We start from the raw sequence: 57671 nt of genomic DNA, 5'->3' as shown, positions 1-57671 counted from the left end.
CACAATCCCATACCAGTATTGGCACCTTGACCAAAATAAAGTTTTCCAGTTGGGCCGAAGACTAAAGAGTTTGCAAAATTTTCTTGGTTTGGACCAAACCGAGGTAGTTCTGTAATAATAACTTCACTTAGTAATACCTCATCTGTTGAATTGCTCAAGTGGATGCGAGAAATATTACCGGCCCATTCTTGATTATCATGAATTTCGGACATGCTCTCGAATTTTGCCCAACCACTATTTGTTTCTGAATTTGAAGTCCAAACAACTAAACTATCTGGGGTGGAAAAGGGGTCAAAAGCTAATCCAATGGTAAATTTTGAAAATTCACCATAAGGTTTAAAAGTATGTTCTAATTTTAATTCTCCCGATGGTTTAATTTTAAACCGTAATATTCTACCATCAATTTCAGCAGCATACAATTTATGGTCTGGTCCTATGGTAAGAGTAGTAAACTGACCTCTAATAGTATTATCTAAATCGACTTTTTGGAACATTATTCCGTCGATTACATCTTTAGGTGCTGTATTATATACGCGTAACTTCCTTTTTATATATCTATTTATTCGATTTGGATAGAAGGCAAAAAATAATGATAACGCAATAATAAAGAGTATAGCCGTTTTATTAAATTTGCCGTTCATCTATATAATTAGGTAATTTTCTTTTTTAATTCTAAAGTGCTATTTGGTAGTTCTCAAGTATAAATGACTTCATTTTTTCTACATCTTCACCAGAATATTTTTTGATTTCATAAATTTTTGCATCTACTAAAGTTCTATACCACCAACCCTGTAAAAAATGCCACAAAAACCCTTCTTTACCTTGGGTAAAGCCAAGTTTAAAAAAATATCGGTAAATAAAATAAATGAAAGATCGCCAGAAGAGGGGCATATTAGCGTATTTTTTTTTCTTGTCTCTTTTAGACAAGGCGTCTTTTGACATTTCATACTGCAATGCTTCTGAAGATTTTGAACTAAGAAAGTTATACTCTAGGTTTAATAAATCTATTGCTTCTCTTATAGAATAACCATTATGTTTTTGAACCCACCATCCCAAAGGGTTTAAATTATGGTCTACAAAGTACCCTTCAAAATGAATGCTTTTTCCTTTTGTCAATACAATATGTTCATCCATCCATCTTTCCTCACAAAACCCATGCTTATATTTAAATAATCTTAGCATGTTCATTTGTGGCATTCCCTTTGTCATTAATTTATTAAGAAAATACATTTTTCTTTCAAATACTATCCCTGATATATGTTTTTCTAAATAGGGTAGTTTTTGGTTGATTTTATAAATTAAGTCTGTCATTAAATATTCATCTGCATCTAAACGAAAAACCCAATCAGTAGTAATTGGTAAGTTGTTTAACCCCCAATTTAACTGTTTAGCATAATTATTCTCCCATTTATTTTGAAACACTTTAGCACCCAATGATTCTGCAATGTTTATTGTATTATCGGTAGAAAATGAATCTACCAAAAAGATTTCTTCAGAAAATTTTTGAGCATTTTTTATACAGCGTTCTATATGCTTTTCTTCATTAAAAGTTAGAATGATTGTAGATATGGTATGCATTAGCTTTTTATTTCTCTGGTTTTTATAAATTTTGCAGGATTTCCACCAACTACCGTCCAAGAATCCACTTTTTTAAACACAGCGGATCGTGCTCCGACAACAGCTCCGTCTTCAATTATTACCCCAGGTCCTATAAATGCATCTGCGCAAATCCAAACTTGATTCTTTATATATACAGGGGCAGCGTACCATTCTAATGATGGTGTTGTGTGGTAGTGAGAACTAGCGCAGATATAACTTTTCTGAGAGATTATAGTATTAGATCCTATGCTGATTAAACCTTGGTTATAAATATCTACATTGCGACCTATTGCACTATACGAACCTATTTCTAAGTTCCAAGGTGCCCAAATTTTTACACTTGCATATACTAAACTATTGTTTCCTATTTTGGCACCAAATAGTCTTAATATAAAGTTTCTCCATGTTCTAAAAATGTTAAGAAAAAAGAAGCGAAAGAATAAAAAATAAGTAATGGACCAAATAACCCTTTTCACCCTACTTTTTAATGTAAAAGGATCATGATATTTAGACATGTCAATTCTATTCATCAAATACACTATTAGATTGTTATTGAACCTTTAAAGATTGAAATCTTATTAGATTATAAACTGGTTTTAAATTTTCGGCTAAATAATGAGAAGAAGTAATTAGCTTTTCTATCAACCAAATCTTAACTGAACTATATTTTAAAATTTCTTTACGAACCTTATTCGCCTCTGCTAGACCCTGTTTTTTATTTATACTGGAAACTCCATCTAGGTTGAACAGGCAAATCCAATTATCGATGTATTGAATATTTGATGTCTTGCTCAAAAATTCAATCGTAAACTTATAATCAGCAGAAATAGGATAGTTATGTTGATCAAAAGATAAATTATTTTCTTTTATAATTTTTAGTGAGTAGATCATGGCTTGATGATTTGTAAACATACCATACCATGAATACTTGTGGTTTCTAGCTTTTTTGTAGTTTACTTCATTTGAATTATATTGTTTTACAACGGCATCACCATAAATGAAGTCAGGCTCTTTGGTTTTAACTTCCTCAAATATAGAGGATAATGTGTGCTTATTAAATAAAGAGTCTCCACTGTTTATAAAGATTACATAATCTCCCGTAGATAATCTTAAACCTTTATTCATTGCATCGTACAATCCTTTATCAGGTTCAGAAATAAAAACATTTATCTTTTCATTGTATTTATTTATTATATCTGTAGTACCATCATTAGAAGCTCCATCTATTATGATATATTCTTGGTTTAAATATGTTTGATTAATGCAGCTAAGAATCGTCTTTTCAATTGTTTTCACTTCATTATAGGAGATAGTTATAATGGATATTTTTTTCATAATCGTTAATTTTTTAGCAAACCATTTAGAAAAGTATTCGCAGTCATTTCTATTGAGAAATATTCTTTGTAAACATTTATAGCAGATTGGGCAAAATTTTCTTTTACTTGAACATCGAAATCACACCATTTTCTTAGTAAAACTTCTGTACCTATCATTGTATCTTGTTCAATAATACCGGCGTTACCTTGTTCTATTTCACGCCAAATATTAACCTTGTTACTTATAAGCACCGGTTTTCCACAAGCCAAGGCTTCAACTACCGCAATACCAAAATTTTCTTGATGACTTGGAAGAATAAAAACATCACTTTCGTAAAATGCCCCCCATTTAGAAAGCCCTTTTAACATGCCCGGAAATATGATGTTATTTGATGTTGAGGCTAGTTGTTGCATCGCTATTCCATAAGGCTCTTCCATACCTGGTCCGGCGATTATTAATTGGGGTAAGTTATGTATTTCCTTTTCTAGTTTTAAATAAGCCATGATCAAAAGATCCACCCCTTTTTTAGGATGTACCCTACTTAAAAAGACAATATGAGGTTTCCCGTTCCATTGAGGGACTTGTTTTGAAAATGCATTTCGCATTGAAGAATGCTTTTTTGGGGGTAGTTGAATACCATAGCCAACATTAATTTCTGATTTTGGGTTGTAGTTGGGGAAGGTAGTCCTTGCCAATAACAACTCTTCTTCACAGGTAAATAATATTCCATTTGCATTGTTCACTACTTTTTTCTCAATTAGTTTCCAGTAAATATCATTCCGTAGTGCTTTTAGTTTACGTGTTGTCGCTTTTTGGAAATATGGGTCTAACATGCCATGTGGCATAACATATACTTTTGGTGATGTTTTATGTTTTTTTCTATGTGTTAAAATAGATTTGATGCCTGCGTAACTAGAAAAGAGCCATAGCCCATGTATTATGACAATATCAAATTTATTATAGTTGTCAAGTAGCCATGGAATTAATTTTTTGTTGTATTTCCAAGGTGTTTTAGCCTCACCTAATGTATGAATAGGAAAAATATCTTGACCTAGATAGTCTGCGTTTGGGCTGTCCAAACAAACTACTTCGTTATGAACATTTGATTTTTGTAGTTCGGGAATTGCGTTTCTGATTCCTTGGCAAGGTCCTCCCTGTTTAGGGTCCATACTTGGAATAATACGTAGAATGTTCATGTTTTGGCTAAATTTTGATATAGTTCAACATATTGCTTGGCTATGTTCTTAACAGAAAATCTTTTTGCGTTCACTAATCCTTTTTCAATAATATCCAAGCGATACTCATTATCGGTAACTACCTTTTTATACGCTCTTGAAATTGACTTTATACTGGTTGGGTCAACAAACACAGCTCCATTTCCAGCAACTTCGATAATAGGTTCTATTTTTGAAGTAATAACTATTCGACCGGTTTGTTGACCTTCAATTACGGGCATTCCAAACCCTTCATACAATGAAGGAAAATTAATTATATCACTATTTATATACTCTAATTTTATTTCTTCATCCGTAAGGTTAAACCTGTTGGAATAATCAATGTTATACATTTTTAGAAGCTGCAGCTGTAACTCGCTTAAGGTACCTATGATACGAAGATGACAGGGTATTTTTTCTAACGCTTTTATCGTTTTGTCCAAATTCTTATTCCAACCTGTACCTATATGTAGAATAACCGGTCTTTCTTGATTGAACGACTTCTTGGAAAATTTAAATATTGGGTCAACGGCGTTGTGTATAACTTCTAGTTTGTCGGTTTTAATTTTACTGAGGATATTTCGTTTAGTTTGATCAGAAATGCATACTATTTTATCGGCAATTTTTAATGGTAAATACAACCAAAACAACCATTTGTAGCAACGCTTAAAAGGGTTTTTTACATTGTCCAAGAATACAAGGTCATGTATTGTTAATACGGTTTTAACCCCAATTAAAGCTAGTAATACATCATGAATATGTCCTGTAATATGATGTATGGCGTGTTTATTCTTTTTTTTATAAGTAAAAATATTGTTTTTGAGAACGTCTATTGGCATAGAGCCTACGCAAGAAACTTCATAAATGGTTATTTCTAATGTGGTATCCAACTCTTTGATTAATGTTCTGAATACTCGATGTATGGAATGACCTACCTTTGGGTTTCTAAAGAAATAATTGATTTTCATCGTAATTTTTTTAAATATTAGATGTTACATTACTAATAATTAATGGGGTTTTGTTCCCTACTTGACGTATTTTATGGGTTTTTGTATATCGAATTTTAATTTCAGAACGAGATCGTTTTTTTAATAAGTCCACCATTTTTTCTGCGCTGATTTTACAACCATCTTTTATTCTAGGTACAAAATTTATTGATACTGAGAAGTCAGTTTGTTGTATTAATTGGAGTTCTTTAAACATACCCATATGTTCATTGAACATTGCCATTATATGCTCTCCTTTAATATGAAGTCCAGAAGGTGTGACAATATGAGTTGACTGTCGCCCATGTACATTATTCATTAAAGGTAAGGGAATGCCACAAGTGCAGTTCAATTCTTTGTATTGACCTTCATCCCCAATTTCATAACGTATTAATGGGAAAGCATAGTTCGTTAAATCTGTCAACAAAATTTTACCTGTTGTATTTGGTGGTACTGGCTGATTAAATTCATCTACAAATTCAATATGAACAGTGTCTTGCATTATGTGTAGTCCTTCTTTATTTGGGCATTCTGAGGCAATCAACATTATTTCGGTATTTCCATATTGATCGCATACAGGTGCACCAAAGGCTTTTTCCATTAGTATTCTTTGTTCTTCAAATAATGGTGCAGATGTTACCCATACCATTTTAGGAGCATTTATTTTTATATTGTTATCCAATAAATACAAGGCGAATTCGAAAACAACATCTACATATCCTTGTAATAAAGTAGGCTTAATTCTATTAAAATCCCTGACATATTTTTCTAGCTGTTTTTTCTGGGGATTAGCTGCCGCCAAGAAAATTCTTTTTGTAGGCCACCATAAAATTGTATTGAGTATTTGTTTAAAAAATGACTTTTTAAAACGATAAATAAATGCTTGGTTTTCCCAAGGGTTAATGCCCCACCAACTTAAAATACGCCATCTAATAGGTGTTTCTGGATTTCTATTATCATGAATTACCGAAATAGGAAGGCTGGTGCTGCCAGATGTGCTAACCTTGTCACAATAAGATTGCGAGACATTATTTGCCTTTATTGCATCAAAGTTATTACGTATTTCTTCTCTGGTTAAAGGTGGTATTTTTAAAAAATCTTCTGGTGTTAGATTACCTGTTATATTGATTTTTAATTTTGCATACTTCTTTTTATAGAAATCAGAATGCTCTTTTGCATGTTGAAAAATTGCATTACGTTTTTTAATATTGATACTTGAAATATTTTGATTCTTCAGTGCATCATCTGTTTTCCTATGTAATCGATTTAGATTGGGACGAAGAATTTTTGTCTTCAATAAAAATATCAATTTTGAAAAACTACCTCGTGCTGTTAATACATTTTCAGGGGGTGTTACTTGCATAAACGTATTGGTTATTATTTAAGTTTTAATCAACTATAAATTGACAGAGTATTATTTCAAAATCCTAGGTGTTTCATTTTTAAATGGGTTTAATGATAATTTTTACTCGTATAAAAGTCTATTGTTAAATGTGTGCATTATGTTGTCTATAGCCAAATATTGTTCGGCATAGGTTCTTGCAGCTTCTTTTATATAATGATTGTTTGTATTAAGATATGCCTCTAATATGCCTGTATTTAACGCTTCTTGATTTTCTGCAGACACTAAGAGTCCCATTCGATATTTACAGACCACTTTGTGTAATGTAGATTTAGCATTTGCGGTAATTAGAGCTAATCCTCCTACGGCCAAAATGGTGGTTAGCTTTGATGGCATTACTAAATCACTAGCTTTTTCTTTTTGAATTACTAAATGCATATCCGCCATATTTAAGAAAGCATTAAATTCTTCTTTAGGCTGTAGGGGCATAAAATTCACATTATATAGTTTCATATGTTCAGCTCTGTTCTTTAGAATTTCCTTATAAGGCCCTGTACCACATATTATGAATTGTAGGTTGTTATAAGATTTGAGTGCTTTTGCTGTTTCCAAGATTGCCTCTAGTCCTTGTTTTTCTCCAATGGCACCAGAATATAACACTACGTAATCATCAGATTTAAAACCGAATTTCTTTTTTAAGAGATCCTTTTCCTTTATAGGAAAAAAGTAATTGGTTTCTGTCCAATTAGGGAAAAGACTTATAGGTTTATGTGCTTTTTTACCTATGCGATCAATCATGCCTTCTGAAATGCTACTAATAACGTCGGTATTTTTGAAAATAAAATGTTCTACTTTATATAACATTTTCAACAATCTGTTGGACTTAATTATGCCTAAATTCTGAGCAGCTTCAATTTGCATATCCTGAATGTGATATAAATGTTTTGCACCTCGAATCTTTTTTTGAAATACGCCTATTAACCCTAGCTGAAAAGAAGGTGCTACTGTAATTACCCAATCGAATTTCTTTTGAAATAACATAGGGGTACTGGCCAAAAGTGCCGATATCGAAAAAGAGGTGTCTAAAAGCATACGTTTTAAGCCATTAGGTTTATTTGGTACATACATGGGACATCTAATGATATTAAGCCTACCACCAGATTCGTAATGTTTGGTTTCTTTCTTATACCAAAATCTATTTTTTCGATATGGTTCTTGAACTTTCCAATAAGGATAATATGGATATGCGGTAAATACACAACAATGGTGTCCTTCTTGAGCCAACCAATGCATCATTTCTCCAGAATATTTTCCTATTCCGGTCAATTCGGGTGAAAAATTATACCCGATGAATAAAATACGTTTTGATTTTTTTAATTCCATTTCGTGTTCGTTTTTAAGCGTTATTTAATTGACCAAATCTTGTAAGTTTGGGTTAAAACTATTTTTAGCTTTCATTCTCCCTTAGACCATATTTCAAGAATTTTTGGCAAAGAGAGAATGTGCTATTTATGTAAAGACAATTTGCTCAAGTTGATTTTAATACAATCTTACAGAACAAAATGTTTTTAAATGAGTTTATATGGGGTCTCAAATGCTCGCAATTGTCATTTAAAAAAATGGGAGAACACGGGGGAAGTTTACATGATATAAAGATTAAAAGTTATGGGTTTTATAGATCTTAGAGCATATTCTAATTGAATGTTAGATAATATTTTCAATTATGCTTTATAGCTCTATTCTATAATTTGTTAGTATGATGATTGGCTAAAACATCTAAATAAATTTCTTCAAGATGATTTAGTATAATGTTCTCGTCAAACTTACTTATGTTATCTAGCCCTTTATGAATTAAATTACTTCGCTCTTCATCATTCAATTGGAGTATGTTTTCTATAACCTTGGCGGATTGAAGTGCCCAAGCGAGTAATTTTTTATCATTTGGACTACGTTTTAAATATATTGCTGCACTACCTCCAATTTCATTCATTGGGGCTTTATTTGTTGTAAGAACAGGGCAGCCGGCGGCCATAGCTTCAATAATAGGAAAACCAAAGCCTTCTTCCAGTGAAGGAAAGACAAATACGCTCCCTCCTTGATACGCATAAGATAAAAGATTGTCATCGGCGTCTTCTAAAAAATAGATATCTTCTTTGTATGGGGATCTTTCATAATAAACACTTATGTTAGTTGATGGTTTATAACCAATCATTATTAATGGTAATACTTTTTCAGAAATGTCTCGCCAAGCATTGTATAGTGTAATAACCCCAATTCTGTTTTTGTAAAAAGTGTTGCCTCCAACATGTAATATATAACCATGCTTTAAGTCTAATTTCATATGCTTTCCTAAAACGATTCTCGCATTTTCCATATTACCGGGCACAAATATTGGATGTAATGCATTGTATACTTGTTCAACACGTATAGGTTTTTTCTTTAAAAAATATAATAAATCTTGTTTTGTGTTATTCGAGATACACACAAAATTATTAGCCATATTTAGACCTCTAAGAATTAGTTTTTGGTATATTTTGCCTGAAGTACTTGTTGGGTTTTCCTTTATAGTGCCCAATGCTGATTTTAATGCGATAAAATCATGGCAGTGTACAATATGATTCTTTTTTCGAATCAATGGCATCCACATACTTAATGCTTGGTCAATTAAAACAAACAATACGTTTTTATCTAAGACTTTACTTTTCTTTTTGAAATATATTGGAAATATTAGGTATTGATCTATATATCTTAACCACTTATTAATACCCGCAGGGAATTTATATTTTGATAGATAAAGTTTTGGAGCCCAGACTTCAATATTATGCCCTCTTTTACACATCCCTTCAAGTATAAAATTTCCATACCTGTTCATACTATATCCTAAGGTATTCTCGTGATGAATTAAGAGTATAATTTTCAAGTTCAATGTGAATTTATAAGTAGTAAGTTAATTTTACTTAAGCTTGCTCTATTTATAACCTAGTTCTCTTTTAGTTGAATTATTGGCAGAAATAAAATCTATAACCAATCTGAGTATATGAAAAATTATAAGATATGTAAATATGCCTTCCAAATAGCCTCTTATGATATAACTGAAATCTCTTGTTATACCATTTGCATTTCTGAACATCCCTAAAAACACAAATACATTCATAAGAGCAAAAGGGGCATATTGTAAACCTTTTTCGCCGAAAAAGACATAGGAATTAAGTAGTTTGAAAATAATGAAGAATACAATAAATTGAATTGGAAAATACCAAAATCCGAAGGTAGCTAATCCATCTCCTATATGACTTGTTATTCTATAGCCACCAAAACCAGAACCATATAAATAATCTCCTCGAGAGAACTCCATTTTGCTTTTATCGATATAAATGTTTAAAAAACGTAATACTGGAGTTGGAAATAAAGATAAAAGATTAGTTTTAAATAACTCTCGCATTAATGGATTTGCGTAACCTTTTTTTTCGGCATAATACAAGGTTTCATCTGTAATTCTCAAATTGGCATATCTAGCCATCATGAAATTATCAAGATAATCTTCTGTCCAGCCTTCATTATATTTAGTAGAAATTTTATCGCTTTTTTTAAATTTGGCTGATTTTATTCGATTCATTAATGATTCGTTCTGCAATGTGTTTACAGTTTGTTCAAATAGCTCTAACTTATCTACCTTGGCTCTCACTTTTCTTGTATGCAGCATGGCTAAAGAAACATTAGATAGAAGGCCAATTATGAACCATAAGGTAACAACAAAGCAAATTGTTTTGAAGGGAGATAAATAGTTGTAGATTTTAATATCGTTTAAGACTACGTACAAAAAAGTAAGAATAGCCATTATTGCGATAGGACTTATAATACTTTCTCTACTATTAGACGCAATGTTTATTATGAAAATAATACCAGTGTATAATAGAACACTTTTAAGATGAGTATATTTTATATGTAATAGCGAGGGGTAAAACAAACATAAAGGGGCATACATTAAATAGTCTAGACCTGCTAAAAATTTACCGGTTACATCGCCGTACTCCACACCGCCTGCGCTAAAGTTGTAGATTCTTATCATTAAGCCAATAATGCCAAGCCCCCAAATTATTGTAGGTGTGATTTCAAAAAAGCGTAGTTTGAAAAGGGTTTCCTGTATAAAGTTATTCTTAAGCTTTTTAGATGAATTTTGGCATGCCAAATAGAAAGCCAAAGATGAAATTAAAAATAATATTATTTCATATAAAAAAGTTTCGAAAGGGCGCTCAAATCCATAAGATATTGGCTTACCTTCTGTTAATGTTCCTATTAATGGTAAATACCTGTACATAAACATTGATAAATACATTAAAAAGGCAAAAGGGAAAAAACGAATATATTTTTCTTGTAAAAAATAAGAAAACACGCTAAAACTTATTACCGCCATAATACAACCATAAACGTTTGCCAAGGACGGAAAAATTGTTAATTCTATCAGAATGCCGATTATTAAAAACCATCTTAGACCAATTTTAAAATTAGTTAAAATATGAATTGATGTTTTACCCATTTGCTGCAATGATGTCTAGCATTTTTTTAATGCTTTTATTATTGGAATAGCCAGATGTTTGACATCTTACTAAACCTGCCAATGCTATTTTTTTTCGTTCATCTTCATTGATTAAATAATATTTACAGTGCTCTAAGAGTTCTTTGTTAGATGAAAAATAGACTGCTTCCTTTCCTTCTTCAAAAAGGTTTAAATGTTCATTTGTGCGTTCCGCTAACATAAAACCACCACAAGCAGGAATTTCCATTGTCCTAGTAGTTTGTTGGTCATAGTTTTTTTTACGTAAAAAGCATAGTGATATTTTAAAGGCTTGTAAAGCTTTTGAATAATCTTCTGAAAATATGGCCGGTAATATTGTCAAAAAGGGTGAAGTACTTTTATATTCATTCCATTTTCCGTCTCCAAAAACTTTAACAGGGATATTATTTTTAACAAGAAACAGAATACTTTCACAGCGTTCTTTTTCCCATGACCCTACAAACCCTACTTCTCCACCTAACCTTTTGATATCGATATCAGCTAATTTTCTAGGGTAGTGAAAAGAATCTTCATACATATTATCTATAAACTTTATGTTTTTTGCTCCAAGATTTTTCATCTCATTCAAAATGTATGATTTATTAGTAAAAATATAATCGTAATGAGGAATACATTGAAGATAGTTTAGACTTTGATTATGACGCAAGGCCATATTATCTGGTGAGTAACTTATAATACTGGTTTTTGGAGATTTACATTTTATAAAGGTTAAGGTAGATTTGTTAATAGTTACCCCCTTATCTATCCAAACAATATCATATGTATTATGAGATACTAATTCTTTGATTTTCGTATTTACATTGGTGTCATCGGGAAGTTTTACCGGAATTCCTTTTTGAAATAAATGATAAGCTATTCTATGCCACAAATTGATTTTTGGTAATCCGGCTTCAATTTTATCAATAGTATCTGAATTATTTTGTAGTGCCCAATGTCTATGTAGTGAAGTGCTACTTAAACTTCTGAACCAACCAATAGATAAAATCTTCATTTTAGTTTTTGAATTCTTGAAATTTATAGTTTAACTGAGAAAGAAGTTCTTGTAATTCTGACATACCTTTTAAAAACAAATCTTTTACTGTCATTTGCATTAATCTACATGCGTAAGGAATTACTAATAACACTAAAATAAAATCTAGGGAAATACTGCCTATTGCAGCACCAACTAAACCATATTGTTTTGATAAAAAATATGATAGCAAAACAGATGTTATTGCAACAATTACGCCGTATAATGCCATTTTATATGGCTTGTTCACAACACCAAAAACCATTTCTGCGGTCCACCAAAGTGCATTGAAAACCATGCCAGCTGTAAAGATGTACCACATAGCTTTTGGTATTTCCAATTCATTTTGTGTCCATATATTATAGAACCATAATCCAAATATTGCTAAGAAAATAAAGCTTATAATTGAAAGAGATAAAATTCCAGTTACAGATACACGAAAAACTCTTTGTGCTGTTTTCCAATTACCTCTGCCAATTTCAAATTGTAGTTCTGGAAATACCGCAGTTTTTACCATGAATAATAGTTGGTTTAAAGACCTACTTAAGGTTCTAACGGTATTAAATGCAGCAACTGCTTCGGGTCCTAGAACAATTCTTACCACAAAGGTAGTTCCTTGAAAGTAGACGACCTGCCAAACTGGCGACATTAGATAACCTAATCCTTTTCGGGTAATGGACTTTAAAATGATTTTATCTTTTTTTCCGCGAAATGTTTTAAATAGACCCAGAATCTGCCTCCCTTTTATCCAATAAAAAATATTAAAGAGAATGGTTACAGTAAGTTGTGAAAGTGCAAATTCAACCACACCATACCCAAGTAGTAAAACACATAAACCTGCCAATAGGTTTAAAGTTGATTTTATGGTTAAAAAATTAATATTCAAAGCAGCTTTTTGAGCAGACCTAAAATACGATTCTATTAATTGATCGTAAAAATTTAATAGTCTTACAAAAATTAGTATGCTAACAGCTATTTTAGCGTCTTGACTATTTATCAGCGATTTGTCAAAAATTTGAAAATGGTCTAAAACTAATATCCCTACAAAACTCAATACCATTGCGGCTATGATCATTGCCGTAATAACATACATGCCTGTTTTGCTAATGTCAGCAGCCTTTTGCTTGTCTCCGGCAGCAAAACTAAGTACAAAACTATTTGCCGCTGCAGTACCAAACCCCAAATCAGAGAATGCTATTACACTTGGTATTATTGTAAGTGTCAACCATTCACCATAATAGGCAGAACCCCATGAGGTAATGAAAAAAGGCACTAATAATAGTTGATCTAATATACGTACACCCTTTTGGAAAACAGAAGCAATACCGTTTTTTAGAAGTCTTTTTCTTAATGACATTTGATGCTTTTTTTACTATATATTGGTAGTTGTCAATTTTTTTTCTGCTTTACTAAACTAGTCATCATAATGTTTTAAAACTTGGTATACTAGATTGTGTGGTATGTCAATGGTTGTTAAATAAAACCTCGGTACCCTTAATAATTTTATATAAACTTTATTCTACTAATATTAAAGTAGCTGTTAGATATAATATTTAATCTTTTTTTTAATATATGTAAAGTAAATTAACTGTGGTCATGACCATATGACGGACCTTCTTTAGTATCATTCAATAAAACCATTGTGTTTTTTAATTTCTCATTTTTGTAAACAGTTTCAATTGTCTTTAAATGTTCTTTATTGGTTACATCTTTTCTAACCACATAAATTGTACTGTCTATAAATTTATTTAATGCAAAAGCATCTGAAACTAAACCTATCGGTGGGGTATCTATGATGATACGGTCATAATTGTCTTTTAATTGTTTTAATAAATCATCAATTCGTTTACTCAACATTAGGCGTCCAATATTAGAATTCACAACTCCTGACCCTATGAGCGATAAATTTTCTATAGAAGGATGTTTTTGTATTATAGTATTACTTGTTAATTCTTTTTTGATTATGAAGTCAGAAACACCAGGGGAGTTATCCATATTAAAATCAGCCATTAATTGCGGTTCTCTTAAATCAAAAGCTATCAGTATTACTTTTTCGCCTAAAGTAGCCAATGTGACTGCTAAATTAGATGCTATAAAGGTTTTTCCCTCACCTTTTACAGTTGATGTAACCAATAAGGTTTGATTTTTTTCAGTCTTCTTAAGATAATCTAAATTGAAATGTAAAAGCTGAAAAAGTTCAGTAGTTGGTGATGTTCCTCTACTTTCATTATGAAGCAGAATTCCCTTTTTCTTACTTCTAGAAATTTCACCTAAAAAAGGAACTGATAAGCTTGTTGTTAGGTCTTCAACAGAAGTTACTTTGTTGTCCCAAGCATCCTTCACAAAAACCATAGAAAATGGCACTAATAATCCAAATAGTACACCAGTGAGGTAAAGTATTTTTTTGTTCGGACTTATTGGGAATTTTCCCGCTTGAGGATAGCTGACAATTCTTGTAGAGGATACTGGTGTGGCTAGTGATAATACCTCTTCTTCTCTTTTCTGCAACAAGAAAAGATATAAACCCTCTTTAGTACTCTTATCTCTGCTTATTTCTAATAATTTTTTTTCCATTCCAGGAACTCTAGCAATTCGAGCATCATAACGATTCGCATTGCTTAATAAGTTCTGACGGGCTATAGAGTACCCATTTTTAACGCTTCTTATATTTTGTAGAATTGATTCTCGTAAGTTGTTCAGTTTATCATTTAGATTCACTAAAACAGGATTGGAGGTAACAGCAGATTGTGATAATTGATTGCGTTCTAAAAGAGTAGTGTTATAGTTGTTTATTAGACTTGTCAAACTAGAATTATTTATAGAAAATGATCCTCCTATGGTAGATTCAGTAGTTCTACTCAATAATGATGTTTCAATATTGTCCAAAACCTTAATTTGGGTCTGATATTCTGCAACTTGTTTTTTGTATTCATTAGACTGCTGAATATAACTATCAGCATTTCTTGCTACATCGGTAACAACATTTTCAGATTTAAAATCTGCGACTGATGTTTCTACATCTTCAATTTCTCCTGATAATAGCTTTAAACGCTCATCGATCATCTTAATCGTGTTCTCAGCCAATTCATTTTCGTATTTAATAGTTTTGTCAATATATGTTTCTACTAAACCTAAAAGAATGTCTTCACCTTTTTTCTGATGTCCGGCGATAAAATTTATGTTTAAAAGACTTCCTGTTTCATTATCTGGATGTACACTTAAGTTTTGCAAGAAGTTTGTAATAAGATCTTTCTTTTTTCCAACCACAAAATATAGCGGCTCTAAGTTGTCAATATCGGTAACTTCGTTTTTTAAAACAATAGTGAAAGTACCATAAGGTAAGGTTATCAATTCACCAAAATCATGCTTGGAATACAACTTTTTATCATTGTAGTCTGTATTTAATTCAAAGGTTTCCGAATCTAGAAAATTAACTGAAATTTGAAGACCATAAGCTAGACTGTCAGAAGTTTCATCGACTAAAATACGAACTGGTACATCCTCTCCATATATCTCAATATCTCTTATTTTCCCTTCTTTATAATAAGTTATATTAAATGTGTTTTTTGTTATAACCTCTTCCATAACTCCGGTCGAGGTTAGAATACCTATTTCGTCTTCAAGGCTGTTTGCAGTTTTTACTAATCCAAACTTTCCAAAATTGTTGTTTTCAACAAACCCCTGTCTAGATTCTGTATTTTTAATCAGAATTTTACCTTGAATTTCATATTCGGTTTGTGACCAGTACCTTATGTACATAAAGACTGTTACTAATGCCAACATTATGCAGATTGTAAAAAAAGACCAATATCTACTATATTTTGAGAATAAACTTCTAATATTCCATTGTTCCATATAACACTTTGTTTTTTATTAAAATCTACAAGGTTGCTAAACTATTAATAAGAGTCTACTGATCGATAAACAAGTTGATGATTTTGTGGTTTTTAACTAAGTAAAACCTTACTTGAAAAATCAAATTTCAACTTACCATAAATATAGTTGCGACTTGTAATTTATTTAGATAATAGGATTTAGGGTATGACAAAGTCATACCCTAAATCCTATTAATTTTTAATCATTCTAATTGCTGTTGTTTTAATGGTATTATTTTCAATTATAATGGTATAAATTCCACTAGATAATTCATCTACATATATTTCCACTTCTTTGGAGTTCTTAAAATCTATTTCTAGATGTTTAACTAATAAACCGTTAGCAGAATAAATGAAGACTTCTTGATTTTCAGCATTTGAAATATTTGAAATATTTGAATGTATTACTAACAATTCATCAACAGGATTAGGATACAAAGAGAGTTGATAATCCTCTACAATTTTAGCTTTTAAAGCAGTACTTTTATTTGTGATACCATTATTTGGGCAAAGTTTTACAAAATCTAATAGGTTTGAAGAATCAATGTCACCATCAGATGCTTGTACAGGAGTAATTGTAAATTGAATTTCATTAACTCCATTTGGAACATGATATTGACCACTATGAACAACCCATGATTGAGATGACGATACTGTTGCTATTACAGTTTGATTTCCAATAGGTCCTGCTGAAATACTAATGATATCAGTACCTTCTCGACCTTGATGAGAAAGCTCCCAATCTAGTAATTGACCCGGTGTTACTGAAACTATTTGATTATGATGATTGGCATCCATTTCAACAAATACATCTCCATCTGGAGCTATACGGCCTAAAAAGCCACTTTGACCTAACTCGAAGCTGCCACCTTGCGATATACCCCCTTGTTGTAATGCTATGCCGCCTGTAGTGAACCAACCTGGGAAATCATCATCAGTGTGTGTGTCAAGAAATTTAACGCCATTATTAACAATTCCCAAATCTTCAATTAAATCATAAGCACTGGCATATGCTGGATTGCTAGTTTCTTCAAAACTGCCGTTTATTAATAAACTTAATTCTCCAGATGCGCATTGACAATCACATATATTAGAATTATTGGCTAATATTTTCACAGACTCTGTATCATCATAATTTGCGTATGATAAAAGGTCAATGGTATTGGATGATAAAATAAACGGAGTGCCACCAAAGTCTAATTCTGGGTATAATTCAACAATAAATCCATCCTCAATCTGTGCCGAACCTATATCATTGGGAAGAATACCTTCAAGGGAAATATTGGGATAATTTCCTATGTTGAGTAACCATGAGGATCCTGTATAGCCCATATTTTGAAAAAATGTAACTATGACAGGTCCCGTAGTTTCTGAGCTTTGATATATTTTAACAGATGATGCTTGGTCATTAAAGTCTGAAGAAACCAAATTGGGTCCATTTTCCTCAAGAATGATCACATCACCTCCAAAATCTTTTTCAGAATAAAGTTCAATAGTATAACCATCTTCAATCTGAACCGAAGATGCATCGTTATCATTGATTCCTTCCAAGGTTAGATCAGCATAATCGCCAACTCCCATTTCCCATAAGATACCACCGTAGTTAACATTTTGGAACAATGTAGCTACCTTTTGTTCGGTCGGTATTGTTGATTGATATACTTTAACTGATGATGCTCGATCGTCAAAACCGGAAGCTACTAAACTTATATTATTTTCTTCTATTATAAATACTTCGCCTCCGAAATCCTTTTCAGAAAATAGCTCAATCATGTAACCCACTTCAATTTGTACCGATGATGCATCATTATTATTAATACCTAGTAAAGAAATGTCAGGATAATCTCCAACAGTAAGTTGCCAAGAAGATCCATTATAACCAGTATTTTGAAAAAGTGTTGCTACAGCGGGTCCTGTAGTTTCTGAACTTTGATATATTTTAACAGATGATGTTTGGTCATTAAATCCGGTAGAAACTAAGTTAGGACCATTTTCCTCTAGAATGAATACATCTCCTCCAAAATCCTTTTCAGAATATAGTTCAATGATATAACCTTCTATAATTTGTATAGATGAAGCATCGTTATTATTAATTCCTTGAATAGTAATATCACGATATTCACCAGCCCCCATTTCCCATGAAGTTCCGGTATAGTTGATATTCTGGAACAAGGTTGCAATTGCAGGATCAGTTGTTACTACTGATTCGTATATTTTAACAGAGGATGTACGATCGTCAAAACCAGCGGCGACTAGATTAGTATTGTTTGTCTCCATAATGAATACATCCCCTTCAAAATTCTTTTCGGAATACAATTCAATAGTGTAGCCTATTTCAATTTGTACTGATGAAGCGTCATTATCGATAATACCGTGTTGTGTAATATCTGGATATTCTCCTACAGCTAGTTGCCAAAATGATCCATTGTAACTTGTATTCTGAAAAAGTGTTGCTACCGTTGGTCCTGAACTAGTAACACTTGGGTATATTTTGATAGATGATGTTTGATCGTTAAATCCGGCAGATACAAGGTTAAGTGCGTTTTCTTCTAAAACGAATACATCGCCTTCAAAATCTTTCTCAGAATATAGTTCAATGGTATAACCTTCTGTGATTTGTATAGATGAAGCATCGTTGTCATTTATTCCTTGAATAGTGATATCACGATATTCGCCAGCCTCTATTTCCCAGGAAGTCCCAGTATAGTTAACATTCTGAAACAAGGTTGCAATTACAGGATTAGTCGTTACTACTGATTCGTATATTTTAACAGAGGATGTACGATCGTCAAAACCAGCGACGACTAGATTAGTATTGTTTGTCTCCATAATGAATACATCCCCTTCAAAATTCTTTTCGGAATACAATTCAATAGTGTAGCCTATCTCAATTTGTATAGATGAAGCATCGTTATCATTAATTCCTTGTAATGAAATGTCTGGGTAATTACCAACAGAAAGTTGCCATGCAGAACCACCATAATTTGTATTTTGAAAAAGTGTTACCACTGTTGGTCCCGAAGGCACTACACTTTGATATATTTTAACAGATGATGCTTGGTCGTTAAAGCCTGTTGAAACCAAGTTGGGTCCATTTTGCTCAAGAACGAATACATCGCCACCAAAATCTTTTTCTGAAAACAGCTCAATTACATAACCTTCTAATATCTGTACCGATGATGCATCATTATCACTTATTCCTTGTAAAGTTAAGTCGGGATATTCACCCTCTTCCATAGCCCATGAAGTACCTGTATAATTGACATTTTGGAAAAGTGTGGCAACAACATCTAATTCTGGCTCAAATACAATGATTTTAATTGATTCTGTGTCGTTATCAATGCCAAGTGATGTAAGGTTTTCAGAATCTGATGATAATATCACAGGAGTACCTCCAAAGTTTAATTCCGGGTATAATTCTATAGAAAAACCTTCTTCGACTTGCACCGAACTTATCGCATTCATTGTTAAGTCTTGAAGTGAAATATCAGCATATTCTCCTTCTTCTAGTTCCCAAGAATTGCCGCTATAATCGCTATCTTCATAAAATGTTGCCACTGTTGGTCCCGAAGGCACTACACTTTGATATATTTTAACAGATGATGCCTGGTCGTTAAAGCCTGTTGAAACCAAATTGGGTCCATTTTCCTCAAGAATAAATACATCACCTTCAAAATCTTTTTCAGAATACAGTTCAATAATATAGCCTTCAGTTATCTGTACCGATGATGCATCATTATCACTTATTCCTTGTAAAGTTAAGTCGGTATATTCCCCTGCCTCCATAGCCCATGAAGTACCTGTATAATTGACATTTTGGAAAAGGGTGGCAACAACATCTAATTCTGGCTCAATTACAATGATTTTAATTGATTCTGTGTCGTTATCAATGCCAAGTGATGTAAGGTTTTCAGAGTCTGATGATAATATCACAGGAGTACCTCCAAAGTTTAATTCTGGGTATAATTCTACTGAAAAACCTTCTTCGACTTGCACTGAACTTACCTCGTTCAACGTTATGCCTTCTGTAGAAATATCTGGGTATTCTCCTTCCTGAAGAGGCCAAGAGTCGCCAGCATAACTGTTGTTTTGATAAAATGTCGCTACAATAGGTTCTAAGGGTATTTCAGATGGATAGATTTTTATTGAAGATAACTTATCATTAAAATCGTAATGACCTAAAAAATTTGAATTTTCATCTAGGACTACCACTTCTCCTTCAAAATCAATTTCTGAATACAATTCAACAATATAACCTTCATCTATCTGTAGTGAAGAGGCATCATTATTTGGTATATTCTCATAGGTAATCACTGGATAATTTCCTTCGCTAAGTTCCCAGCTAGTTCCATTGTAATCCGCATGTTGAAAAAGGGTTAGGACCGGAACGGCAAGTTCTCCATTAATAGCGTTAATATTCATTTCAATATTGAACTGGTACGTTCTATTTAAATGCGGTACAATAGAGTTTCCTTGAGGAATATATCCCATTACCAAATGGGGGTTAGAATTGGCATTGGCTTCATAAGATTGCCAAATATCATCGGTAGAACCTGATGTTATGGCAGGTATTAAACTATTATCGGTAGTTGAGCCAGACCCATCAGGATAAGCATCCATAAAACCTGGAGCTATACTTTCGCCAGGTTGTAAAATAACCGCATCATTAGAATGGTCACTGAAATTGAAAGTGTTATTGCCAATACCATACTCAGAAGGGGTTCGTGTTTGACCAATTGATACAACTTTAAAATCGTTTTCACCAAGAACTTTAACTATAAAAGGTGTTACTGGGTTGCCCAATCTACTGGCATAAAAGTTAAAATTTTCAAGGCATATACTTACGGAAATATCCTCGTTATTGGTGTATGACCCTGTTCTGCTTACATTTATATGAGGGCTATGGGCATCTAGAAAGTTGCCATCAGTTAAATTATCACTACCTAACAAGGCAGTATTTTCTTCGTTACAGTTTCCATTCAAGCTATTGATCCATGCTTCTACTAATTGTATAGCCTCGGTGTCTACCCTACCTTTTGCCAATGGTGGCATCATTGTAGAAAGGTCTAAAGAATTCAATCTAAAATGCACGTTTGACTGCGTAACCTCTCCGGGTACAATGGCTTTATTGCTTCCTGTCAAATCTTCTATAATATCGCCTTGTATTAATGCTTGTTCTGATAATGGTGTGCTGAAACGCAAATCAAAACTCGCCCTAGTATTTCCCGGTAGATGACAATAAGCGCAATTAGAGTCAAAATATGATCTTGCTCTAACTTCTAAAGATTGATTGTTATCATCAATACTAACTAGGGTAGGAACGTTTTCTAAATCTACTTCGGGAATAAAGCCTAATGCTGTCAAAGTTTCCAGTTGGTTAGATGTTCTACCAGTATATGGATACAATATTTCTTTATTTAATTGCCTAGTATTAAAACCCAACACCCATCCTGCAGTAGGGTTGTGACATTGAATACAAGTATTTGAAGCAGGATATTCATAGCCAAAGGTGTCGCCGTCAATCGTAATATTTTCATTGTCACCAAGTAAAAGTAGATCAGCTTCTAAACCATTACTTCTCCATTTGTAAGTACTACCGAACCACTCACCATCTTCACCATGAATCCACAAACGCGTTTCTAATTTGGTGCCGTTTGTATTATTGAATTGTTTAATGAATGTTGTACCAATAGGGAAAGTCCAATGCCCTTCTTCATTATATCCAATTTGTTCAATAGTACTATTAACATTACCATCTTGTGGAATTGAAACCCAACGTTGTTTTTCTGTACCAGAAGACCAAAGAGGATTGTTAACCTCATAAGGTATTACACCTTCCGTAGGAGTTAAATTTTGTAAATCAGAAAAGATTCCTGTATCTGAAAGAAGTTCAGGTAGAGACTCCTTTTCAGTATTTGAATTATTAACTATTTTGAATATTTTACCTCCACCAGCAACACCATTGGAAAGTTTGAGCACTATTATTTCATTGTCGTGATTATAACCCAGTGATGAAATGCCATTAAAAACAGATCCACCTACATTACTTATAACATCTACTTGGCCATAAGTATTACCACCTGTGTGTGTTAGCGCATATACAGATCCGTTTGCATTATCACCAAATATATATTTTCCATATAAACTGGGGATTGCCGTACCCCTGTATACATAACCACCAATAACTGCGCTTCCTACAGATCCATCATATGCATAAAGGGGTTCTCTTTCTGTACCATAAAGTGGATTGGGCATATTTGTTGAGTTTCGATATCCATCTACGAAACCTTCTTTAATATTCCACTGAAAATTCAGACCAGGTTGATCCATTATATTTACTTCTTCCCATTTTGAAGCTCCTACATCACCTAACCAGAAATTGCCTGTAGGTAGATCATATGTCATTCTAAAGGGTTGTCTAAGACCAATGGCGTAAAATTCTTCTAAAAACTCACCGGTTCCAGTGACCCAAGGGTTATCATTTGGTATATAATAACCTTGAGTATAAGATTGATCTAAATTTATAGGTGTATTACTATTATCAGGTTGCCTTTCTATGGGATGACTTATTGTTCCTCCTTGCATGTCTACATCTATTCGCCATACACCACTTCTAAAACGGTCGTTCAGTAATTGTGTATGTGGAGTGGCTTCAACGCTATGAGTACCTTCATCACCAACCGAAACATATAAAAAACCATCTCCGTCAAAGGCAAGTCCGCTACCATCGTGACCTTTTGCAGTATCATATTGATTAATCATAATTAGTTCGCTACTAGGGTCAAAAGTAGTTCCTGTCCAAGTAAACCTACTTAATCTATCATAATAAGGTTCAGTCCAATCTGAATCTTCATTTTCCGTTTTATGTACATAATAAACATAGATATAATCTTTACCTAAACTTTTTCCGAAATCGGGGTGAAAGATTACATTTTGAAATCCACCATGTTTTTGACCAGTATTGCCACTATAAGTATAGTACCAACAACGGTCCTGAATGTCCATAACCAAAGTACGTTCAGTAGTTTGGGCATTATCATTGTCTGGTATGGTGTAAAAACGACCGTCCATCTCAACTATCAATAATTTGTTCGTTTCTGGAAACGGTAAAATTGCTTGTGGTGATTCCCATTCAATATTAGTATGTATTTCTACTAGGTCAATATCTTCACTCGGTTTTGAATTAGGAAGATTACCGTTCATAAAAGGAGTAATAGCTTGAATGCTATCTAGACCGGGTTGAAAATAAATTACCGCCTTAAAACTTAAAAACGCTAAAGGTAAAAGCAATAATAACCATGATTTTTTCTGTGGGATAAATGATGTTCTCATAATTTTAGTGAGGTTATAATTAATGAAATACTAAAATGAAATTGGGAGAACTGATTTTTTATTGTTATAACTGTTTTTGGGGTACTTTTTTGTTTTGCCTTATTTACAATAATGGATAATATTAAAAATTTTATATTACTGTGGTCAATATTTAATATGCTTTTTCTTCACCTTTTATAGCATTATACACCGTGTAATAAATAATGGATAGATCTAGTTTTAATGACCATTTTTCCATGTAAAAAATATCGTATCGAACTCTATTTATAATATCTGATTGCTTTATTATTTCGCCTCTATAGCCTTTTATTTGAGCCAAACCTGTGATGCCAGGTTTAAGAAAGTGCCTTACTAAATATTTGTCTACCGAATTTTGATATTTTTCAGTATGTAAATGCATGTGGGGTCGTGGTCCAACTACGCTCATATGGCCTAGAAAAACATTTATGAACTGCGGTAGTTCGTCTATGCTTGTTCTTCTTAATATCCGCCCTAACTTAGTTACTCTCATATCGTTTTTACAGGCCATAAGAGTATCACAATCATTTGATCTTGTCATTGATCTATACTTATAGCATAAAAAAGTTTTTTTATTTAAGCCATGTCTGCTTTGTGTAAAGAATACAGGACCTGGAGAATCAAATTTTTGTAAAATATAAATTAGAGGTGATAGCCAAGAAAGAATAAAAACAATGACAATACTAGAGAAAAATATATCGAAGCCACGTTTAACTAAATTCGCATACTCTAATTCTAAAGGTGAAGCTCTTAAGTCTAAAACAGGAACATTGCCGTATAACTCTACTGACATCGCTCTTGTGAAAAACTCTTTATTGTCAGGTATAATTTTGATATGTTTAAAGGTATTATCGGTAATTCTTATTAGTTCTTTTATTTCGTTTTTAGTTAGTTGAGATGCAATACAGAATACTTCAGTAATATCATTTTCAAAAATATATTTGTAACATCTTTCTATTGGTCCTAAGTATGTGGGGCTTTTTGAATTTTTATTGTCAAAAAAACCAACGTACTCAAAGTTGTGATTTTGATTGTCAAAAATTGCTCTTACTTTTTTTAGATTTTTATCCCAACCTACAACTACGACTTTGTTTGGTTTAGAGATTGACGAATAATAGATTTTTTTTATCCAATAAAAAAACATTCTAAAAACTAATAATTGTAAGCATATAAAGCCATAAACACCAAAAAGGTATACTATACTATAGGTTTTTGGTCCTAAAAAGGTAAATGAAGAAAAAAACACCAACCCGTATAATACAAAAACCCGTAAAAAATTAAGCGTTTTCGACGTATTAGCTTGTCGTTTGGCATTTGAATAAAATTTAATACTGTGAGTTACAAATAACCATCCCAAATTATAGTAAATAACCCCGGTAATGCCATATCTATATGTCTCAGCTGTAAAATAATACAAAGTAACATTTATAGCAACTAGATGAATTAACAAAGAAAGAGGTATTCCAAAATAGGATTTTTTCATGTTATTAAATTATATGTCAATGAACTAGTTAAAAATGGTTAGTGAATACTATTTAAAAAAGTTTTAAAAAGTTAAATTGTATTTTTTGGATAGTAAAATCTAAGATTTAATAGGGATATTTTTTTGAAATTAAATGGGTTTTATTATTTGATTAAATTGTTGAATCTGATTAGATATAAAATTTTTATTCAAAGTAGTTATAGGTTGTATAACCGCCATTTTTCAGATATTGATCTTTTTGCATTAATTTCAAATCACTATTAACCATATCTTTTACTAAATCTTTTAATTCATATTCAGGAATCCAACCTAGTTTAGTATTGGCTTTAGTTGCATCGCCTATTAATAGTTCGACCTCTGTTGGTCTAAAATATTTGGGATCTACGTTTAATACTTCTTTACCAGTTTCTATTTTTAATTCTTTATTTGAGCATGATTTGACATATGCCTTTTCTTCGATGCCTTGACCTTTAAATTCTAATGTGATACCCAGTTCATCAAAAGCCATTCGAACAAATTCTCTGACAGGTGTGGTAACCCCAGTGGCAATAACCCAATCTTCAGGTTCTTCTGCTTGTAGAATCATCCACATCATTCTTACGTAGTCTTTTGCGTGCCCCCAATCTCTTTGAGCATCTAAATTTCCTAAATAGAGTTTATCTTGTAAACCTAAAGCAATTCGAGCAGCAGCTCTGGTAATTTTTCTAGTTACGAAAGTTTCTCCTCTAATAGGGGATTCATGATTAAACAATATACCATTACAGGCATACATGTTATATGCTTCACGGTAATTAACTGTAATCCAAAATGCGTACATTTTTGCCACTGCATAAGGACTTCTTGGGTAAAATGGTGTTGTTTCAGATTGCGGCACTTCTTGTACTTTTCCGTACAGTTCTGATGTTGAAGCTTGATAAATCCTGGTTTTTTTTTCAAGTCCTAATAAGCGAACTGCATCTAAAATCCGAAGTGTTCCTAAACCATCGGCATTACCTGTATATTCAGGAACTTCAAAAGATACTTGTACATGACTCATAGCCGCTAGATTATATATTTCGTCGGGTTGAATTTCTTGAATTAAGCGTATCAAGTTTGTACTATCAGTCATGTCTCCATAATGTAGAATGAAATTTCGATGTTCAACATGTGGATCTTGATATAAATGGTCTATACGATCTGTATTAAATAAAGATGCTCTTCTTTTTATGCCATGTACTTGATACCCTTTTTTAAGTAAGAATTCACTTAAATAGGCTCCATCTTGTCCAGTAATTCCTGTAATTAATGCTATTTTCATTGGTAAGGATTTAGAAATATTCTTAAAAAGAAAGTTTGTTGGTTCTGGAAATTTAACACAGCGCTCCGCATCGTAAGTCACAAAAATGTAGATTCACGGTAGTTATAATGTCAAATTCGAAGTATTTAAATTACTTCTGAAAAATATATCTGGGGGAAGTTTAAAGGTCAATGATTTCAAACAACTAAATGGGGAGAATTAAATAACAAAACAAACATATGTTGCTAAAAGATACATTCCAAAATAAAATGTTAACAAATTTAAAAATTACGGAATATGTATTTTTAGCAAATGTTTTAAGGTATATCGACAAATATTAGCGGTAAAATCTGTCAAAAAAATATAGCTAACTATTTGATATTTAAATTGGTAGAATTTTGAAATAGATTAAAGGTAGAATTGATCGATTATCTGCACAATTAATTATCACAAAATGAATTTGTAATACTTTCATGGTTTTGGAATAAAGAACATCACAGAAATCTGATGTATATTATACAAGATTCTTAATCTTCATATTAAGGACAACACCCATACCTTCTAAAATTAATTTAACACGGGTTTTGCCTATTTCTATGATTTCAGCTTTTTTGTTCTTTAAAGCTCCATGTTTAATGGCTACTCTATCGCCAGATTCTAATTTGGTTAGAGTGTAGTTTTCGACAGTATCGTTTGATAGCCATTTTTTTAAAGTTTCCATTTCAACCTCACGAACTATTGCGGGTTTACCCAGCCAAAATAAATAGCGAACAACCCCTGGCACTTCAAAGACTTTTTGTCTTTCGCATTCCGAAATATTTACAAAAACGTATGATTTAAATAATGGAACTTCTATTTTCTTTTTTCGATCGCTCCATTGCTTAATTTTTTTTATCATAGGGCAGTACACATCAATGTTTTGAATAGATAGTCTTTCGGCTACCTTTTTCTCATTTTTGGGTTTAACATAAAGTACATACCAGTTTTTAGACATATGGTCAAATGAATAGATTTTATAATAAGGTAACAAACTTTTTGCTTTTCTAGTATTTTAAGGACCTTAAAATATGAGTATAATAACGGTAGTAAACCATTTTATCAAGCTAGAATATTTCGTTTTAGGAGTTTGGCTTATATTCTTAAATACGTCAAATAGTTTTAGTGTAAGAAAAAGATTACTTATATTATACTATTATTGGAATTAGATCGTTATAAATAGAACCTCAAAATCTTATCGCCTTATGTTTTTAAACCTATTTAAGTCTAGTTCTAAACCGAAAAATGGTCAATCGCTATCTAAGAAATCTGTTTCTAATGAGTTGAATTCTCTATTGAATGATTTAACGATTGATAGTCCGAATAAACGCAAAGATTCGAAAGTAGAAAGTTCTATTAAAGAAAAGGCTGTTAACGTAGTTTCTTCTTTAGAAAGACAAATTGAAGAGAATCAGATTCTATACGCTAAAATAATGCAAGAGCGTATGATGAGAACGCGAAGAAAATTAGTGTAACAGCGTATGTGTAGCACTATTTAAAAATTCAATAAAGTAAAATATTTGTATATAAAAAGGCTCTCAAAAAATTGAGAGCTTTTTTCGTTCTGGTTCTCGGCTAAGCCGCGACAAGTAAGTACTCGAACCCGCGACCCTCTCGGTTGAGCCGAGACATGTATTCTAAGCTATTTTATAAGATTCGTTTTTTGACTAAAAAGCCAGAGTAGATATTGTCAATGTTGCCTTTTTAGCATTTTCTCTTTTATGAGCGCTTCTTTTTTAGAATCTAATTTTTCTGCATAAACCAGTTTCCATGGTCCTTTGTTTTTGGTGTATGTTGTTTTGCCTTGATTATGTTGTTCCAATCGCATTTTATAATCTGTAGAATATCCTTTGTAATAGACATCATGTGAAGTAGAATAAATAATATATACGTAGTGGTTGGTCATAAAACAGAAAAAAGTTTATAAACGAAAAAAAGCTCTCAATTTCTTGAGAGCTTTTAGCGGTCTGGCTCTCGGCTGGGCCGAGACAAGCAAGTACTCGAACCCGCGACCCTCTCGGTTGAGCCGAGACATGTATTCTAAGCTATTTTATAAGATTCGTTTTTTGACTAAAAAGCCAGAGTAGATATTGTCTATGTTGCCTTTTCAGCATTTTCTCTTTTATGAGCGCTTCTTTTTTGGAATCTAATTTTTCTCTATAGACTAGTTTCCATGGTCCTTTGTTTTTGGTGTATGTTGTTTTGCCTTGATTATGTTGTTTCGGTCGCATGGTATAATCTGTAGAATATCCTTTGTAATAGACATCATGCGAAGCAGAATAAATAATGTATACGTAGTGATTGGTCATAAAACAGAAAAAAGGTTACAAACGAAAAAAGCTCTCAATTTCTTGAGAGCTTTTTGCGGTCTGCTTCTCGACTGAGCTGTGACAAGCAAGTACTCGAACTCGCGACCCTCTCGGCTGAGCCGAGACATGTATTCTAACCTGTTTTTATAAGGTTTGTTTTTTGACTAAAAAGCCAGATTAGATATTGTCTATGTTGCCTTTTCAGCATTTTCTCTTTTATGAGCGCTTCTTTTTTGGAATCTAATTTTTCTGCATAGACTAGTTTCCATGGCCCTTTGTTTTTGGTGTATGTTGTTTTGCCTTGATTATGCTGTTCCAATCTCAGTATATAATCTGTGGAATATCCTTTGTAATAGACATCATGCGAAGCAGAATAAATAATGTATACGTAGTGATTGGTCATAAAACAGAAAAAAAGTTGCAAACGAAAAAAGCTCTCAATTTCTTGAGAGCTTTTAGCGGTCTGGACGGGACTCGAACCCGCGACCCCCTGCGTGACAGGCAGGTATTCTAACCAACTGAACTACCAGACCGTGGCGTTTAGCGAGTGCAAATATATGTAGTTATTTGTATTGCGCAAACATTTTTTTTACTTTTTTTTCAGTCTAGAGAAATTTATTTCTTTCCACGAGAAAAGTATTGAGCACTGTTGAGAAATCTCGGTGTATATCTATATCTACATATTTGATTTTATACTGGGCGCATTTCATTTTTATGTCAGATAAATACTCAGTAATACGTTCATTATAAGCTTCTTTAATATTATCGGCATACAAATCTAAATGTTCGCCAGTTTCAACATCGACAAATCTCTTTGGTGTATTTTCAAAATTGAAGAATAATTCGCGCTGTTTATCCATCGGATGAAAAAGTACCACATCATGCTTATTATATTTTAAATGTCGTAGCGCTTCGAACAATTCATCATCATTTTTTTCGGTTTGAAACATATCCGTAAACAGAAAAATGAGACTTCTACGTTTAATATTCTCTGCAATTTGATGCAAATAGGTATAAGTATTTGTCTCTTTTGGCGGATTCTTTGCCATACCAACTGCACTTAATTGCGCTAATAGCATTTGAAAATGACGTTCGCTTCCTTTTTCTGGTGCGTAATAATTATAAGCATCGGAGTAAATACTTAAACCAACGGCGTCACGCTGCCTTTTAAGCACGTTCATTAACGCGGCTATCGCCAAGACGCTAAATCCTATCTTATTTAAAGAATCGATACCCAAATTATCTACCTGCGGATAATACATGGACGCAGAATTATCTAAGATCATGTGGCACCTTAAATTGGTCTCTTCTTCGTATCGCTTTGTGTAGAGTTTATCGGTTTTTGCAAAAAGTTTCCAATCTATATGTTTAGTGCTTTCGCCGTTGTTATAGATTTTGTGTTCGGCAAACTCTGCAGAGAACCCATGAAACGGACTGCGGTGTATTCCGCTAATGAAACCTTCTACTACTTGGTTGGCAAGCAGCTCTAGGTTAGAGAATAGCGATGATTTGTTTAATTCTGATTGTAGATTCACAATTTTAAAGATAATAAAGACATATGAACTAACTGTAATGGTCGAATTAAAATTGTGCCAAATAAAAAGAGCTGGCATATGCCAGCTCTTTTTATCTATTATATAAGTGTGTTGTGCTTACAAAGCTGCATCAATTGCATCTGTATAAACTTTCTTAGGTGATACACCTACTTGTCTGCTTACAATTTCACCACCTTTAAAAACTAATACGGTAGGTATATTACGTACCCCGTACTTGGCTGCGAATTCTTGATTTGCATCAACATCAACTTTACCAACAACAGCTTTGCCGTCATATTCAGTACTAACTTCGTCGATGATAGGACCTACCATACGACAAGGACCGCACCATGCTGCCCAAAAATCTACTACTACTGGTTTATCGCTTTTTAAAACTACCTCGTCAAAAGTAGCATCTGTTATTTCTAATGCCATCTTAATATCTTTTATTGATTATGCAAATTTAGTCAATTATTCTTCTGTTTCCTTACAGGCTAACAATTCGTTTTGCCTATTCAGGTATCAAGCTAATTTATCAATTTATATAGTTCATTTCTTACATTGTAACGCTAAATAAAAGTTAAGCTTAACTAACATCTCATACGAAAACCACTTTTTCACTTGTTGTAAGTGATGCATACTGCTTTAATTCAGTTTAAAGTGAACGTCTTGTTTTTCTAAAAGTTGTAATAACTCGGTCGAAATATTTACTTTTTGTTTACGGCTATTTAAAGTTACTTTGATTTTTTCTTTCATTTCGTAAACAATAAAGTTAACATTATGCTCTCCTTTATGATTGGTAAAGGTGTCTTTTAATGTGCGCACGTTCTCCTCTTTTAGATTGGCGATGTTTAGTTTTATCGTAAGCTTTCTGGCGTATGTTTCCATGACTTCTTGTAATAGCATGAAGCTATTGAACTGCATTCTAGGGTCTCCTTTTTTGCCGGTATCTTTATTCATCCATCCGTCACGAACAAATAGTTTTACGTAGGCAAAGGAATTTATCATTAAGAAGTGTCTGAATTTCAGATACTCCTCTCCAAAAATTCGGAATTCATAAGAGTCCGTGTAATCTTCCATCGTAAATGCTGCCCATCCTTTTCCGTTTTTAGAAACTCTATGCTGTACATCTGTAATTACGGCGGCAAACGTAAGTTCTCTGTTCACGTAGGAAGGTAAATCGTGCACACAAGCTATATTGGCATTACAAAATGCCTTTACTTCGGTTTTAAAATCATCTAACGGGTGACCAGAGATATAAATACCTACTACTTCTTTTTCTCTGCGGAGTTTTTCCATAGTACCCCACTCTTCACATGGCGGTACCACAGGTTCTGGTATTTGTACTTCGCTGGCATCGCCAAAAAGACTTACTTGACTTGAGTTTTCGCTTTCTTGAAACTTAGCACCATACTTTATGGTCTTTTCTAAAAATGTGACTCCGTCTCCTTCATTATGAAAATACTGAGCTCTATGTGTATCACCGAACGAGTCAAAACCACCCGCAACGGCTAAACTTTCAAATGCTTTTTTATTGGCGGCACGAAGGTCTATTCGTTTCGCAAAATCAAAAACTGATTTGTATTCTCCTTCCTCTTTTCTGTTTTCGACTATGGTTTCAACAGCACCGCGACCAACACCTTTTACGGCACCCATTCCGAAACGGACAGCACCGGCATCGTTCACCGCAAATTTATAGTACGATTCATTTACATCTGGACCCAATACTTCTAAGCCCATGCGCTTACATTCTTCCATGAAGAAGGTAACCTGTTTAATATCATTCATATTGTTACTCAATACAGCAGCCATGTATTCAGCAGGGTAGTGGGCTTTGCAATATGCGGTTTGGTATGCGATCCAAGCGTAGCAAGTAGAGTGAGATTTGTTAAAGGCGTAGGCTGCGAATGCCTCCCAATCTTTCCAGATTTTCTCTAGTTTATCAACGGCATGTCCTTTTGCTGAAGCTTGTTCAATGAACTTAGGCTTCATCTTATCTAGTACGTGCTTTTGTTTTTTACCCATCGCTTTACGCAAGACATCGGCTTCACCTTTTGTAAAGTCCGCCAACTTTTGCGATAATAACATCACTTGCTCTTGGTATACCGTAATACCATAGGTTTCTGCTAAGTATTCTTCATTGGCATCAAGGTCATATACAATCTCTTCGGTACCATGTTTTCGGGCAATGAAACTTGGTATGTATTCCATCGGACCAGGGCGATACAAGGCGTTCATGGCAATTAAATCCGCAAAAACAGTAGGTTTTAACGCCCTCATGTGTTTCTGCATACCGGGAGATTCATATTGGAACACTCCAACAGTTTCTCCTCTTTGGAAGAGCTCGTATGTTTTTACATCATCTAGCGGAAAATTCTCTGGATCCAATTCAACACCATGTTTCGCTTTCACGATTTTAACGGTATCCTTAATTAAGGTCAACGTTTTTAATCCCAAGAAATCCATCTTCAACAATCCTGCATCTTCCACAACCGAGTTGTCAAACTGGGTGCAGTACATTTCAGAATCTTTAGCAAGTGCCACAGGTACGAACTTGGTGATATCATCGGGAGTAATAATTACCCCACAGGCATGTATACCAGTGTTACGTACAGATCCTTCTAGAATATAGGCTTGGTTTAAGGTTTCTGCTTCGAGGCCATCACCTTCAGAAATTGCTAAAAGCTCATTTATTTTTTCTAAATCTTCTGACCTGAACTTTGATCGTAAGACTTTTTCATCGACCCCAATAATCTTCTTTAGCTTAGACATGTCAGGTATCAATTTTGCCATGCGATCGGAATCTTGCAAAGGCAAATCTAAAGCACGAGCCGTATCTCTAATAGCAGATTTGGCAGCCATAGTACCATAAGTGATAATCTGTGCTACTTGATTTGAACCATATTTATCGATTACATAATCCATAACGCGACCACGCCCTTCATCATCAAAATCAATATCAATATCGGGCATACTTACACGATCCGGATTTAGGAAACGCTCAAAAAGTAAGTCGTACTTAATGGGGTCTAAATTGGTAATCCATAAACAGTAGGCAACGGCAGATCCTGCAGCAGATCCACGACCAGGACCTACGGATACATCCATAGCTCTCGCAGCCCTAATGAAATCTTCTACAATTAAGAAGTAACCAGGGTAGCCGGTTTTTTCAATTACCTTAAGCTCAAAATCTAGTCGTTCATCAATAGCAGGTGTAATTTCGCCATATCTTTTCTTGGCACCTTCATAGGTGATATGACGTAGAAATTTATTCTCACCACGCTTACCGCCATCTAATTTATCCTCTTCGAATTGAAATTCTTTAGGAATATCGAAAGCTGGTAACAGTACATCGCGTGCCAATGTAAAGGTGTCTACTTTATCTATAATTTCTTGAATATTGATGATAGCTTCAGGTATATCCTTAAAAAGCTCTTTCATCTCATCAGATGACTTAAAGTAGTATTCTTGGTTCGGTAGTCCGTAACGATAGCCGCGACCACGACCTATTGGTGTAGCTTGTTTTTCACCATCCTTAACACATAAAAGAATATCATGCGCATGTGCATTTTCTTTCTCTGCGTAATAGGTATTGTTGGTGGCAACTAGTTTTACATTGTGTTTTTTAGCAAACTGAATTAATACTTGGTTTACACGATCTTCGTCTTCTTGACCGTGGCGCATGATTTCAATATATAGGTCATGGCCAAAAGTTTCTTTCCACCAAATTAGCGCTTCTTCAGCTTGGTTTTCACCAACATTTAAAACCTTACTAGGTACTTCACCGTATAAGTTACCTGTCAACACCATGACATCTTCTTTGTATTGCTCAACAACTTTTTTATCTATTCGGGGGACATAATATTTACCCGAAACGAATGCTATAGAAGACATTTTTGCAAGGTTCAAATACCCTTGTTTGGTCTTAGCAAGCATTACTATTTGATACCCGTTATCTTTTTGTGATTTGTTGGTGTGATCTTCACAGACCTGAAATTCGCAACCTATAATAGGGGTGATTTCTTGTTCAGGTTCTGGTAGTTCGGTTAAAGGTTCATGCCCTTCTTCTAACGTACCGTTTTGGGTTGCTTCATAACGTTTTTGGTTTGCTTCATTTCTTGATACTACACCTTTATTATGGTTCAACACTCCGTTTACGAAGTGAAAAGCACCCATCATATTTGCATGATCCGTCATGGCAACCGCAGGCATTTTAGCTTTTGCAGCAGCTGCAACTAAAGCAGGTACGCTTATAGTCGATTGAAGGATGGAAAATTGAGTGTGATTATGTAAATGTGCAAAACTTGCGTTTTCTAATGTTGCTAAGTTCTCTTGAATTTCTTCTTGAGAAACTCCGCCAGTATCTTTTGCCCAAAGTGCATCGGCTATTTTCTTCGATGCCTTTTTTAGGTTAATGTGTTTAAGACCAATAAGTTCAATCTCTTTCGGATTCGCCTCAGAGAAATTCTTGAAATAATCTGGCTGAACATCTAATTGTTCTTTTGTATACTGTTGCTTACGAATAAGCTCTAGGAAACAACGCGTGGTTGCTTCAACATCGGCAGTTGCATTATGCGCTTCGCCAAATGGCTCGCCAAATAAATATTGATGCAGTTCTGTTAGTGTAGGTAGCTTGAATTTACCACCTCTACCACCAGGAATTTGACAAAGTTTTGCGGTGTGCTCTGTACAGGTATCTAAAATGGGTAATTCTTGTAGTGGATTTTCAACACCCAAACGGTGAAACTCGGCACCCATAATATTTAAATCGAACCCCACATTCTGCCCAACTACAAATTTTGTTTTAGACATGGCAATGTTGAATTTCTCTAATACCTCAGATAGAGAAATACCTTTTTGCTCTGCCAGCTCTGTAGAAATACCGTGAATTTGTTCGGCATCATAGGGAATATTGAATCCGTCTGGGCGAACCAAATAGTCTTCATGCTCAATGCATTTTCCCATTTCGTCATGCAACTGCCATGCTATCTGAATACAACGCGGCCAGTTGTCAGTGTCGGTAATAGGGGCATTCCATTTTTTTGGAAGACCGGTGGTTTCGGTATCAAAGATGAGGTACATAACGAATTTTCTGTGTGTTAAAAAGCGGTCAGTTACTTGACCTAAAAAGTGCATATAAAATTACAAAAAAGGAGGTGTTCGAAAAAGTAGAATTACAAAGAGTTATTAACGGATAAATTTAGGAGCATATATTTATGTATAATTCATCAAATTTTAATTTTTGTAAAACAGGGATGAGGGTTGTTGATTGTTAGTATTTGTTGAGGTTTTGATTGTGTTTTTTTATTTTTACATCCGATTTAAAATGAAATCTATTTGTGGTTATTTAAATAACTATTAATCATGATTGTCATTTCGGTATTTTGAATTATATTTGCACCCGCTTTCAGATTAGCTTTGCTTACTGATGGCGAACGAGTTAAAAAACTAGAATTAATAATCAAGGGTCGGGCACCCTACAAATTAATGTGATATGCCAGTAAAAATTAGATTACAAAGACACGGTAAAAAAGGAAAACCATTCTATTGGGTAGTTGCTGCAGATGCAAGAGCTAAAAGAGATGGTAAATTCTTAGAGAAATTAGGTATCTACAATCCTAATACAAACCCTGCAACAATTGAACTTAATATCGATAATGCAGTACAGTGGTTGCAAAATGGTGCACAACCTACAGATACAGCTAAAGCTATTCTTTCTTATAGAGGTGTTCTTTTAAAGCATCACTTATTAGGTGGTGTTCGTAAAGGTGCATTAACTGAAGAGCAAGCAGAAGAAAAATTCAATGCTTGGGTTGTTGAAAAAGAAGCTTCTATTGCTAACAAAGTTGGTGGTTTAGATAAAGTAAAAGCTGATGAAAGAGCTGCTGCTTTGAAATTAGAAAAAGAAGTAAACGATAAGCGTGCTGCTGATGCTGCCGCTGCTGCTTTACCAGAAGTTGCTGAAGGTGAAAACGCTGAATCTGAGGTAGAAGCTGTTGAAGCTGCTGGCGAGCCAGAACAAGTTGTTGAAACTCCAGAAGCTCCGGCTGCTGAAGAAGATAAAGCATAATTTTTAAGAGACGATGCGAAAGGAAGATTGTTTCTACCTAGGTAATATCGTTTCAAAATATAGTTTCAAAGGTGAGGTACTAGTAAAACTAGATACCGATGATCCGGAGATATACGAAAACATGGAATCAGTATTCGTTTCTTTAGGAAACAATCTGGTTCCATTTTTTATTAAAAAATGCCGACTTCATAAATCGAACTTACTACGTATAGATTTTGAAGAAGTAAAATCAGAATCTGATGCTGATCGCATCATGAAATCTGGACTCTATTTACCCCTTAACATGTTGCCTAAACTTACGGGGAACAAGTTCTATTACCACGAAATTATTGGCTTTACAATGATAGATTCTGTTCATGGTGATATTGGTATTGTACAAAGTGTAAACGATACTACAGCGCAAGCCTTGTTCGAGGTAGAGAAAGAAGATAAGCAACTGCTTATACCTGTTAGTGATGATATCATTACCAAAATAGACCGCGAGAACAAAAGTATTTTTGTGAAGACCCCAGAGGGACTTGTAGATTTATACCTTTCGTAAATATTATATATTTTCCATTAAACTATTTTCTGCTCTTGCTAATGAATTATAATGTTTGTTAATGTAGCTTTATTTTTTCTTAGTTTTAGCAGTCATTATAATTAAGGAAAGATTAGTATGGCTAATAGGGTTACTAAATACTTTAACGGGTATTTTTCTTCTATTAATAAAAATATTAAACCCTGGCACCATATTTTATTTTGGTTGGTCTACTTCGGGTTTAATACTTTTCGTTGGACCTTCATTCACGACGATTTTCTACTTTCTTTACGTACCAATTTAATAGGTTTTCCTATACACATGTTTTTGGCGTATTTGAATGCCTACTATTTAATGCCGAAGTTCATTTATACCAAAAAATACGTTCAGTATACGATATATATATTATTGGCTTTAATCATAATGCTCTTATTCAAATATAACCTTACCTATTATTTGGTGAGTACTGACGTTATGCCCGAAGCAAATGAAATTATAGATACACTTACTATTGGCTACGCAGTACAGGCCATGATTGGCGAAGTTTATGTAATATCATTTTTTACCGTAATTAAACTTACGGTAGATTGGCTTAGAGAAAGTAGTAAGCTTCACGATTTAGAAAAGCGACAATTAAAAACTGAGCTCCGTTTTTTACGTTCTCAGGTTTCTCCACATTTCTTTTTCAATACCTTAAATAATATCTATTCTTTAACGCTAGAAAAATCTCATCAGGCACCTGAGGTTATTTTAAAGTTATCTGAGCTGATGCGTTATTTATTGTATGCCACAAAAAAGCAGCGGCAAGATTTAACTAGTGAGATCAATTGTATTAGAAATTATATAGATTTGGAACGCATTCGCTTCGATGATTCTTTAAAAATTGATATGAATATATCTGGCGATCTTGTTAATTGTAAAATACCGCCTATGTTGCTTATTCCTCTTATAGAAAATTGCTTTAAACATGGAGCCAGTAAGAATATTGGGGAAATGAAAATAAAAATTGATGTAAAAGTTGAAGACGGCTTTATGGATTTTAAAGTCTCAAACTCTATACCTAATGTCAATAAAGAGTATGTTTATCCTGTAAAAAGAGGTGGTATCGGTCTGTCTAATGTGAAAAAGCGTTTAGAGTTGGACTATGGTAAAAATGATTATGATTTGCAGATATTCGAAGAGAATAAAATGTTCAATGTTTTTTTAAAGCTTAAGGTGATATGATTTTGAAAGTGATAGTTGTAGATGATGAACCGTTGGCTGTAAATGTGCTTAAAAACTATATAGAGAGAGTTAAAGAATTGCAATTAGAAGGCACCTTTTCAAATGCTTTAGATGCATCAACTTTTTTAAGAAACAACCAAGTTGATATTATGTTCTTGGACATTAATATGCCTTTTCTTGACGGATTGGAATTTTTGAGTACCCTACATAAAAAACCATTTGTTATCATGACTACGGCACATGAAGAACATGCGTTGAAGAGTTTTGAACTTGAGGCTATAGATTATTTGGTGAAGCCTATTTCTCTACCACGCTTTTTTAAATCTGTAGACCGTGTAATTGGTTTAAAGAAAGGATCAGACAATGGTTCGTCAGATAAAGACGAGAAGCCTTCTATTTTTGTAAAGGTCGATAAAAAGAAACTTCAGAAAATATATCTTGATGAAATTATGGTGATAGAAAGCCTTAAAGATTATATCAGAATCATTACCCCAACCGCAAAATATATCATCCATAGAACGCTAAGTAGTTTTACAGATGAGCTGCCTGGCGATAATTTTCTTAGAATTCATAGATCGTATACCATTGCCGTTGATAAGGTTAGTGTGGTTGAAGGTAATAGTGTTGAAATTGGCGGTATTAGATATACTATTGGTAGAAGCTATTTGGCAGATGCCAAAAGTAGAATATTAAATGATTTAACGGATTAGGATTTTACTGTGAGCGAACCTTTTAAATTTAAGCAGTTCAGTGTCAACCAAGATCGCTGCGCCATGAAAATTGGTACTGACGGTGTTCTTTTAGGTGCTTGGACAAATGTCAAAAACAAACCTGAATCTATTCTTGATATTGGTGCCGGTACCGGTGTTATTTCTTTAATGTTAGCACAACGATGCTTTGCTGAAGTAATGGATGCCATAGAGATTGATGCAGATGCCTATGAACAATGTGTTGAGAATTTTGAATTATCGCCATGGGGAGATCGATTATATTGTTATCATGCTGGTCTAGATGAGTTCGTAGACGAAATTGAAGATCAATATGAATTGATTGTGTGTAACCCACCTTTTTATTCTGAGATGGTAACTTCTGGAAATTTACAACGAGATCAGGCGCGACAAAATGAGTTTCTTCCTTTCAACGAGCTTTTAGAGGGTGTTTCGAAATTGTTAACCGAAAACGGATTGTTCACTACAATTTTACCTTTTAAAGAAAAAGAGTCTTTTATACATATGGCAGCAGACTTAGGTTTGTTTCCAAAAGAATGTCTTCATGTAAAAGGCAACCCAGCTGCAGAAATAAAACGTGTGTTGTTGACGTTCTCTAGAGTAGCGAAAGAATACAATACCACAGAATTAATTATTGAAACTGAAAGGCATATCTATACTGCTGAGTATGTGGACTTGACTAAAGAATTTTATTTAAAAATGTAACTTTAGTCTTTTATATTGTTATATTTCTTTATTTATCTTTGATAAAAGCATTGTTATGAGACCAGATTTATTTGAAGCACCCGATTACTACAATTTAGATGATTTACTTTCTGAAGAGCATCTGTTAGTTCGTGATGCGGCACGCCAATGGGTGAAGCGAGATGTATCTCCAATAATTGAAGAATATGCTCAAAAAGCAGAATTCCCAAAGCAGATAATAAAAGGTCTTGCCGAAATAGGCGCTTTTGGTCCATATATTCCAGAGGAATATGGTGGTGCGGGCTTAGATCAGATTAGTTACGGACTAATCATGCAAGAAATTGAAAGGGGAGATAGTGGTGTGCGTTCTACGGCATCGGTACAATCTTCTTTGGTAATGTACCCTATATTCACGTATGGTACAGAAGAGCAACGAAAAAAATACTTACCAAGATTAGCTTCTGGTGAATGGATGGGGTCTTTCGGGTTAACCGAGCCTAACCATGGTTCTAACCCAAGTGGTATGGAAACTAAGTATAAAGATATGGGAGACCATTATCTTTTAAATGGCGCTAAACTATGGATATCGAATTCACCTTTTTGTGATATTGCCGTTGTTTGGGCAAAGAATGAAGAAGGGCGTATTCACGGTTTAATCGTAGAGCGTGGTATGGAAGGTTTCACAACGCCAGAAACGCATAACAAATGGTCATTAAGAGCTTCTGCAACAGGAGAATTGATATTTGATAACGTAAAAGTTCCGAAGGAAAATATTTTACCAAACAAATCAGGATTAGGTGCGCCGCTAGGTTGTTTAGATTCTGCTAGATATGGTATCTCTTGGGGTGCTATCGGTGCAGCGATGGATTGCTATGATACGGCCTTAAGATATGCAAAAGAGCGTGTGCAATTCGGTAAGCCTATTGCAGCTACGCAATTGCAACAAAAGAAATTGGCGGAAATGATTACTGAAATTACCAAAGCGCAATTATTGGCGTTTCGTTTGGGACAATTAAAGAATCAAGGTAAAGCGACTACTGCTCAAATTTCAATGGCGAAAAGAAACAATGTGGAGATGGCTATTAACATTGCTCGTGAAGCAAGACAGGTATTAGGTGGTATGGGTATTACCGGCGAATACAGCATTATGCGTCATATGATGAACTTAGAAAGTGTAATTACTTACGAGGGAACTCATGATATTCATTTATTGATCACAGGTGCAGATATTACAGGAATGCCAGCTTTTCAATAAGGTAACGGTTTCCTATAATAGTCTTAACACAGAATAAAGAAAGTCCGTATATCTTTGACTTGTGCGTGTAAGATGTGTACATGTTTTTTGGATAGAAGCTTAAGCCGATGGGAGCATCGGCTTTTTTTATGTCCTTTATTTTAGCTGGTTAAGAATTTAGAGATCCATTTTCCAGATTCTTTAATGGTTCTCTTTAGTGTTTTAAAATCGATATGTACTAACCCGAACCTGGGGAAGTAGCCTTCTGCCCATTCAAAATTGTCTGTAAACGTCCAAACAAAGTATCCGTGTATATTTAAGCCTTCTTGCTTCGCTTTTAGAACTTCACCCAAATATTGTTGTAGAAAATTTAATCGGTCTGTGTCAGGTATAACTTCTCCTTCAATAGTGTCTTTAAAAGCAGCCCCATTTTCAGTGATGATTATTTTTTTAATCTGAGGATACTTCCCGAACTTTTTGATCATATTGTAAATGCTAGGTGGGTAAACCTCCCAATCCATCAAGGTTGTTTCTACATTTCGTTTGCTAGCTTTTACAATTTTAGCCCTTATGTATGGTACCAAAAGGCTGTATTTTACTTTTTCGCGGGTATAATTTTGAATCCCGATAAAATCAAAATCGAACTTACAATCATCCATATCGGTCGGTTGAATGTAGGGTTTTAATTTTTTTAGAATCGGTGCTTCATTTGTGGGGTAGCCTAATCCTAGAGCTGGTTCTATAAATAAACGATTAAGCAAAGCATCGACCATGATAGAAGTTTTTCTATCTCGCTTATTCTGTCTGTATGGGGTAATTTGCGAGCATGAAAATGTAGTGCCTATTTGAGCATCGGGTACTAATGTTCTAAGTAATCTGCCACCGGCTGCCTGACAAAGAACTGCGTGGTGTGCGGTAGGTAGAAAATTCTTTAGTCCTTTCTTGCCGGGTGCATGTACACCTAAAAAATATCCAGCTCCTGTAAATACCATGGGTTCGTTCAAGACCATCCAATGTTTAACTCGGTCGCCAAAAGCATTGGCACAGACTTGTGTAAATTCTGAAAACCAGGCTACGATTTCCCTATTTGTCCATCCTCCTTTGTTTTCCAATATTTGTGGTAAATCCCAATGGTATAGTGTCACCCAAGGGGTAATTTCGTTTTCTAGGCAAAAGTCGATCACTTTATTATAGAAATCTACACCTTCAGCATTTATGGTTTCGACTCCATATGGTAAAATCCTAGTCCACGAAATTGAAAATCTATAGTTATCGATATTCATGGACTTCATCAAAAGAATATCTTCTTTATACTTATGATAAAAATCGCAGGAAACATTTGCATGGTCTCCGTTAAGAATCATTTTCGGGGTGTCGGTAAACTTGTCCCAAATGGATCGACCTTTACCGTCTGCATCATGACCGCCTTCAATTTGGTATGCTGCAGTTGATACGCCCCATGTAAAATCTTCACCAAAATCTGATGCGTACAAAATGGTGTCTTTATGTTTTTTCAAGGATATAGGGAGCTTTTAGTGAACTACTCGATAATCGAGATTTAAATGTTCCGATGCTTGTGTTGAAATATTAATTATGTTTTCAATTCTATGCCTATCGGGCTTGCCGCTTGGTTAATTATTAGAGATTCTTCTAGAAGTTTTGAAACAATTTTATCTGTATTGTCTGGATAATCTACAGGTATAACAATATCTGTATCTAACCAATGTTTCACCTTGTCTAGATGCTTTTTTTTGAGCGATTTAATTACGGGAACGCCCATTTCTGCTAATGCTGCGGCATTGCATTGCTGTTCGTATTGTCCCTTCATAGGTATAACAAGTAGTTTCTTTTGCATGAAAAGACTTTCTGCAGGGGTTTCAAAACCGGCTCCGCATAAGACACCTTTGCTAGAAGCCATACTTTTTACAAAGGCTTCATTGGTAATGGGTTTTATATGAATGTTATTGCTGAAATATTCATAGTTGTTGTGCTTTGAAAAAGCTTCCCATTTTATGTTCTTCATCTTACTTAAAAAACGCAATAGTTTTTCATCACTATATGAGGGTAAATAAACGGTGTAATGTTCGCCATTAGAAACAATGGCAGAACGAACATCGTTTCTGATTATGGGTGTGTAAATGTTAGATTCGTACGACTTAAAATGTAAGCCAAACTGTTGGCTTGTTGGGGCGTAATTGTTTAATATCCATTTACCCATTCTGTCTTTTTTCTTGGGTTTTGGGGCTAAATTTGATAGTACTGCGGCCTGGTGACTAAAACTATAACAAGGTTTGTTTTTCAACTTACATGCCCACGCTGTTACCGGTTCAAAATCATTTATAATGAGATCGTAATCTTCTACAGGTATGCTTTTAATTTCTTTCTGTAATCGAAGAGAGTTTGCCCTGTAATAGGTTTTCCAGACATCTACGCCTCCTTTTTTTCCAAAAATGAAACTTAGTCCTTTTAATTGATATCTAACCGGGTAGGGCAGCTTTATGTCTGCTTGTATGCCACTCACCAAAATGTCTAAAGAAATGTTGTGTTTCAAAAGAGCAGGTATAACGTCTCGTGCTCTGCTTAAATGTCCGTTGCCGGTACCTTGTATTGCGAATAGTACTTTCATTTGGTTTGTTGGGTCATTCCACTAATTCTAAACTCTTCTAATAGGCTTTCGAAAAGTTCTGCCTTTTCTAATACAAAGGTTTCTTCTTTGCTACCTTCTTGATGGTCTATAGTCAGTTGGTCTTCTAAGTATGAATACAATTTCCACTTGCCCTTATAGTATTCAAGTGCGGTTAAATTCTCGATCCAGTCTCCTGAATTTAAATAGGTAACCTCACCTTTATCCGTCTTTATGTCACGAATTTCTGGTTGGTGAATATGTCCGCATATCACAAAATCATAACCATTTTCTATAGCGATATCGGCGGCAATCTGCTCAAAATCATTTATAAACTTAACGGCAGATTTTACACTGTTTTTTATCTTTTTTGACATAGAAATCGGACCTCTACCTATTTTCTTACTAACGAAGTTAATACCTCTATTTAGTAGAATTAAAGAGTCGTACCCTTTCGCACCAAGCTTGGCAACCCATTTAGAATGTTGCATGGTGACATCAAAAACATCACCATGAAAAATCCATGCTTTTTTATCTTCAAGCGGAATCACCATTTTATTGACAATACTTAATGATCCCATGCTATTCCCAGAAAACTTGCGCAAAAGCTCATCATGGTTGCCTGTTACGTAATGCACGGGAATACCTTTCGCTACCCATTCTAATAGAAGTTTGATTACCTTCATATGAGATTTGGGCCAGTAGCGCTTACTGAATTGCCAAATGTCTACAATATCACCATTAAGAATTACTTCTTTTGGCTTTATAGATTTCATATACTTTAAAAGCTCTTTAGCGTGGCAGCCGTATGTTCCTAAATGAACATCAGAAATGACTACAATGTCAACTGGTCTTTTTTTCATAAAATGATTGGAGGTTTCTTACCTGATAATTTTGATATACGAAATAAGGGTAGATTGACCTCCAACTTGTTATTATATGCAAGAAGGGTATTTGAGAAAACGGTCAATTCAATAGATTTCATGCACTGAAACATATGACCGTAAAGATTCGAATAATAAGTTTATAATAAGGTTACTACTAACTTATTTTTGAGTTACCAGATTGTTAAGTATTTGAATGTCAGTAAAATATTAGTTAACTATTTTTTTACCAATCTCACCTTAACTGACTTACTAATAGGTGTTTTACTTCTGTCGGCAAAATGATTGTAGGGTACCAATACATTGGTTTCAGGAAAATAAGATGCCAAATTCCCTGATGGTATATTGTACGGTACTACCTTAAAATTATGAGCAGTTCTAATCTGGTCATCATAAGTGCTGGTAATATCGACCACATCTAATTTTTTGAGCCCGATGGCTTTCATGTCATTGGTATTCATAAAAATGACACGTCTTGCATTATAGACACCTCTATAGCGATCATCTAACCCGTAAATGGTGGTGTTGAATTGATCATGAGAACGTATGGTCATTAACATGTACTCATCTTTAGCCAATTTGTGCTCGGGTAATTTATTGACCGAAAATTGTGCTTTTCCGTTAGGCAGCATGCTAAAATCTAACTCACGTACATTATTTGGTAAGTAGTAACCAGCACCAACAGAACGTTCTTCTGTTTTACTGAATCCTTTGGCAACTTGATCTATCTGGGTTCTGATCAATTCATAATCATTACCTAAAGCCTTCCAGTTCATAGAATGGTTGTCTCCAAAATACGCATGTCCCATATTTGCGATAATCTCTGGTTCGCTCATTATAGTGTCAGCAGCAGGTTTTAGAATTCCTTTAGAGCGTTTTACACGACCCATACTATTTTCTACCGTAAAATGACGAGGTTTACCGTCTTTCATATCTTTCTCTGACCTACCTATAGTAGGGAGAATTAGGGCTGTTTTACCAGTAATTAAATGAGTTCGGTTCAATTTGGTACTGACCTGTACGGTAAGGTCGCAATTTTGTAAACCTTTTGCAGTGTATTCGGTGTCAGAAGCCGCCATTAAAAAATTACCACCAAGGCACATAAATACTTTGGCTTTGCCTTCGTACATAGCTTTCAAGGTGCCTACCACATCTACACCTTCGTGATCTGGTGGTGTAAAACCTAAATGCTCTTTAATACGTTCGTTCATTGCCTTATCAACAAAATGTTGAATACCAACACTACGGTCGCCTTGTACATTACTATGACCACGTACAGGGCATGTCCCAGCATTAGGTTTGCCTATTGCGCCTTTTAATAAAAGAAGGTTTATAAATTCTCTAATATTCTCTACGCCGTTTTTATGTTGTGTAAGCCCCATTGCCCAACACACTATAATTTTAGATTTGCTTGCTAATAACGATACAGTTTCATTAATTTTTTCTTCGGATACGCCTGTTTGCGCTAATAGTTCTTCGGATGAATAATTCTTGAGATCAGTAATTAATGATTCATATCCGTCAGTATATTTTTCGATAAATGCGTGGTCAAATACATCTTGTGATTGTTCATCTAAAGCACCTAATTTCTTAAGAATCAATTTTACCAAAGGGATGTCTTGGTTGATGTTGACCGGCAAATGAATATCTGCCATGTCTTCGCCACCACCGATCCATCCGCCAAGATGTTGCGGATTTTTAAAATTTACCAATCCAGATTCCTCAAGCGGATTAATGCTTATCACCTTACCGCCATTCTGTTTGCATTTTTCTAATGCAGATAACATTCTAGGGTGATTGGTACCCGGGTTTTGACCGGCAATTAAAATGACCTCTGCTTCGTAAAGATCCTCTAAAGTTGTAGATCCTTTACCTATACCTAAAGTTTCGCCTAATGCAACACCGCTACTTTCATGGCACATATTAGAGCAATCGGGTAAATTATTGGTACCTAAAGCACGGGCAAACATACCGTATAAAAAGGCTGCCTCGTTACTAGACCTACCAGAGGTATAGAAAATAGCCTCATCCGGATTATTTATTTTTTTTAATTCTGATGCAATTAAATCAAAAGCAGCTTGCCAAGAGATAGGCTCATAATGAACACTGCCAGATTTTAAAATCAATGGTTCTACTAAACGCCCAAATTTGTTGAGTTCGTAGTCGGTTAATTGAGACAATTCTTCAACCGAGTTCTTTAGAAAGAAGCTGGCGTCAATTTTTTCTGTGGTAGCTTCATCGCCTAAGGCTTTAGCCCCATTTTCGCAATATTCGGCTACTGGTGATGGATGTTCTGGATCAGGCCATGCGCAACTTGGGCAATCGAAACCGTCTTTCTGATTCATGCTAAGCAACGTTCGCATGGATCTAAGAACGCCCATTTCTTTAAAAGTATGTTTTAAAGCTTCACGAACACCGAGATACCCTGCGGCATGAGTAATGGGGTCTTTTATTTCTATGTCAAGAAATTCTTCTGATCCTCTAAATGAAACGTTGCGTTCGGTTTTTGCATCCATACGCTAAACTTAGTAAATGTAAAAGTAAAGACAGCAATCAAATTCATTAAAACTGACTTGAAAATGACGAAATAGACTTGATTTTAACTCAACTTAGGGTTTGGGTAATTGTCAGATTGATCTTCAATGGTATTGTCAAGACAGGTAAAATCTTTTTCTAGAAGTAAGTAAAGTTTGTTGCCAGCCGTTGTTTTCATCGTGTGGTCATAGGTGATAATATCATTTTCAAACCATACCTTACCTACAGCTTCTGGCATTTCTAAAATAACTCGATTGTTCTCAAAGCTAATATGTAATTGCTCGGCATTACTTTTTAGAATAACTCCGTAACTGAATACTTGACTTCCAAAATTAGTACTGTCGTAAATCTCGCCGTTTGTAGAAAGCGATTTAACTTCTGATTGGGTTAGTCGAAACCTAACGGAATCACCTTTTATTCTAATTTTCATAGCTATAAATTCAGTTCACAACAAAAATAGACCATCTGACAACAAAAAATAAGCAGTTGACATCAATTTGTTTCTAATACTTAACCTTACCTGTACATTTACAGTGTAATAAAAAACGAATTAAAATTTTTTCATTTTCATATAGTGTTCTCGTAAAAGAGTCCGTTCTGTTAAGATCGGACTCTTTTTAGTTTATATCATTTTGAAGTATAAAAAAACCCATTAAATGAATATCTAATGGGTCTTAATTTATACTAACGAAAGTCTTATTTCCAAATAGGAGCAGGGTATTTACCTGATTCAGATTTTTCTTTTAAACTATTCATTGCTTTTTCTTTATCACTTGCATAAGTTACACCAAACCAGTCTCCACCAGAAGGTATACATTTTACTTCGATTTCTTTTGCTTGTAACATTTCTTGTATCATTAAAGGAATGTATAATTCGCTGTTAGCAATACGATCATCGTCTTTCAAGAAAATTCTGAATTCAGATTCTATTTTATCAAAGATTGAAGGCCTACATACCCAAAAATTCATACTAGCTTGTTCATCACCAGTAAATTCTAGGTTGGTATCTTCATCAATAATGTTGTTCTCTTTTTGAACCAATTTTAAACGCTCTTGAACAGAAACTAAATAATCTCCGTTTACTTCACAAACACCTCTAGAGACAGAACCGTGTTCAGATAAAGTGTCTTTTAAAGTGTATCCTAAAAGAGCATAAGCTTCATCATTAGATTTCATGAAATCAGCTGCTTTCTTATAAGCAGATTGTCCGTAAAAATCATCAGCGTTAAGAACTACAAATGGTCCGTCGATTACTTTTCTTGCGGTCCAAACTGCATGTGCCGTACCCCATGGTTTCTTGCGCTCACCAGTAAACGTAACTCCGTCAGGTAAATCTGTAAGTTCTTGGGCAAGAACATTTAATTTTATAGTAATAGGTATTCTTTTAGAAAGGTGCTCTTCTAAAAAAGAAACGTTCTCTTTTTTTGTAATAACTACAATTTGCTCAAAATTATTTTGGATGGCGTCATAAATGGCAAACTCCATTAAAAACTCGCCATTAGGACCTAAATCATCAAATTGTTTAAGCTTTCCATATCTACTACCGCTACCGGCAGCCATTAAAAGTAATGTCATAATTTTCTGTATTTACAGCGCAAAAATAGCGAATGTGATTAAAATTCGTACAAATTATCGGTGGTATCCTCATTATAATTGATGATAAGTTAATATGGGTCGGTAACTTTTTATAAATTCAGAGTTCATAAAATTCACATCGCATGGCATCAAGAAGAAATTTTATTAAGAATACATCAATAGCAGGTATGGGACTATTTGCAGTGCCTGGTTTTGCTCATAATAGTTTTAGTGCTGCCGATAAACTTAATGTTGGTTTAATAGGTGTAGGCTTGAGAGGTACAAACCACTTACAGAATTTACTGCTTAGAAAAGATGTGAATGTTACCGCTATTTGTGATGTTGATGCCGATAGAATAACTATTGCTAAAAAGCACATTGCCGATGCTATGGGTAAAACCCCAAAAGTATTTGGAGCAAATGAATTAGATTATAAGAACCTTTTGGCGTTGCCAGATGTTGATGCCGTTATTATTGCTACACCTTGGTTATGGCATACCCGTATGACGGTCGATGCTATGGAGGCTGGTAAATATGCAGGGGTAGAAGTATCTGCATCTAATACCTTAGAAGAATGTTGGGATCTGGTAAATACACATGAGCGTACAGGTACCCATATGATGATTTTAGAAAACGTGAATTATCGTAGAGATGTTTTGGCGGTGCTGAATATGGTAAAGCAAAATATATTTGGCGAAATGGTGCATTATAGATGTGGCTATCAGCATGATTTGCGACATGTAAAATTCAATGATGGTAAAACGGCTTATGGAAAAGGGGTGGAGTTTGGTGAGAAAGGAATATCGGAGTCTAAATGGCGTACCGAGCATTCGGTAAAACGTAATGCAGATGTATACCCAACCCATGGTTTAGGACCTATTGCAGTAATGGCAGATGTTAATCATGGTAATCGTTTTATGTCAATGACCTCGCATGCTTCAAAAGGTATTGGGTTGCATAATTATATTGTTAAAGAAGGTGGTGAAGAACATCCGAATGCAAAAGTGAAGTTTAAACAAGGTGATGTTATTACCTCTACTATTGATACTGCTAACGGAGAAACTATTATCATTACTCACGATTGTAATTTGCCAAGACCTTACTCTTTAGGATTTCGTGCGCAAGGTGCTAACGGACTCTGGGAAGTAGACGGTAGTCGAATTTATGTGGAAGGAAAATCAGAACCTCATCAATGGGATGATGCTCAGCCCTGGTTAGATACGTATGATCATCCACTTTGGAAAAAATACGGAGAATATGCATTGAATGCCGGTCATGGCGGAATGGACTTTTTTGTATTGAATTCGTTTGTAGAATCAGCAAAGCAAAATATTGCACCGCCTTTAGATGCTTATGATGCTGCGGCGTGGAGTGCGGTAACACCACTTTCTGAACTTTCTATTGCGAATAACGGTGAGCCTCAAGATTTTCCTGATTTTACTCGAGGCCTTTGGATGAAAAGAACTCCTTATAATTGGATGAAAGAAACCTATTAAGTCTTAGCTGGCTTTTGCTTCGTTCAAAGTTTTCTCGTCTTCATAATTACCTTTTGCAATGGTCATTTTAGATTTCTTTTTTAATTTTTTTCGTGCAATTTTACGCTCTCTATCTGCTCTGAAACTGGTTGTTTTGAAAATGTCTGGAGCAAAGGATATCGCTAAAATAATTGCGCCTAACCCAAGCAACGTTATCGGATTAATAAAGTAATCGCTAAATGAAAATATACCTATAATTAGTAGTGTTGAAAATGGTAGTGAACATGCTAAAATGTTTAATCCGAAGTTAACATCAAAAGTAGGGTTGGGTTGTTCATCTTTCTCTTCCATTGACTGTATGGCACTCATATGGGCAAATGGCCAAAAGCTACATGCACTTTGTGGGAATACCACTAATAGTAAAATCATTGCCGGAGTTAAAGCGGGTATGGTATATGCAAAAAGACCGCTCAATAAAAATGCAAGCCCCATTCTACGAAACAGCATAGAAATGATCAATTTAAACTCTCCTTTATTGATTCTAACCGCCATACCAATAAATAATAGTACTAACGGTGTCATTAAATCTTTAATGCTCAAAGCTGTGTTTTGAAAGAATGTAGGTAAAGAAGAAAGGTCCAAACCGAAGCCTAACATTAGTAAACCTACTACGATGACTATGTTTATAGGTTCATTTATTAAAGAAATGAACAGTCCTTTTAATTTGGCTGAAGAAGATTCTTGTTTTTCTACAACAGCATTTTTTCTATACCAATGCATGGCTAGCATGTAAAGAAGTATCAGAACAAATATTTTATTTCCAATATCTGCAAGTGCAGCTAAGGCCAAGGTATCATCACCTAAGTATGCTACAATAAATGGAAAGCAAGAAAGACCAGGTGCAGTAGATGGTAAAAGCATCATCAAGGTCCGTTTTTTACTCTTTTCCTCTTTATGTAAAGATGCTGCCAAAAAGTATTTGGTGGCTAATAACATGAGAAGATTAAAAGTTAAGGCTGCTAACGGAAAAACCAATAAGGTTCCATTAAGTTCTATTTTTAAGAGGGCAACGAAAATAGTCGCTGGTAACGCCACACTTAGAATAAGGACTTTAACACCTTTTAAATCTTGCTTGGCTACTTTTTTTTGTAGAAGTACACCAAGACCTATTATAAGTATTAATTCGAGGGTTTTTTGTAGTGCAAAATTCATTTTTCGAGTGTTTTGGTTTGAGTAGATAGATGAATTATGAATAGTCCGTAGGAGTTGAATTCAGGATTTTTGTGTCAAGGCAATTATCCGTTCTTTCAACTCCTGGACTAATTCAAACTTAAACTAGCACTTTTTCAAGGGCAGCTGTAAACAACTTCATCTCGTCCATAGTACCCATGCTTACTCTGCACCAGTTTTTACCATAGATTTCAAAAGCTCGCACACCAACACCTTCGGCGGTCATTTTTTCTAAGAAAGGTTTACCGTCCATTTCAATTGGGAAAATGATAAAACTTGTAGATGAAGGCACATATTCGAAACCTAATCTATCAAGATTTTCATACACATATTCCCTACATTCTTTATTCAATTTTCTAGATTTATCTTTAAAAGCAATATCCTCCATACTTGCCATTGCAGCATAAACAGATGGTAGCGATATACCCATACCACCACGTGTAATTTTTTGTATGATGTCTAAAGTTTCTGGTTGGGCAACTACGTAACCAACACGTAAACCTGCCATACCTTGTATTTTAGAGAACGTACGCGCAATGATTACATTTTTGCCTTCGTTGATAAGCGAAACCATACTCTTTTTAGCGGCATCGTCTAAAAAGCCTAAGTAAGCTTCATCAACAAAAATCGGAGTCTTTTCAGATACACGAGAACAGAAATCAATCAGTTCTGCATGATCTGTCATACTACCTGTTGGGTTATTAGGGTTACAGATATAAACCAACTTCGTTTCATCATCAACAGCTGCTTCCATTGCTGCTAAATCGTGAGACCAATCTTTTTTAAGCGGAATCGGTTTCCATGTTGCCCCTGTAGCTTCTGCAACTTTGATCAGTGACATATATGCTGGGTCTGCAGAAACAATATTTCCTCCATTTTGAAAGAATACCATTGCCGTTTTTTCCAATAGATCAGATGAACCAGGACCCATCATAATATTCTCTTGCTTGACACCTTCTTCAACTGCGATTTTATCCATCAACTGATACAACTCTTTCCAAGCATATCGGTTTCCTTTTGGTGCATATTCCTGCATTGCAGAAACAGCCATTGGTGATGGACCATAAGGATTTTCGTTTGCATTTAATTTCGCCGCAAGCTCTAGAGGTTGCGTTGGTGCATATGGTAAATACTCTTTAAAAAACGGAGTGTACGGTATGTTTCCTTTTGCATCTAATGCAATAGGTTGTGATGGGAAAGCCCCATAGGTCAAATAAGGTGCAGCCATTACACCTGCTGCTGTGAGAACGCCTTTTTTAAGCCAATCTCTTCTGTTTACATTTGTTTTCATACTGTGCTATATTTAAGTTAAAAATTTTCTAGTTTGAATCTACCGGCGTAGCATTGGCACCTATATTTCCTTCGGCAACAACAGTGTCATCGTCTGTGCTCAATGCAATGCTTACATGTGCGTCAAATGTTTCTAGACCGTCGTAAAACGATGTATCCGTAATGAGAAAGAACTTGTTTTCAGTAAGTTCTCCAGTAGATCCGTCTACATCATCTAACGTTGTTAAAACTGTAGTACCAACGCCAACGGCTCCATCAATAATAACTGCTGGGTGAAAGGTGTCCTCTATGGTATTGTACATTGATACCTGCACCAATGTTTGCTCTAAATCGGTTTTCCAGAATACGATTCTTCCAAAAACATTGGATCCCATTGGGTCTGTAGAATCTATGGTATAGGCTGTAAAAGTGTCTAAGGTGCCACCACCTTCGGCTGCCTCTTGAGCTGAATCTAGCCGCTCTAAATCGCACGACCCGAATGTTATTAAGATTACAGTTAATACACTTAACTTTTTTATATATGTCTTTATCATTTTCTTAATTTTTAATATTAAATATCAATTAGAAGCTTAGTGTAGCCCTTACTGAATAAAAAGCCCCTAGAGATCCTTGTTGCGCATTACCGTATAGGTAAAAACCTCTTTCTTCTGATCGATATAAATCGGGATAGTTATTGAAAATATTTTGTCCGGTTAGGGTAAAGGCCAAATTCTCAGAAGCCTTATATGTAATCCCTAAATCAGAGGTAACCTGAGCCGAAAATGTTTGATCGGAATAACCTTGTTCTCCAACATTTGGAAAGTTAGCATCGGTCAAGGTGCCAATTCCGTCATCTAATCTGGCGATTTCCCCAAAATAATTACCTCTTAGCATTCCAGACCATTTTCCTATGCTATAGGTTGCAGAAGCAATAAATTGTGTATTTGGAACACCTTGCTCATAGGCACCTATTACGGCACGGTCAATATAAAGGTCTTCAAGTTCTTGATCGGTCAAATCCGTATTCAAGTCAGGAACGTTTGCACCTTCAAAGGTTCTGTCTGATAGTAATCCGGATACGTTTAGATTCAACATCCCTTCACCAACTCTCTCACTATAGTTAGCTACTATTTCTATACCTTTTGTGCTGATATCACCACCGTTGATTCTAAAACTAGCCAAACCAGCACCTATAAGTGGTTCTATAACTGGGGCGTCATCTGCGCTGAAGTTACCAGTACTGAACAAGCGGTCTTTAATATCGATTTGAAAGGCATCAATACTAAGGTCTAACTTATTGAAAAGTTTTGCGGTAATTCCTAAACCAATGTTGGTAGATCTTTCTTCCTGTAATTGTTGAATACCAATAGTTTTTGCGACCTGACTGCTATTTGGGTAGAGTGTTCCGTCAAACGGTTCTAGATCAACAAAAAAGGTAAACGTATGTGAGTAATTCAATTCTTGTAATGATGGTGCTCTAAAGCCATTACTGATTGATCCTCTAACTGATAAATTATCTGTAATAGAATAACGAGTAGCAAATTTTCCGGTAAAAACCCCGCCAAAATCTGAGTATTGTTCTGTACGTAACGCACCACTTACAAACCATTTGTCTGTAACATCTAATTCCAGGTCTAGATAAAGTCCTGTAACCGAACGAAACTCATTTGCCTCGTTCTCAGGTGCAAAACCTCTAAAACATTGACAATTTGGACTGTATTGTAGTACAGGATAGGAGCTAACACCGCCATAGGGTAGTACAAGGGCATCTCCATTAGCATCAACAATTGGACTGCCGTCCAAACCTTCTAAAGGAAAACCATCTGGTCCAATAAGTTGTTGATTGTCTTCTGTTGCGGTAATAACACCTGCATCGCCTGCAGCGTAACTTTCTTCCTGTCCTCTTTCTATAATATAGTTCTCAATTCTAAATTCTCCTCCAATAGCTATGTTAAGGCCAGATAAAAAATCTGGATAGTATCTAGAAAGGTCAAAGTTGGTTGTGTTCTGTGTAAATTTGTGCGTACCCAAATCAATTTCTGTTGGTGAAGCGGATTGTAAACTGGCGTTAAACGTATTAAATTGTCCAAGTCTTTGAGTATTGGTACCAAAGGTATTGCTAAAATCAAAGTCCCATTCACCTACTTTTCCTTTAATACCACCCGTAAAAGCCAAATTGGTTTGATCATTTGTCATTTGTGGTCTGAAACCGTTGGGATACAGGTCATAATTGAAACGATCGGTTTGGGCTGATCTTCGATAAAAGCATCCAAATAGTTGACCGGATTTATACCCAAAATCACCAAAGGAATAAAAGCTGCTTTCAGACGTTTCAGAAAGTGGTATTTCTAGATCATAAGAAACTACGCCCAATACACTTGGAGATAAACCTGCAAAGGTTGATATGTCTCTCGCGGTAAGGCCACGTGCAGCAAGTAGTCCTGCATCTGTCTGTAATTCTGCGGCAAGTGCAGCATCTCCAGCTGTTTGTGCGGCCAATAATTCAGGATTGGTTATTATAGGGTTACCCTGTGCATCTGTTCGTTCATTATTTAGATAAGAGTCTCCATAAGGAGTAGCACCACTAATATTTGGACGAATAGCTGCTTCATTTTGACGATAGGTTCCTGCAACGTTAAGATATCCTCCGTTTTCAAAAGAGGTTCCATAATTGATTCCAAGTTGATGTGTTATACCATCTGCTCCGTCCGTATCGTTAAGCAAATCTTGGTCAGATTCACTAATATTGGAATCACTGATATCTGGATTGGAATTGGTATAAAAACCGGCAGTGTAGTTTGCTGTGAATTTGTCAGTACCTTTTCTGGTAACTATATTGATTACCCCTGCAATAGCGTCAGAACCATATTGTGCTGAGGCACCATCCCGTAAAACTTCCACACGGTCTATAGCATCTAAGGAAATGAAATCCATATCAACTGAATTTGCAGATCCACCTGTTGCCGAACTTATTAATTGTGCTCCACTATGTCGTCTTTTACCATTTACTAGAACCAATAATTGATTGGGACCCAAGCCTCTTAAAGAAGGAGGTGTAACCGAAGCACTTAGGTCGCCCCCCTGAGATCTAACAGCCGTAAACGATGGTGCAGAAGCAACAAGTAATTGACCAACATCCAATTGTGGCATGTTAATGGCCTCTTTACTTACGCTTATAACATCTACAGGAGATGCGGTCTGTAATTTTGTTCTTGCTTGTCCTCTTGAACCTACTACTACAGTTTCTGTCAATTGTTGTGCAGATTCTTCAAGAATAGCATTAATCGTTGTTTTACTATTTACCGGTATTTCTAATTTGGCATACCCTATAAAGGAGTATACTAAAATGGCGTCTCTATCTGCGGTAATGGAATACAGACCATCAAAATCTGTGATGACACCTTTTGTCGTTCCTTTGACCAAAACGTTAACACCGGGCAATGGGCCTTGAGCATCTGATACTTTACCGTTAATTGTAATTTCCTGTGCTTGTGCTACGAATAGAGTACATAGTAACAAGAAGGATAATGTTAGAATTTTCTTCATAATCATGTGAGTTTAGTTGTTGCTCAATAGTACACCTGCCTATAAAGCGTTTCTGTGGTTAGCAGAAATACTAATGGGGGAATACCTTATGCGTAAAAGAAAAGTTCCGGAAACTTTACAAGTCAAAAATCATGTTATTACGTGATTAAATGACTTAGACAATATTATAAATTGTTGAAGAAAAATGAAAATTGCAATAAAATGTAAGCATTTGTAATTTAGTGTGTTGTGTAGTGTTAATTTAAATTATTGATAGTTTTTTAATAAAAATCTCTCGATAATTCAGTTTTATGAATCAATTTTATTACAAATGTATTTATGTGATAATATTGCCCTGAATAGTGCTTTTTATGCATTTATCAATTTGATAAGAAGAAAATAAACAATACTTCAATTATTGGCTTTTTTATTGTCATATTAATACGAAAAATTACATAACTATAAATTAAATTTGTTAAAAAGGGTTAAATGCCTACAATAGTTTAATGAAAGTTTAGATTTTATTGATGAAAGTTATTTAAAACCATTAGCACAGATGAGGAATAAATTAGACCAGGTTGATTTTAATATTTTAAACATTTTAGCTGAAAATGCGCAGACTCCTTATACAGATGTAGCCAAACAATTAATTGTTTCTCCGGGTACTGTGCATATGCGAATGCGTAAGATGAGAGAGATGGGTTTAATTACTGGTGCGACCTTAAGTTTAGATTATGCTAAAATGGGTTGGAAAATGACTATTTTCTTAGGAATCTTTTTAAGCGAAATAAGCCTATTTAAAAAAGTGATGAAGCGGTTAAATGAAATTGAAGAGGTGGTTAAAATACACCACGTAACCGGTAAGTACGACATCTTTATAAAAATGCATGCTAGAGATAGCTTTCACTACAAGCAAGTGTATCAAGATGAAATTCTGAGTATCTCTGGTATACGTGGTATAGAATCTTTTATTTCAATAGAAGAGAATTTGGAACGCCATATTCAATTCGTAGAAGTAGAAGAAGATTAATTATAATAATTTCATTTCGGTCGGATTCCAGTCTACCGGTTGTTTTCTTGAATAACTTTCATTTGCCAATAGTGCCGCACCTGCAGCTCTTAATCCGAATTTAGGATCTTGTATTACCTTTCCGTTAGTTCTAATACTTGTAAAGAAATTAAAGAAATGATCATAATGAGCTCCTTTATAATTACGTGGCGCCTCCCAAGTAGTTGTACCGGTAGCTAAGCTACTTGCTCTAGTATTTAATTTTTTAGAAGTGTATTCTGCTCTTATTTTAGCTTGCATATCTTCAGTAAATGATATCATTGAATATCCGCTAGGTTCCATACCCAATTTAGAGCGATTTACGGTTACCGAATTCTGACCTATTTCCATCTCGCCTTCTGTACCAATTAATTTAAATCCGCCACCACCGCCACTACCGGCAATGAAGTTAATTCGAAAAGCTGCATTAAAAGGAGCATGGGTTGCTGTTTTTGGGTAGTCGTACAATGTAATAGAAACATCGGGTACATCTCTACCATCTTTCCAATAACGGAGTCCGCCAGTCGCTAAAGCCCTGTTCGGTCCGTCTGAACTTATTACATAGTTTAAGGTAGAGAACGCATGTACGAATAAATCTCCGGCAACACCAGTACCATAATCTTGATAGTTTCTCCATCTAAAAAATCGGTTATTATCAAAAGGTACTTTTGGTGCGCTCCCCAAAAAGGTGTCAAAATCAACAGTCTTAGAACTGGCATCTGTAGGTATTGGATATTGCCAAGCTCCTTCAGAGGAATAACGGTCATTATACATATCAAGCATCACAATATCGCCAATGGCACCATCTTCATAAAGTTCTTTTGCTTTTTCATTACCAAGCGATGCCATACCTTGGCTACCTATTTGGCAGATTTTACCAGAACTCTTTTGTGTCTTTATAATCTCTTGCCCTTCATTAAAATTCTGTACCATTGGCTTTTCGCAATACACGTGTTTACCTGCTTTTAATGCTGCTACGGTGATAGTTTGGTGCCAATGATCGGGAGTTGCAATTATTACGGCATCAATATCTTTTCTATTTAAAATTTCTCGATAATCTCTTGTTGCAAAAATAGAGTCGCCCCAAAGTTCTTTTGCGCGATCTAACCTGCCAGTGTATAAATCACATGCGGCTACGAG

The 57671-nt window shown here is 34.7% G+C and carries 43 protein-coding genes and 1 tRNA gene (2 of these 44 only partly in view); 9 read left to right on the top strand and 35 right to left on the bottom strand.

The window, feature by feature from the left end; genetic code table 11:
* The 17 genes from Q4500_RS07265 to Q4500_RS07185 all read right to left on the bottom strand — a co-directional run.
* A protein-coding gene (locus Q4500_RS07265; RefSeq protein ID WP_303599029.1) for a c-type cytochrome crosses the window boundary here: on the bottom strand, positions 1–641 show its 5' portion. The gene continues 1087 nt to the left of window position 1, outside the view; the window shows 641 of its 1728 coding nt (coding positions 1–641); the start codon lies at positions 639–641; its stop codon lies off the left edge, out of view.
* A 31-nt stretch (positions 642–672) separates the two neighbouring features.
* Positions 673–1578, bottom strand: a complete 906-nt coding sequence (locus Q4500_RS07260; protein ID WP_303599028.1) for a glycosyltransferase family 2 protein — start codon at positions 1576–1578, stop codon at positions 673–675.
* Positions 1578–2129 carry a putative colanic acid biosynthesis acetyltransferase gene (locus Q4500_RS07255; RefSeq protein WP_303599027.1) on the bottom strand — a complete coding sequence of 184 codons (552 nt, stop codon included), beginning with the start codon at positions 2127–2129 and terminating at the stop codon, positions 1578–1580. The genes Q4500_RS07260 and Q4500_RS07255 overlap by 1 nt, the downstream gene beginning before the upstream one ends.
* Positions 2130–2148: 19 nt before the next feature.
* Positions 2149–2934 carry a glycosyltransferase family 2 protein gene (locus Q4500_RS07250; RefSeq protein WP_303599026.1) on the bottom strand — a complete coding sequence of 262 codons (786 nt, stop codon included), beginning with the start codon at positions 2932–2934 and terminating at the stop codon, positions 2149–2151.
* Positions 2935–2939: 5 nt separating this feature from the next.
* Positions 2940–4112 (bottom strand): glycosyltransferase, encoded by a 1173-nt coding sequence (locus Q4500_RS07245; protein ID WP_303599025.1) that lies wholly within the window; start codon positions 4110–4112, stop codon positions 2940–2942.
* Positions 4109–5098: a glycosyltransferase family 1 protein gene (locus tag Q4500_RS07240; RefSeq protein ID WP_303599024.1), complete on the bottom strand. Its 990-nt coding sequence runs from the start codon at positions 5096–5098 to the stop codon at positions 4109–4111. Before Q4500_RS07240 ends, Q4500_RS07245 begins: the two co-directional genes overlap by 4 nt.
* A gap of 10 nt (positions 5099–5108) precedes the next feature.
* Positions 5109–6479, bottom strand: coding sequence for a phenylacetate--CoA ligase family protein (locus Q4500_RS07235; protein WP_303599023.1), 1371 nt, complete (start codon positions 6477–6479; stop codon positions 5109–5111).
* 102 nt (positions 6480–6581) lie between these two features.
* Positions 6582–7841 (bottom strand): WcaI family glycosyltransferase, encoded by a 1260-nt coding sequence (locus Q4500_RS07230; protein WP_303599022.1) that lies wholly within the window; start codon positions 7839–7841, stop codon positions 6582–6584.
* Positions 7842–8199: 358 nt separating this feature from the next.
* Positions 8200–9378 (bottom strand): glycosyltransferase family 1 protein, encoded by a 1179-nt coding sequence (locus tag Q4500_RS07225; protein ID WP_303599021.1) that lies wholly within the window; start codon positions 9376–9378, stop codon positions 8200–8202.
* Positions 9379–9426: 48 nt separating this feature from the next.
* On the bottom strand, positions 9427–10995 hold the full coding sequence (locus tag Q4500_RS07220; protein WP_303599020.1) for a hypothetical protein: 1569 nt from the start codon (positions 10993–10995) through the stop codon (positions 9427–9429).
* A complete protein-coding gene (locus tag Q4500_RS07215; protein WP_303599019.1) occupies positions 10988–12025 on the bottom strand; it encodes a glycosyltransferase in 1038 nt (345 codons plus the stop codon). Before Q4500_RS07215 ends, Q4500_RS07220 begins: the two co-directional genes overlap by 8 nt.
* A gap of 1 nt (position 12026) precedes the next feature.
* Positions 12027–13400 (bottom strand): lipopolysaccharide biosynthesis protein, encoded by a 1374-nt coding sequence (locus Q4500_RS07210; RefSeq protein ID WP_303599018.1) that lies wholly within the window; start codon positions 13398–13400, stop codon positions 12027–12029.
* A 227-nt stretch (positions 13401–13627) separates the two neighbouring features.
* Positions 13628–15826 (bottom strand): polysaccharide biosynthesis tyrosine autokinase, encoded by a 2199-nt coding sequence (locus Q4500_RS07205; RefSeq protein ID WP_303599017.1) that lies wholly within the window; start codon positions 15824–15826, stop codon positions 13628–13630.
* Between the two features lie 284 nt (positions 15827–16110).
* The gene (locus Q4500_RS07200) at positions 16111–23250 is read right to left on the bottom strand and encodes a beta/gamma crystallin-related protein (protein WP_303599016.1); all 7140 of its coding nucleotides are present in this window, start codon (positions 23248–23250) and stop codon (positions 16111–16113) included.
* Between the two features lie 151 nt (positions 23251–23401).
* Positions 23402–24751 carry an exopolysaccharide biosynthesis polyprenyl glycosylphosphotransferase gene (locus Q4500_RS07195; RefSeq protein ID WP_303599015.1) on the bottom strand — a complete coding sequence of 450 codons (1350 nt, stop codon included), beginning with the start codon at positions 24749–24751 and terminating at the stop codon, positions 23402–23404.
* Between the two features lie 184 nt (positions 24752–24935).
* Complete coding sequence (gene gmd, locus Q4500_RS07190) at positions 24936–26048, bottom strand: GDP-mannose 4,6-dehydratase (RefSeq protein WP_303599014.1); 1113 nt, start codon at positions 26046–26048, stop codon at positions 24936–24938.
* Positions 26049–26541: 493 nt separating this feature from the next.
* Positions 26542–27057: a UpxY family transcription antiterminator gene (locus tag Q4500_RS07185; protein WP_303599013.1), complete on the bottom strand. Its 516-nt coding sequence runs from the start codon at positions 27055–27057 to the stop codon at positions 26542–26544.
* A gap of 211 nt (positions 27058–27268) precedes the next feature.
* Here Q4500_RS07185 and Q4500_RS07180 point away from each other — a divergent pair, with 211 nt between their 5' ends.
* Positions 27269–27538: a hypothetical protein gene (locus Q4500_RS07180; RefSeq protein ID WP_303599012.1), complete on the top strand. Its 270-nt coding sequence runs from the start codon at positions 27269–27271 to the stop codon at positions 27536–27538.
* 215 nt (positions 27539–27753) lie between these two features.
* On the opposite strand, the gene Q4500_RS07175 is transcribed toward Q4500_RS07180, so the two are convergent.
* The 7 genes from Q4500_RS07175 to dnaE all read right to left on the bottom strand — a co-directional run bounded on the left by Q4500_RS07175 (position 27754) and on the right by dnaE (position 34989).
* Positions 27754–27969 carry a GIY-YIG nuclease family protein gene (locus tag Q4500_RS07175; RefSeq protein WP_303599011.1) on the bottom strand — a complete coding sequence of 72 codons (216 nt, stop codon included), beginning with the start codon at positions 27967–27969 and terminating at the stop codon, positions 27754–27756.
* 139 nt (positions 27970–28108) lie between these two features.
* Positions 28109–28372 (bottom strand): GIY-YIG nuclease family protein, encoded by a 264-nt coding sequence (locus tag Q4500_RS07170; RefSeq protein ID WP_303599010.1) that lies wholly within the window; start codon positions 28370–28372, stop codon positions 28109–28111.
* A gap of 133 nt (positions 28373–28505) precedes the next feature.
* Positions 28506–28775 carry a GIY-YIG nuclease family protein gene (locus tag Q4500_RS07165; protein ID WP_303599009.1) on the bottom strand — a complete coding sequence of 90 codons (270 nt, stop codon included), beginning with the start codon at positions 28773–28775 and terminating at the stop codon, positions 28506–28508.
* Between the two features lie 56 nt (positions 28776–28831).
* Positions 28832–28905 (bottom strand) — tRNA-Asp (locus tag Q4500_RS07160).
* A 72-nt stretch (positions 28906–28977) separates the two neighbouring features.
* A complete protein-coding gene (locus Q4500_RS07155; protein ID WP_303599008.1) occupies positions 28978–29907 on the bottom strand; it encodes a DUF58 domain-containing protein in 930 nt (309 codons plus the stop codon).
* A 117-nt stretch (positions 29908–30024) separates the two neighbouring features.
* Positions 30025–30342: a thioredoxin gene (gene trxA / locus Q4500_RS07150; RefSeq protein ID WP_024481982.1), complete on the bottom strand. Its 318-nt coding sequence runs from the start codon at positions 30340–30342 to the stop codon at positions 30025–30027.
* A gap of 210 nt (positions 30343–30552) precedes the next feature.
* Entirely contained in the window at positions 30553–34989 is a 4437-nt protein-coding gene (dnaE, locus tag Q4500_RS07145; RefSeq protein WP_303599007.1) for a DNA polymerase III subunit alpha, read from the bottom strand.
* A gap of 412 nt (positions 34990–35401) precedes the next feature.
* Between dnaE and Q4500_RS07140 the strand changes: the two genes are divergently transcribed.
* The 6 genes from Q4500_RS07140 to Q4500_RS07115 all read left to right on the top strand — a co-directional run bounded on the left by Q4500_RS07140 (position 35402) and on the right by Q4500_RS07115 (position 40388).
* Positions 35402–35977, top strand: a complete 576-nt coding sequence (locus Q4500_RS07140; RefSeq protein WP_303599006.1) for a 30S ribosomal protein S16 — start codon at positions 35402–35404, stop codon at positions 35975–35977.
* Positions 35978–35990: 13 nt separating this feature from the next.
* Positions 35991–36518 (top strand): ribosome maturation factor RimM, encoded by a 528-nt coding sequence (rimM, locus tag Q4500_RS07135; RefSeq protein WP_303599005.1) that lies wholly within the window; start codon positions 35991–35993, stop codon positions 36516–36518.
* Between the two features lie 117 nt (positions 36519–36635).
* On the top strand, positions 36636–37721 hold the full coding sequence (locus tag Q4500_RS07130) for a sensor histidine kinase (RefSeq protein ID WP_303599004.1): 1086 nt from the start codon (positions 36636–36638) through the stop codon (positions 37719–37721).
* Complete coding sequence (locus tag Q4500_RS07125; protein ID WP_303599003.1) at positions 37718–38431, top strand: LytTR family DNA-binding domain-containing protein; 714 nt, start codon at positions 37718–37720, stop codon at positions 38429–38431. The genes Q4500_RS07130 and Q4500_RS07125 overlap by 4 nt, the downstream gene beginning before the upstream one ends.
* A gap of 9 nt (positions 38432–38440) precedes the next feature.
* Positions 38441–39154, top strand: coding sequence for a tRNA1(Val) (adenine(37)-N6)-methyltransferase (locus tag Q4500_RS07120; protein ID WP_303599002.1), 714 nt, complete (start codon positions 38441–38443; stop codon positions 39152–39154).
* Between the two features lie 55 nt (positions 39155–39209).
* Complete coding sequence (locus tag Q4500_RS07115; RefSeq protein ID WP_303599001.1) at positions 39210–40388, top strand: acyl-CoA dehydrogenase family protein; 1179 nt, start codon at positions 39210–39212, stop codon at positions 40386–40388.
* A gap of 140 nt (positions 40389–40528) precedes the next feature.
* Here the strand turns inward: Q4500_RS07115 and Q4500_RS07110 are convergent, their stop codons facing one another.
* The 6 genes from Q4500_RS07110 to Q4500_RS07085 form a co-directional block, all read right to left on the bottom strand.
* Positions 40529–41884 carry a GH1 family beta-glucosidase gene (locus tag Q4500_RS07110; RefSeq protein WP_303599000.1) on the bottom strand — a complete coding sequence of 452 codons (1356 nt, stop codon included), beginning with the start codon at positions 41882–41884 and terminating at the stop codon, positions 40529–40531.
* A 74-nt stretch (positions 41885–41958) separates the two neighbouring features.
* The gene (locus tag Q4500_RS07105) at positions 41959–42993 is read right to left on the bottom strand and encodes a glycosyltransferase family protein (RefSeq protein WP_303598999.1); all 1035 of its coding nucleotides are present in this window, start codon (positions 42991–42993) and stop codon (positions 41959–41961) included.
* Positions 42990–43853, bottom strand: a complete 864-nt coding sequence (locus tag Q4500_RS07100; RefSeq protein ID WP_303598998.1) for a UDP-2,3-diacylglucosamine diphosphatase — start codon at positions 43851–43853, stop codon at positions 42990–42992. The genes Q4500_RS07105 and Q4500_RS07100 overlap by 4 nt, the downstream gene beginning before the upstream one ends.
* A gap of 239 nt (positions 43854–44092) precedes the next feature.
* On the bottom strand, positions 44093–46390 hold the full coding sequence (locus Q4500_RS07095; protein WP_303598997.1) for an FdhF/YdeP family oxidoreductase: 2298 nt from the start codon (positions 46388–46390) through the stop codon (positions 44093–44095).
* An 83-nt stretch (positions 46391–46473) separates the two neighbouring features.
* Positions 46474–46839, bottom strand: coding sequence for a hypothetical protein (locus Q4500_RS07090; protein ID WP_303598996.1), 366 nt, complete (start codon positions 46837–46839; stop codon positions 46474–46476).
* 266 nt (positions 46840–47105) lie between these two features.
* Positions 47106–47984, bottom strand: coding sequence for a sugar phosphate nucleotidyltransferase (locus Q4500_RS07085; RefSeq protein ID WP_303598995.1), 879 nt, complete (start codon positions 47982–47984; stop codon positions 47106–47108).
* A gap of 143 nt (positions 47985–48127) precedes the next feature.
* Between Q4500_RS07085 and Q4500_RS07080 the strand changes: the two genes are divergently transcribed.
* Entirely contained in the window at positions 48128–49480 is a 1353-nt protein-coding gene (locus tag Q4500_RS07080; protein ID WP_303598994.1) for a Gfo/Idh/MocA family protein, read from the top strand.
* Positions 49481–49483: 3 nt separating this feature from the next.
* Here the strand turns inward: Q4500_RS07080 and Q4500_RS07075 are convergent, their stop codons facing one another.
* The 4 genes from Q4500_RS07075 to Q4500_RS07060 all read right to left on the bottom strand — a co-directional run bounded on the left by Q4500_RS07075 (position 49484) and on the right by Q4500_RS07060 (position 55504).
* Positions 49484–50671, bottom strand: a complete 1188-nt coding sequence (locus tag Q4500_RS07075; protein ID WP_303598993.1) for an AEC family transporter — start codon at positions 50669–50671, stop codon at positions 49484–49486.
* A 118-nt stretch (positions 50672–50789) separates the two neighbouring features.
* The gene (locus tag Q4500_RS07070) at positions 50790–51980 is read right to left on the bottom strand and encodes a histidinol-phosphate transaminase (protein ID WP_303598992.1); all 1191 of its coding nucleotides are present in this window, start codon (positions 51978–51980) and stop codon (positions 50790–50792) included.
* A gap of 28 nt (positions 51981–52008) precedes the next feature.
* Positions 52009–52512 carry a hypothetical protein gene (locus Q4500_RS07065; RefSeq protein WP_303598991.1) on the bottom strand — a complete coding sequence of 168 codons (504 nt, stop codon included), beginning with the start codon at positions 52510–52512 and terminating at the stop codon, positions 52009–52011.
* A gap of 28 nt (positions 52513–52540) precedes the next feature.
* Positions 52541–55504 carry a TonB-dependent receptor gene (locus tag Q4500_RS07060; RefSeq protein WP_303598990.1) on the bottom strand — a complete coding sequence of 988 codons (2964 nt, stop codon included), beginning with the start codon at positions 55502–55504 and terminating at the stop codon, positions 52541–52543.
* 535 nt (positions 55505–56039) lie between these two features.
* Here Q4500_RS07060 and Q4500_RS07055 point away from each other — a divergent pair.
* Complete coding sequence (locus tag Q4500_RS07055) at positions 56040–56513, top strand: Lrp/AsnC family transcriptional regulator (RefSeq protein WP_303598989.1); 474 nt, start codon at positions 56040–56042, stop codon at positions 56511–56513.
* Here Q4500_RS07055 and Q4500_RS07050 read toward each other — a convergent pair whose 3' ends face one another.
* On the bottom strand, positions 56514–57671 hold the 3' portion of the coding sequence (locus Q4500_RS07050) for a Gfo/Idh/MocA family protein (protein ID WP_303598988.1). It continues 234 nt past the right edge of the window; only the last 1158 of its 1392 coding nucleotides appear in the window; its start codon lies off the right edge, out of view — the gene reads right to left on this strand; it ends in the stop codon at positions 56514–56516.

This window comes from Maribacter sp. 1_MG-2023 (assembly GCF_030547005.1).
Classification (GTDB): domain Bacteria; phylum Bacteroidota; class Bacteroidia; order Flavobacteriales; family Flavobacteriaceae; genus Maribacter.
Note: the sequence above shows the minus strand (reverse complement) of the source record. Positions and strands in the feature narration are given on the sequence as shown.

Coding starts and splice junctions, on each gene's coding strand:
- Q4500_RS07125 (WP_303599003.1), top strand. CDS start 37,718: ATGATTTTGAAAGTGATAGTTGTAGATGATGAACCGTTGGCTGTAAAT.
- Q4500_RS07085 (WP_303598995.1), bottom strand. CDS start 47,984: ATGACATTACTTTTAATGGCTGCCGGTAGCGGTAGTAGATATGGAAAG.
- Q4500_RS07065 (WP_303598991.1), bottom strand. CDS start 52,512: ATGATAAAGACATATATAAAAAAGTTAAGTGTATTAACTGTAATCTTA.
- Q4500_RS07115 (WP_303599001.1), top strand. CDS start 39,210: ATGAGACCAGATTTATTTGAAGCACCCGATTACTACAATTTAGATGAT.
- Q4500_RS07060 (WP_303598990.1), bottom strand. CDS start 55,504: ATGAAGAAAATTCTAACATTATCCTTCTTGTTACTATGTACTCTATTC.
- Q4500_RS07170 (WP_303599010.1), bottom strand. CDS start 28,372: ATGACCAATCACTACGTATACATTATTTATTCTGCTTCGCATGATGTC.
- Q4500_RS07130 (WP_303599004.1), top strand. CDS start 36,636: ATGGCTAATAGGGTTACTAAATACTTTAACGGGTATTTTTCTTCTATT.
- Q4500_RS07055 (WP_303598989.1), top strand. CDS start 56,040: ATGAGGAATAAATTAGACCAGGTTGATTTTAATATTTTAAACATTTTA.
- Q4500_RS07070 (WP_303598992.1), bottom strand. CDS start 51,980: ATGAAAACAAATGTAAACAGAAGAGATTGGCTTAAAAAAGGCGTTCTC.
- trxA (WP_024481982.1), bottom strand. CDS start 30,342: ATGGCATTAGAAATAACAGATGCTACTTTTGACGAGGTAGTTTTAAAA.
- dnaE (WP_303599007.1), bottom strand. CDS start 34,989: ATGTACCTCATCTTTGATACCGAAACCACCGGTCTTCCAAAAAAATGG.
- Q4500_RS07080 (WP_303598994.1), top strand. CDS start 48,128: ATGGCATCAAGAAGAAATTTTATTAAGAATACATCAATAGCAGGTATG.
- Q4500_RS07175 (WP_303599011.1), bottom strand. CDS start 27,969: ATGACCAACCACTACGTATATATTATTTATTCTACTTCACATGATGTC.
- Q4500_RS07230 (WP_303599022.1), bottom strand. CDS start 7,841: ATGGAATTAAAAAAATCAAAACGTATTTTATTCATCGGGTATAATTTT.
- Q4500_RS07195 (WP_303599015.1), bottom strand. CDS start 24,751: ATGAAAAAATCCTATTTTGGAATACCTCTTTCTTTGTTAATTCATCTA.
- Q4500_RS07200 (WP_303599016.1), bottom strand. CDS start 23,250: ATGAGAACATCATTTATCCCACAGAAAAAATCATGGTTATTATTGCTT.
- Q4500_RS07215 (WP_303599019.1), bottom strand. CDS start 12,025: ATGAAGATTTTATCTATTGGTTGGTTCAGAAGTTTAAGTAGCACTTCA.
- Q4500_RS07210 (WP_303599018.1), bottom strand. CDS start 13,400: ATGTCATTAAGAAAAAGACTTCTAAAAAACGGTATTGCTTCTGTTTTC.
- Q4500_RS07095 (WP_303598997.1), bottom strand. CDS start 46,390: ATGGATGCAAAAACCGAACGCAACGTTTCATTTAGAGGATCAGAAGAA.
- Q4500_RS07220 (WP_303599020.1), bottom strand. CDS start 10,995: ATGGGTAAAACATCAATTCATATTTTAACTAATTTTAAAATTGGTCTA.
- Q4500_RS07205 (WP_303599017.1), bottom strand. CDS start 15,826: ATGTTGGCATTAGTAACAGTCTTTATGTACATAAGGTACTGGTCACAA.
- Q4500_RS07090 (WP_303598996.1), bottom strand. CDS start 46,839: ATGAAAATTAGAATAAAAGGTGATTCCGTTAGGTTTCGACTAACCCAA.
- Q4500_RS07245 (WP_303599025.1), bottom strand. CDS start 4,112: ATGAACATTCTACGTATTATTCCAAGTATGGACCCTAAACAGGGAGGA.
- Q4500_RS07250 (WP_303599026.1), bottom strand. CDS start 2,934: ATGAAAAAAATATCCATTATAACTATCTCCTATAATGAAGTGAAAACA.
- Q4500_RS07235 (WP_303599023.1), bottom strand. CDS start 6,479: ATGCAAGTAACACCCCCTGAAAATGTATTAACAGCACGAGGTAGTTTT.
- Q4500_RS07240 (WP_303599024.1), bottom strand. CDS start 5,098: ATGAAAATCAATTATTTCTTTAGAAACCCAAAGGTAGGTCATTCCATA.
- rimM (WP_303599005.1), top strand. CDS start 35,991: ATGCGAAAGGAAGATTGTTTCTACCTAGGTAATATCGTTTCAAAATAT.
- Q4500_RS07255 (WP_303599027.1), bottom strand. CDS start 2,129: ATGAATAGAATTGACATGTCTAAATATCATGATCCTTTTACATTAAAA.
- Q4500_RS07100 (WP_303598998.1), bottom strand. CDS start 43,853: ATGAAAAAAAGACCAGTTGACATTGTAGTCATTTCTGATGTTCATTTA.
- Q4500_RS07140 (WP_303599006.1), top strand. CDS start 35,402: ATGCCAGTAAAAATTAGATTACAAAGACACGGTAAAAAAGGAAAACCA.
- gmd (WP_303599014.1), bottom strand. CDS start 26,048: ATGAAAATAGCATTAATTACAGGAATTACTGGACAAGATGGAGCCTAT.
- Q4500_RS07165 (WP_303599009.1), bottom strand. CDS start 28,775: ATGACCAATCACTACGTATACATTATTTATTCTGCTTCGCATGATGTC.
- Q4500_RS07260 (WP_303599028.1), bottom strand. CDS start 1,578: ATGCATACCATATCTACAATCATTCTAACTTTTAATGAAGAAAAGCAT.
- Q4500_RS07180 (WP_303599012.1), top strand. CDS start 27,269: ATGTTTTTAAACCTATTTAAGTCTAGTTCTAAACCGAAAAATGGTCAA.
- Q4500_RS07075 (WP_303598993.1), bottom strand. CDS start 50,671: ATGAATTTTGCACTACAAAAAACCCTCGAATTAATACTTATAATAGGT.
- Q4500_RS07105 (WP_303598999.1), bottom strand. CDS start 42,993: ATGAAAGTACTATTCGCAATACAAGGTACCGGCAACGGACATTTAAGC.